Raw genomic sequence first — 56,944 nt, forward strand, 5'->3', positions numbered from 1 at the left:
GTACGCCCACGAGCTCTACGGCAGGCCGGCGCCGCCGCCCGGCACCGTCACCCGGCGGCTGACGGCCACCGCGAACCTGCTGCGCTGCGTGCCCGACCGGCTGCGCTGGCGGCTGCCGCCGCGGCACGTCCTGCGGGCCATGGACCGGCTCGGTCCCGACACCCGGCCCATGCCGTACAGTCTGCGCAGCGCGGCCGCCATACTGGACGAGCCGGGGAGGGAGCCGCACGGCAACAGGGCAAACGGGGGCGACAGCACGCGATGGCGGACACGGACACCAGGCTGATCCAGGGCCGCTACCGGCTGCACGAGGTGATCGGCCGCGGCGGCATGGGCGAGGTCTGGCGGGCCACCGACGAATCCCTCGGCCGGCGCGTCGCCGTCAAGTGCCTGCGGCCGCTCGGCCAGCAGCGCGACCCCGCCAACCTCGCCGTGCTCCGCGAACGCTTCCGCCGCGAGGCCCGCGTCGCCGCCGCGCTCCAGCACCGCGGCATCACCGTCGTGCACGACTTCGGCGACTCCGACGGCGTGCTCTTCCTCGTCATGGAGCTCCTCGACGGGCGCAACCTGAGCCAGCTGCTCAACGACAACGGCAAGCGGCCGCTGCCGGTCGACGACGTCGTCGAGATCGCCGAACAGGTCGCCGACGCCCTCGCCTACACCCACCGCCAGGGCGTCATCCACCGCGACCTCAAGCCCGCCAACATCGTGCGGCTCGGCGACGGCACCGTGAAGATCTGCGACTTCGGCATCGCCCGCCTCGGCGCCGACATCGGCTTCACCTCCCGCCTCACCGGCACCGGCATCGCCATGGGCACCCCGCACTACATGTCGCCCGAGCAGATCGGCGGCGGCGACGAGGTCGACCACCGCAGCGACCTCTACTCGCTGGGCTGCGTGCTCTACGAGATGGCCACCGGCGCCCCGCCGTTCGACATGGACGACACCTGGGCCATCCTCATCGGCCACCGCGACACCGTGCCCGCGCCGCTGCGCAGCCGCCGCCCCGAACTGCCCGGCTATCTCGACCTGGCCGTGCTCGACCTGCTCGCCAAGACGCCCGACGGCCGGCCGTCCGACGCGGCGGAACTGCGCGAACGGCTCACCTCGGGCCGCCACAGCGGCTCCTGGACGCTGACGCCCCCGGCGCCGCCCGCCCTGCCCGGCTGGGCCCGGACCATGGGCAACGGCCGCACCGCCGTCACCACCCTCGCCGGCCGCGCGGCCCGCGCCCACGACCCGGCCACCGCCCTCACCGGCGCCTGGACCCGTGCCGTCGCCGAGGCCGCCGAGGCCGAACCCGCCGCCGGTCCGGCCTCCGGCGAACTCCTCGCCGTGCTCGCCGGCCGGCACCGGGCCGGCCTCGGCCTCGGCCGGCTCGGCCGCTGGGCGGAGGCCGCCGACCTGCTCGGCACCGTCGTCCGGGACCGCACGCACGTCCTCGGCGCCGACCACCCCGAGACCCTCGCCAGCGGCTACGAACTCGGCTTCGCCCTCGCCCGGCTCGGCCGGCCCGCCGACGCCCTCGGCCGCTTCGCCGCGGTCGCCGAGGGCCGCGCCCGCACCCTGGGCACCGACCACCCCGACACGCTCGCGGCCCGTCAGGAGACCGCGTACGTGCTCGGCGGCCTCGGCCGGCACGCCGAGGCGCACTCGGTGTACGAGGCGGTGCTCGACGCACGCGAACGCACCATGGGCGCCGAGCACCCCGACACCCTGCGCTGCCGCCACAACCTGGCCTTCACGCTCGGCCGGATCGGCCGGGTCACCGAGGCATACGCCACCGCCCGCGAGGTGGCCGACGCCCGCACCCGGCTGCTCGGCGCCAACCACCCGGACACCCTCGCCACCCGCCACGAGATCGGCCACGCCCTCGGCCGGCTCGGCCGCTGGTCCGACGCGCTCGCCCAGTACCGCGAGGTCGCCGAGGCCCGGCGCACCGTCCTCGGCCCCGACCACCCCGACACCCTCGCCGCCCGCTACGAGACCGGCATCTGCCTCGGCCGCCTCGGCCGCGCCGAGGAGGCCGCCGCGCTCTACCGCGACCTCGCCGCCGCCCGCACCCGCGCCGACGGCGCCGACCACCCCGAGACCCTGCGCGCCCGCCACGGCCTGGGCGTGAACCTGGGCCGCCTCGGCGAGTGGGACGCGTCCCTGACCGAGTCGCGCGCCGTGCTCGACGCCCGCGCCCGCGTCCTGGGCGCCGACCACCCGGACACCCTCGCCAGCCGCCGTGAGACCGCCATCGCCCTGGGCTGGCTGGGCCGTTGGCCCGAGGCCCTGGAGCAGTACCGCCGGGTGACGGAGACCCGCACGCGCGTCCTCGGCCCGGACCATCCGGACACGCGCGCGGCGCGCGCGGACGAGGGCTACTGCCGGGAACGGGCGGCGGGCACGGGGGCGTAGCGAGGTCCCGCCGGCCAAGGCCCGCCTGACCCCGGCCCGGCCCCGATCCCGGCCCCGATCCGGATCCGCCGGACGGGTCCGGGCCCGGGCGTACCGTCAGAGCTTTCCGCCCATCCGTATCAGCCGCCCCCCGCCGAGCACCTTCCCGAACTCCGCCACGAACTCCGGCGCGAGGTCCGGCCAGTCCCAGAACGCGAAGCCCAGGTGCGCGAGCACCAGGTCGTCGTCCGACCAGCGCCAGGCCGCCACGTCGCCCGTCCGGCCGCAGGCGCCGCAGGGGACCATGGCCGCGCCGGTCTTCTCCCAGACCTCGAAGGCCGGGCCGAACAGGTCCCACACCTCCTTGACCGGCGTGCCGTCGTCGGTGGCGGAGCGGGTGGGCGCCGCGCAGTGCGGGCAGATCACGTACCGGCTCTCCACCGGTATCGCGTGGGACACCCATGGCCCGGCATGCACCGCGACCCCGCCGAGCGGCTCGATCCGCGGGTCCGTGACCGCGGGTGCCCAGTGCGGCCCCGGCAGATGCCCGGCGGGCGCGCCGAAGACGCAGCCGGCGACGGCCTCCCGGTGCACGATCCCCTCCGCGACGAGCCAGTCGAGGCCGTGCGCGGCGAGCCGCGGCGCCTCCTCGGCGGAGGCGTCCGGCACGACGACGTTCTCGAAGTAGTTCCCCATGTCACTCACGGTAGTGGCCGCCACTGACAACAACTCCCTCGCGCACGCCACCTGGTGGGATCCCGCCGGCAGGTGCTAGCAAGGGGCATGACCGCACCGCAGAGCTCCTACGACGCCGTCATCGTCGGCGGCGGACACAACGGCCTCGTCGCCGCCGCCTACCTCGCCCGCGCCGGGCGCCGGGTCCTCGTCCTGGAACGGCTCGGCTCCACGGGTGGGGCCGCCGTCTCCACCCGGCCGTTCCCCGGGGTGGACGTCCGGCTGTCGCGCTACTCGTACCTCGTGTCGCTGCTGCCCGACAAGATCGTCCGGGACCTCGGGCTGAGCTTCGCGGTGCGGAAACGTTCCGTCGCCTCGTACACCCCGTACGGCGACTCCGGTCTGCTCGTCGGCAGCGACGACGCCCGCACCCGCGCCTCCTTCGCGGCCCGCACCGGCTCGGACCGCGAGTACGAGGCGTGGCAGGGCTTCTACGGCCGCACGGCGCGCGCCGCGCGCCGGATCTTCCCCACGCTCACCGAGCCGCTGCCGACCCGCGACGCGCTGCGCGCCCGCGTCGACGACGACGAGACCTGGGAGATGCTCTTCGAGCAGCCCATCGGGGCCGCGATCGAGCGGCACTTCGCGGACGACCTGGTGCGCGGCGTCGTCCTGACGGACGCCCTGATCGGGACCTTCGCCGACGCCCACGACCCCTCGCTGCGGCAGAACCGCTGCTTCCTCTACCACGTCATCGGCGGCGGCACCGGCGACTGGGACGTGCCCGTGGGAGGCATGGGCGCCCTCACCGACGCCCTTGCCGACGCGGCCCGCGCCGCCGGGGCCACCCTCCTGACCGGCCACGAGGTCATCAGGATCGACACCGACGGCACCCGCGCCGAGGTCGCGTACCGCACCGCCGACGGCGAGGGCGTCGTCGGCGCCGGGCACGTCCTCGTCAACGCCTCCCCGCAGGCCCTCGCCCAGCTGCTCGGCGACCCGGCCCCGGCCCCGGCCGAGGGCGCGCAGCTCAAGGTCAACATGGTGCTGACCCGGTTGCCGAGGCTCCGCGACCGGGCCGTGGATCCGCGCGAGGCGTTCTCCGGCACCTTCCACATCGCCGAGGGGTACGGGCAGTTGGGCACCGCGTACGCCGAGGCCGCCGCCGGCGGACTGCCCGGCGCGCCGCCGGCCGAGATCTACTGCCACACCCTCACCGACCCGAGCATCCTCGGCCCCGAGGCCACCGCCCGCGGCTACCAGACCCTGACGCTCTTCGGCCTGCACGCGCCCGCCCGGCTCTTCGCCGCCGATCCCGACGGCGCGCGCGAGGCCCTCCTCAAGGCCACCCTCGACCAGCTCGACGCCGTTCTCGACGAGCCGATCGCCGACTGCCTGGCCCGCGACGCCGACGGCCGGCCCTGCATCGAGGCGAAGAGCCCCGTCGACCTGGAGCACGAGCTGCGGCTGCCCGGCGGCCACATCTTCCACCGCGACCTCTCCTTCCCCTTCGGGGAAGGCATGGAAGGCGCGGAAGGCGCGGAAGGCGCCGAGGTCACAGCGGGCACGTGGGGCGTCGAGACGGACCGCGCCAACGTCCTGCTGTGCGGCGCGGGCGCCGTCCGGGGCGGCGGCGTGAGCGGCGTTCCCGGGCACAACGCGGCCATGGCGGTAATCGGCGGCACTCGAAAGCAGTAGTGGGACCGGAGGCCGCGAGGTTGACGCCCGGGCCGCTCCCGTCAGGGGCGTGAAGCTGATCTGCGAGCGCGCTTAAGAAAACCTCGATGGACCGCAGGCCCGACGTACGGAAGATTTCATTCCAGGGATCTTGGGTGCTTCGTCGTGCCCGGACCCGGACATCACAGGACACGTACGTCGGGAGCCGTGACATTGAAGGCGCTGGTCAAGCAGAAGGCGGAGCCGGGACTCTGGCTCACGGACGTGCCCGAGCCGGAGTACGGCCCCGGTGACGTACTGATCAAGGTCAAGCGGACCGGAATCTGCGGCACCGACCTGCACATCCGCTCCTGGGACGGCTGGGCGCAGAAGACCATCGCCACGCCGCTGACCCTCGGGCACGAGTTCGTCGGCGAGGTCGTCGACACCGGCCGCGACGTCACCGACATCAAGGCCGGCGACCTGGTCAGCGGCGAGGGCCACCTGGTCTGCGGCAAGTGCCGCAACTGTCTGGCCGGCCGCCGCCACCTGTGCCGCGCCACCGTCGGCCTCGGGGTCGGCCGCGACGGCGCCTTCGCCGAGTACGTGGTGCTGCCCGCCTCCAACGTGTGGGTGCACCGCGTCGAGGTCGACCTCGACGTCGCCGCGATCTTCGACCCGTTCGGCAACGCCGTGCACACCGCGCTCTCCTTCCCGCTCGTCGGCGAGGACGTGCTGGTCACCGGCGCCGGCCCGATCGGCATCATGGCCGCGGCCGTCGCCAAGCACGCCGGCGCCCGCAACGTCGTCATCACCGACGTCAGCGAGGAGCGCCTCGCCCTGGCCCGCAAGACCGGCGTCTCCCTCGCGCTCAACGTCGCCGAGCAGACCATCGCCGACGGCCAGCGCACCCTCGGCCTCAAGGAGGGCTTCGACGTCGGCCTGGAGATGTCCGGCAACCCGCACGCGATGCGCGACATGGTCGCCAACATGACCCACGGCGGCAAGATCGCCATGCTGGGCCTGCCCGCCGAGGACTTCGCCGTCGACTGGGCCCGGATCGTCACCTCGATGATCACGATCAAGGGCATCTACGGCCGGGAGATGTTCGAGACCTGGTACGCCATGTCCGTCCTCCTGGAGGGCGGCCTCGACCTCTCCCCGGTGATCACCGGCCGCTACGACTACCGCGACTTCGACGCCGCCTTCGACGACGCCGCGTCCGGCAAGAGCGGCAAGATCATCCTCGACTGGACCGTCTGATCCCCAGGAGCGCCTCCCATGTTTGATTCCGTACGCGACGACATCCGCGTCACCCTCGACGAGATCCGCGAGGCCGGTCTGCACAAGCCCGAGCGGGTCATCGGCACCCCCCAGTCCGCGACCGTCGCGGTCACCTCCGGCGGCCGCCCCGGCGAGGTGCTGAACTTCTGCGCCAACAACTACCTCGGCCTCGCCGACCACCCGGAGGTCGTCGCCGCCGCCCACGCCGCCCTCGACCGCTGGGGCTACGGCATGGCGTCCGTCCGCTTCATCTGCGGCACCCAGGAGGTCCACAAGGAGCTGGAGGCCCGCCTCTCGGCGTTCCTGGGCCAGGAGGACACGATCCTCTACTCCTCCTGCTTCGACGCCAACGGCGGCGTCTTCGAGACCCTGCTCGGGCCTGAGGACGCGGTCATCTCCGACGCCCTCAACCATGCCTCCATCATCGACGGAATCCGCCTCTCCAAGGCCCGCCGCTTCCGCTACGCCAACCGTGACATGGCCGACCTGGAGCAGCAGCTCAAGGAGGCCACCGAGGGCGGCGCCCGGCGCAAGCTGATCGTCACCGACGGCGTGTTCTCCATGGACGGCTACGTCGCCCCGCTCGGCGAGATCTGCGACCTGGCCGAGCGCTACGACGCCATGGTCATGGTCGACGACTCGCACGCCGTCGGCTTCGTCGGCCCCGGCGGCCGCGGCACCCCCGAGCTGCACGGCGTGATGGACCGCGTCGACATCATCACCGGCACCCTCGGCAAGGCCCTCGGCGGCGCCTCCGGCGGCTACGTCGCGGCCCGTGCCGAGATCGTCGCCCTGCTGCGCCAGCGCTCGCGTCCGTACCTGTTCTCCAACACCCTCGCCCCGGTGATCGCCGCCGCCTCCCTCAAGGTCATCGACCTGCTGGAGTCGGCCGGCGACCTGCGCGAGCGGCTCAACGCCAACACGGAGCTGTTCCGCCGCCGGATGACCGAGGAGGGCTTCGACATCCTCCCCGGCGACCACGCCATCGCCCCCGTCATGATCGGCGACGCCGCCGTGGCCGGACGGATGGCCGAGCTGCTCCTGGAGCGCGGTGTGTACGTGATCGGCTTCTCGTACCCGGTCGTGCCGCAGGGCCAGGCCCGCATCCGTGTCCAGCTCTCCGCCGCGCATTCGTCGGATGATGTGAACCGGGCTGTGGACGCGTTCGTCGACGCGCGCGCCGCCCTGCGAGACTAGGGGCATGATCGAAGCGCGGCGGCTGCACATCCTCCGGGCGGTGGCCGACCACCGTACCGTCACGGCGGCTGCCGCCGCGCTCTATCTCACCCCGTCCGCCGTCTCCCAGCAGCTCGCCGCGCTGGAGCAGGAGACCGGCCACCGCCTGGTCGACCGCAATGCCCGCGGCGCCCGGCTCACCCCCGCCGGCGAGATCCTGCTGAGCCATGCCAACGCCGTCCTGGCCCAGCTGGAGCGCGCCGAGGCCGAGCTGGCGGCGTACGGCTCGGGCGAGGCCGGGACGGTCACGGTGGCGGCCTTCGCCACCGGCATCGGCCTCGTCGTCGCCCCGGCCATCGGCGCCCTCGCCCGGACCGCCCCCGGCATCCGCGTGCGGGTGCGCGACGCCGAGGGCGACGAGAGCCTGCTCATGGTCCTGGACCGGCAGGTCGACGTGGCCGTCGCCGTCGAGTACCGGGGCGCGCCCGGCGAGGACGACGCCCGGCTCACCCGCGTCCCGCTCTACGCCGAGCCGTTCGACGCGGTCCTGCCGCCGGACCACCCGCTCGCCGCCCGGGAGCGGACCGCCCTCACCGACCTCGCCAGGGACCCCTGGATCGGCCAGTCCGCGGGCAACCCGTGCCAGGACGTGACCGTCCTCGCCTGCGAGTACGCCGGCTTCGCGCCCGGCTTCGAGCACATCTCCGACGACTTCCGCGCCGTCGTCGCCCTCGCCGCCGCCGGCGCGGGCGTCGCCCTGGTGCCCCGCTCGGCCCTGCGCGGCACCGACCTCACCGATGTCCTCATCCGCCCGGTCGACGGCGTCGCCCCCACCCGCCGGGTCTTCGCGGCCGTTCGGCGCGGGGCCGAGGAGCACCCGCTGATCCGTCCGGTGCTCGACGCCCTGCGCGCGGCGGCCGGGACGGACGGCTGACGGGCCGACTGCCGGGGACGCGTCCGGTCAGTCCGCCGAGGCCGTCCATCCCCCCGCCTCGATCCGTGCCGCGTCCGCCGGCCGTGCCTCGTCGAACAGCGGCGCCCCGGCGGCGTCGAGGACCCGCAGCCCGTCCACGTACACCCCGCGCCCCACGAGGCGCCGGTCGGTGGCGTACCGCCAGCGCAGCCGTACGGGCCCCGGCGACCACGCCGTCAGGTCGGCGGCGGCGTCGTGCCAGACGCGGCCCGACCAGCCACCGACCGCGCCCGACGGATGCTCCGTGGGCTGCGGCGGGCCGGCCTCGCGGGCGGTGGTGGTGAAGGGGACGGGGGTCCAGTGGGCGCCGCCGTCGGCCGAAGCCTCCAGGACGGCGGCGTCCGCGCCGGGCCCGGTGTCCCACCACAGCGCGCAGGCGAGGCGGGCGGCGCCGGCGACGTCCGGCAGGGTGAGGGTCGCGCCGGCGCCGCCCGCCATGCCGGAGAACCACGCCTGACGGCCCCGGGCCGGGTGTACCGGCACGGCGCGGGCCAGGGCGTCGGCGGCGGCGACCCGGGGCGCGGAGCCGGAGCGCCAGGCGCGCACGGGGTGCACGGAGTTGCCGAGGACGACCAGGAACGTGTCGGTCGTCGGGTCGAGGACCAGACTGGTGCCGGTGAAACCGGTGTGGCCCGCGGTGTGCGGGGTGGCCAGCGCGCCCATGTACCAGCGCTGGTCGAGTTCGAAGCCGAGGCCGTGCGCGTGGCCGGGGAACGCGGTGTTGAAGTCGGTGAACATCAGTTCCACGGAGGCGGCGGAGAGGATCCGGGCATCGCCGTACGCGCCGCCGTTCAGCAGCGTCCGGGCGAGCACGGCCAGGTCCCAGGCGCACGAGAACACCCCGGCGTGGCCGGCGACCCCGCCCATGCCGTACGCGTTCTCGTCGTGCACCTCGCCCCACACCATCCCCCGGTCAAGACCGGACCAGGGCCTGCGGGCGTCCTCCGTCGCGGCGATGTCCGGCCGCCAGGAGAGCGGGGGATTGAAACGAGTGCGGTGCATCCCGAGCGGAGCGGTGATCTCGGTCCGGAGCAGGTCGTCCAGGGTGCGGCCGGTGATCTCCTCCAGGATCAGCTGAAGCGTGATCAGATTCAGGTCGGAGTAGAGATAGCCCGTCCCGGGCGGACTCGCGGGCACCTCCCGCCACAGCAGCCGCAGCCGGCCCTCGCGGGTCGGCTCCTCGTAGAGCGGGATCCAGGCCCGGAACCCCGAGGTGTGCGTGAGCAGCTGACGGACCGTGATCTCCTGCTTGCCGCCGCCGCCGAACTCCGGCAGGTACCCGGTGACCCGCCGCTCCAGTTCCAGGGCGCCGCGCTCGATCTGCTGCACCGCAAGGATCGAGGTGAAGAGCTTGGAGACGGACGCCAGGTCGAAGACCGTGTCCGCGCGCATCGGGATCCGCTCGCCCGCGGGCAGCTCCACGCCGGTGTCGGTCTTCTCCTCGTACGCCGAGTAGCGCACGGCCAGGCCGATCGGCCGGTGCAGCGCGACCGTCCCGCCGCGCCCCGCGAGCAGCACCGCGCCCGCGTACCAGGGGTGGGCGGGGGAGGGGCGCAGGAAGGACTCGGCGTGCGCGACGAGCCGGTCCAGATGACCGGCGAGCAGCCCCGCCCGCGCGGCCGGGCCGCGCCGCAGCACGGTCCGCCGCGCGTCCCCGAAGCCCCACGTCCCCGTCGTCCGCATCATGCCCACCCTTTCCCACGGCGGCCCCCGCCACCAAACAATCTGACACTGCATCAGAAAATCTCTTCCCTCGGCACCCGGGCTGCGGCACCATGCCGCCCATGAAGACGGAGCTGAGTCGGAAACTGGGGATCGAGCACGCCATCTTCGGCTTCACGCCCTTCCCCGCGGTGGCCGCCGCCCTCACCAGAGCCGGCGGACTCGGCGTCCTCGGCGCGGTCCGCTACACCGCCCCCGACGACCTCGCCCGCGACCTCGACTGGATGCAGGACCACACCGACGGGCTGCCCTACGGCCTCGACGTCGTCATGCCCGCGAAGAAGGTCGAGGGCGTGACCGAGGCCGACGTGGAGGCGATGATCCCGGAGGGCCACCGCGAGTTCGTCCGCGCGACCCTCGCCAAGCACGGCGTCCCCGAGCTGCCCGAGGGCGAGGCGTCCGGCTGGCGCATCACCGGCTGGATGGAACAGGTCGCCCGCAGCCAGCTCGACGTCGCCTTCGACTACCCGATCAAGCTGCTCGCCAACGCGCTCGGCTCGCCGCCCGCCGACGTCGTCGCCCGCGCCCACGACCACGGCGTCCTCGTCGCCGCCCTCGCCGGCAGCGCCCGGCACGCCCGCCACCATGCCGAGGCCGGCATCGACATCGTCGTCGCCCAGGGCTACGAGGCCGGCGGTCACACGGGCGAGATCGCCTCCATGGTGCTCACCCCCGAGGTCGTCGAGGCCGTCTCCCCGCTGCCCGTGCTCGCCGCCGGCGGCATCGGCAGCGGCGAGCAGATCGCCGCCGGACTCGCCCTAGGCGCCCAGGGCGTGTGGCTCGGCTCGATCTGGCTCACCACCACCGAGGCCGAACTCCACTCCCGCGCCCTCACCGAGAAGCTCCTCGCCGCCGGTTCCGGTGACACCGTCCGCTCCCGGGCGCTCACCGGCAAGCCCGCCCGCCAGCTCCGTACCGAGTGGACCGACGCCTGGGACGACCCGGCAGGGCCCGGCACCCTGCCCATGCCGCTGCAGGGCCTGCTCGTCGCCGAGGCCGTCTCCCGGATCCAGAAGTACGAGATCGCCCCGCTGCTCGGGACGCCCGTCGGCCAGATCGTCGGCCGGATGAACGCCGAGCGCAGCGTCCAGCAGGTCTTCGACGACCTCACGCGCGGCTTCGAGAGGGCCGTCGACCGCATCAACCGCATCGCGGGACGAGGGGACGCCCAGTGAGCAGTGAATCCGTCAACGGCTTCTGGTCCCAGGCCGCCGCCGATCCCGGCCGCGCCGTCCTCGTCGCCCCGGACGGCGAGGAGTGGACCGCCGGCCGGCTGCTCGCCGACGCCAACCGGCTCGTGCACGGCCTGCGCGCCGCCGGCCTGGAGCGCGGCGACGCCTTCGCCGTCGTCCTGCCCAACGGCACCGCCTTCCTCACGGCCTATCTCGCCGCCGCCCAGGCAGGCTTCTACCTGGTGCCCGTCAACCACCACCTGGTCGGGCCCGAGATCGCCTGGATCGTCGCCGACTCCGGCGCCAAGGTCCTGCTCGCCCACGAACGCTTCGCCGAGGCCGCCGCCGGCGCCGCCGACGAGGCCGGTCTGCCGCGGGCCGTACGGTACGCGGTCGGCGAGGTCCCCGGCTTCCGCCCGTACGCCGAACTCCTCGCCGGGCAGCCCGCGTCCGCGCCCGCGGACCGGACCCTCGGCTGGGTGATGAACTACACCTCGGGCACCACCGGCCGCCCTCGCGGCATCCGCCGCCCGCTGCCCGGCAAGCTTCCCGAGGAGACCTACCTCGGCGGCTTCCTCGGCATCTTCGGCATCAGGCCCTTCGAGGGCAACGTCCATCTGGTCTGCTCGCCGCTCTACCACACCGCCGTGCTGCAGTTCGCGGCCGCGGCCCTGCACATCGGCCACCCGCTCGTCCTCATGGACAAGTGGGCCCCCGAGGAGATGCTGCGGCTCATCGACACCCACCGCTGCACCCACACCCACATGGTGCCGACCCAGTTCCACCGGCTGCTCGCCCTGCCCGAGGAGACCCGCGGACGCTACGACGTCTCCTCCATGCGCCACGCCATCCACGGCGCCGCGCCCTGCCCCGACCACGTCAAGCGGGCGATGATCGAGTGGTGGGGGACCTGCGTCGAGGAGTACTACGCGGCGAGCGAGGGCGGCGGGGCGTTCGCGACCGCCGAGGACTGGCTGAAGAAGCCCGGCACGGTCGGCCGCGCCTGGCCGATCAGCGAACTCGAGGTCTTCGACGACGACGGCAACCGGCTGCCGCCCGGCCGGCTCGGCACCGTCTACATGAAGATGAGCACCGGCGGCTTCCGCTACCACAAGGACGAGGCCAAGACCGCGTCGAACCGCATCGGGGACTTCTTCACCGTCGGCGACCTCGGCGTCCTCGACGAGGACGGCTATCTCTTCCTGCGCGACCGCAAGATCGACATGATCATCTCCGGTGGCGTCAACATCTATCCCGCCGAGATCGAGTCCGCCCTCCTCGCCCACCCCGCCGTCGCCGACGCCGCCGCCTTCGGCATCCCGCACGCCGACTGGGGCGAGGAGGTCAAGGCGGTCGTCGAAGCGGCCCCCGGCCACGCCGCGGGCCCCGAGCTCGCCGCCGCGATCCTGGCCCACTGCGAGGCCCGGCTCGCCTCCTACAAGCGCCCCAAGTCAGTCGACTTCATCGCGCACATGCCCCGCGACCCGAACGGCAAGCTCTACAAGCGCCGGCTGCGGGAGCCGTACTGGGAGGGGCGCGAGCGTCCGATGTGACGGGCGGAGTCACGGCAGTCGGCTCATGACGCCCTCTTGCCAGGGGAGTCGGTCCTTTCGAGAATGCTCATGACAACCGGAGGATCTCCGGTTGCACATCATGCAGAGGGGAACCCCCACATGAAGAAGCCTCTCGTCGGTGCCCTGCTCGCCCTGCTCCTCACCGGAGCGGCGGCAGCCCCGGCCGTGGCGTCCGCGCCGTCGGACACGGTCGCACAGGCCCCGGCGTCCGCGCCGCGCAGCGCCCCCGTGAAGCCGGCGCTCGCCGCCGTCGACTTCGCCGGCACCGTCGCGCTCAGCAACTGCTCCGGCTCCGTCGTGCGCACGCCCAGCTCCCTGCCGAGCGACCCCGCGCTCGTCCTCTCCAACGGCCACTGCCTGGAGACCGGCTTCCCGGCGGCCGGCGAGGTCGTCCTGAACCGGCGCTCCACCCGCTCGTTCACGCTGCTCAACTCGGCCGGAACCGGAGTCGGCACCCTGCGCGCCAGCAAGATCGCGTACGGCACGATGACCGACACGGACGTGTCGATCTACCAGCTGACCAAGACGTACGCGCAGATCCAGAGCGCGTACGGCATCAGCGCCCTCACCCTCGCCGACACCCACCCGGTGGCGGGCACGCCGATCACGGTCGTCTCCGGTTACTGGAAGCGGACCTACAGCTGCAACATAGACGGGTTCGTCTACCGCCTGAAGGAGGGTGACTGGACCTGGAAGGACTCGGTCCGTTACACCTCCTCCTGCAACACCATCGGCGGCACCTCCGGCTCGCCGGTCGTCGACCAGAACACCGGCAAGGTCGTCGCCGTGAACAACACGGGCAACGAGGACGGCCAGAGCTGCACCGTGAACAACCCGTGCGAGGTGGACGCGAACGGCGCCGTGACGGTCCGCCAGGGCATCAACTACGCCCAGGAGACCTACAACATGGTCCCCTGCATCGGTCCCGGCAGCGTCATCGACCTGACCCGCGCCGGCTGCGCCCTGCCGAAGCCGTAACCCGCACCAGCCCACTCGCCCCTGCCCGCCGCGTTCGCACCGAACGCGGCGGGCAGAGGCATTTCTCCCCTTTATGGCAGGATTCAGGGCATGAGTTCGAGTACCGCAGCACTGACACGGCAGTGGACCACCTGGGGGCCGGTGGTCGCGGCCATCGGCCTCGGCCTGGGATGGGGACGCCACGATCTCCCGGGCTTCGCGGTGGTGCTGATCGTGCTCTGCCTCTTCGCCGCCGTCCTCTCCGCCGTCCACCACGCCGAGGTCATCGCCCACCGCGTCGGCGAACCCTACGGCTCCCTCGTGCTCGCGGTCGCCGTCACCGTCATCGAGGTCGGACTGATCGTCATGCTGATGATCGGCGGCGGCGACAAGGCGACCAGCTACGCCCGCGACACGGTCTTCGCCGCCGTGATGATCACCTGCAACGGCATCGTCGGCCTCTCCCTGCTCGTCGGCGCGCTGCGCAACCGGATCGCCGTCTTCAACGCCGAGGGCTCCGGCGGCGAACTCGCCATCGTCTGCACCCTCGCGACGATGACCCTGGTCCTGCCCACGTTCACCACGACCCACCCCGGCCCCGAGTTCTCCTCCGCGCAGCTGGCCTTCGCCGCCGTCTCCTCGCTCCTCCTCTACGGGGTGTTCGTCGGCGTCCAGACGGTCCGGCACCGCGACTACTTCCTGCCCGTGCCCCGGCCCGGCCAGGAGAACCGGACACAGGAGGAGGAGCACGCCGAGCCGCCGACCCCGCGCGCGACCTGGTTCAGCCTCGCCCTGCTCGTGGTCGCCCTGGTCGCCGTCGTCGGCAACGCCAAGCTCGTCTCGCCCACCATCGAGGACGCCGTCGACTCCGCCGGCCTGCCGAAGGCCGTCGTCGGCGTCGTCATCGCCCTGATGGTGCTGCTGCCCGAGACGCTCGCCGCCGTGCGGGCCGCGAGCCGTGACCGGATGCAGACCAGCATGAACCTCGCCTACGGCTCCGCCATCGCCAGCATCGGCCTGACGATCCCGGCGATCGCGCTCGCCTCGGTGTGGCTGGAGGGACCCCTGATCCTGGGTCTGGGGCCCCTCCACATGGTGCTGTTCGTGCTCACGGCGGTGGTGAGCGCCCTGACCGTGGTGCCCGGACGCGCCACCCTCCTCCAGGGCAGCGTCCATCTCTCGATCTTCGCCGCCTTCGTGTTCCTGTCGTTCAGCCCCTGACCACGACCACCTTCAGCTGGGGCGAGCGCAGGATGTCCTTCTCGCAGAACCGGGAGGTCACCCAGCGCTCGTCCGAGAACAGCCGCGTCTGGTCGCTGAAGTGCGGCGAGGCGGGGTCGGACGACTGGGAGTAGGTCAGCAGGGTGCGGGCCACCGGGCAGCGGCTGCCGTCCCAGCCGACCGCCTGTATGTGGCTGGAGCCGTGCGCGACCTCCGGGTAGCCGCCGGCCGCCGCGTCCCACCAGGCCTCCGTCTTGTTCCAGACGCCCAGCGCCTCCGTGCCACCGCTCACCGGGATCCGAGCCCCGTTCCGCACCACGAACTGGTGCTGCCCGAGCGGCGCGTCGAGCGCGATCCCGGCCGCCCGCAGCTCCGCCACCGCGTCCTTCAGCGCCTTGGCGAAGGCCGGCGAGCCGGTGTCGAGGGTGTTCGGGGTGCGCACCGGGTCGGCCGCCGAGAACGGCACCTTCCACTGCTCGGCAGGCGGCACGGAAGCGGTGAACCGCCGCCAGAAGCGGTCGAAGAGCAGCGCGCCGCGGCTGTCCGCGTTCACCGTGCGGTCCCAGGCGCCGAGCACCCGGCACGGCTCCGGGTCGTCGGGGAGCGCCGCCGCACAGGCGCGGGCGGTGTCCGCGGCGGCCAGGTCGCCGGCCGGGACCCGGTTGGCGAACTGCTGCCGCTGCAGGTCGGCGACGGTGAGCCCGCCGCGGCCGGCCATCGCGGCCACGTCCTCGATCGCGCCGCGGGTGCGCAGCGAGCGCGGGGTGCCGATGTTGCCGAAGACCCGCTCGTACCCGGCGAACGGCCGGTCGGCGTTGGCCAGCCAGGCGCTGTCGTTGGAGTTCTCCACGTACGGGGCGTCCCGGAGCGCCGGCATCCTGGACGGCCCGAAGATGCCCGGCTGCACGGCGTCGGGATCCGAGCCGGGCACGCAGTCGCCGCGCGAGCCGTCGAGCACGGCGAAGCCCGAGGACGGATACGTCGCCCGGCCGAGCGGCGTCGAACAGCGCGCCACCAGCTCGTCGGTGATCCGCGGCAGCACCTGCGCCTGCGTGAACAGCGTGTGCCCGGCCGCGTCCGCGGCGATCGTGTTCACCCACGGCAGCCCCTGGGTCCGGCCGAGCGCCTTCACCATGTCGCCGGTGGACCGGGACCGGGCGAGGCCGAGGGCGGTGTCCGTGGCGCGGAGGTTGGCGGCGTTGGGGTCGTTCATCGCGAAGGCCGTCGTCGTCGTCCACGGCAGCGGCAGCCCGGTGCCGATCCCGTTGACGACCGGCCCGTACCGGGTCCACCACTGGGTCCGGGTGACCGGGGCGCCGTCCTTGACCGCGACCGTCACCGTGCGCGGCGTCATCCTCTCCGGCCTGCCGTCCACGAGGTACGCGGTCGGGTCGGCCGGATCGAGGGTCAGCTGGTGCATGTTCAGCGCGACGCCGGTGGCGACCGTGTGGCTCCAGGCCACCTTGTCGTTGAAGCCGATGCTGACGAGCGCGCTGCCCAGCAGCGTGGCGCCGGAGACGTTCAGCTCGCCCGGGATGGTCTGCTGCGACTGCCAGAACCGCCGGCCGCCCTGCCACGGGTAGTGCGGATTGCCGAGCAGCAGGCCGCGGCCGTTGGCGGTGGTCGCGCCCTGGAAGGCGACCGCGTTGGAGCCCATGGTGGAGTTCGCGGCCGAGAAGAGCTCGCCGGCCGCCGCCGCGGTACGGGCGGGGTCGACCGGCTCCGCGGCGCGCGCGACGGTCGTGCCGGGTGCGGCGGACGCGGTGCGCCCCGCCGTCGCGGGCGCGGCCGGCGGCTGGGCGCCGGTGATGCCGTCCACGGCCCGGCCCTCGCCGCCGAGCACCGACAGCGACCAGCTGCGCCGCGCCACGTCGAGCGCGGTGACGGGACGGACCCACTCCTTGCCCGCGCAGGCCGGGTCCGTGATCCGGTTCCTGCTCAGCCAGGCGTTGTAGCCGGCCGCCCAGCCGCGCATCAGCTCCCGGGCCTGCCGGCTCGGACCGGCCGGGGTGGGCTTGGCGACCAGCGCCTCGACCGTGCCCGCGTCCTTCACCCCGCGGAAGAAGAGGTCGCTGGAGAGGTTCTTCGAGGCGGCCGACATCGAACCGTCGGGCGCGGCGTCGGGGCCGAACCAGCGGGAGCGCTCACCGTTGACGGTCACGAAGCCGTCGGCGAGCGTGCACACCTGATCGGCGGCCTGCGCCCAGCCGGTTCCGAAGCCCAGGTTCGCGTAATCCTTGGCGACGATGTGCGGGATGCCGTACTCGGTGTACCGGATGACCGCCGACAGACCGTGGTCGCGCGGCTCCGCGCCGGCGCCCGCTGCGGCGGAGGCCGAGGTGGCGGTGGCGGGCAGCGTGGCGGTGACGGTGGCGAGGGCCGCGCCGAGGAGTGCGAGGCGTTTGAGCCGGGCGGGTAAGAAGGTGCGGAAGTGCAACGTGTCTCCCAACGCACAGAAGATGACTGCGGGTTGAACCATCACACACCGCCCGGCGCACCCACTTCAACATCCCGACCGGTATCTCAGGGTCGCTTCCGGGTGCCCCCGGAGAAGCAGCTCGGGGTACCCCTGGGCGGCCCCCTCAGGGAACACGGCGGGGAGCACCTGGGTACGGGACCGGGGGAACACCGCGGGGAGCACGCGGGTACTTGACCGGTCGCCCCGGCCCGCCGAAGATCCTCAGCCATGGACCGACGACTGCTCACCCGTACCGTCGACGGCGTGCTGCGCACGAGCGCATAGCGCGTCCCCGACCGGATCGCCGTCCGCTACGGCGAGCGGACCTGGACCTACGCCCGGCTGGACGCCGCCGTCTCGGCCGCGGCCGCCCTGCTGCGCGGGGCCGGGCGGTGTACCGGCCTGGCGGAGGGCGACCGGGTCGCGACCTACGCGCACAACTCCGACGCCTATCTGATCGCGTTCCTCGCCTGCGCCCGCGCCGGCCTCGTCCACGTACCGGTCAACCACCACCTCACCGGCGACGACCTCGCGTACATCCTGCGCCAGTCCGGCAGTTCGCTGGTCCTCGCCGATCCGGCCCTCGCCGGCCGGGTGCCCGACGGCATCCCCGTACGGCCACTGCGCGACACCGAGGACTCCTTCCTCGCGGCGCTCCTCGATGCCGAGCCTGCCGCCACGGCGGACGAGGCGGACCGCGACCCCCGCGAGCTCGTGCAGCTGCTCTACACCTCCGGCACCACCGCCCTGCCCAAGGGCGCGATGATGACCCACCGGGCCCTGGTCCACGAGTACGACAGCGCGATCGAGGCGCTCGACCTGCGCGAGGACGACCGGCCGGTGCACTCGCTGCCGCTCTACCACTCCGCGCAGATGCACGTCTTCCTGCTGCCGTACCTCGCGGTCGGCGCCGAGAACACCATCGTCGACGGACCCGACCCGGCCGTCCTCTTCGACCTGGTCGAAGCGGGCCGCTGCGACAGCCTGTTCGCCCCGCCCACCGTCTGGATCGGCCTCGCCCAGCATCCCGAGTTCGCCACCCGCGACCTCTCCGCCCTGCGCAAGGCGTACTACGGCGCCTCGATCATGCCGGTCCCGGTCCTGGAGGGACTGCGCGGCCGGCTGCCCGCCCTGCGCTTCCACAACTGCTTCGGGCAGTCCGAGATCGGCCCGCTCGCCACCGTCCTCGGCCCCGACGAGCACGAGGGCCGGATGGACTCCTGTGGCCGGCCGGTGCGCCATGTCGAGGCACGCGTCGTCGACGAGCACGGCGTCGACGTCCCGGACGGCACACCCGGCGAAGTCGTCTACCGCAGCCCGCAGTTGTGCGAGGGCTACTGGGACAAGCCGGAGGAGACGAAGGAGGCCTTCCGCGACGGCTGGTTCCGCTCGGGCGACCTCGCGGTCCGCGACGCCGACGGCTATTTCACGGTCGTCGACCGGGTGAAGGACGTCATCAACTCCGGCGGCGTCCTCGTCGCCTCGCGCCAGGTCGAGGACGCCCTCTACACCCACCCCGCCGTCGCCGAGACCGCCGTCGTCGGCCTTCCCGACGCCCGCTGGATCGAGGCCGTCACCGCCTTCGTCGTACCCCGGACCGGCGCCGAGGTCACCGAGGCCGAACTCCTCGCCCACGCTCGCGAACGGCTCGCCCACTTCAAGGCCCCCAAGCGGGTGATCCTGGTCGACGCCCTGCCGCGCAACGCCAGTGGCAAGATCCTCAAGCGGGAGCTGCGTGAGCGCCACCAGGACTGACGGGAGGGGGCGGGCCGGTGGGGCCCGGCCCCGGCCCGACGCGGGCCGCGCCGGTCATGCCTGGGCGGATGCGGTCACGTACGGTCGTGCCGGCCCGACGCCGCCCGCGCACTCACACCTGGCCGGATATGGTCGCGTACGTTCATGCCGGCCCTACCCTCCCGAGCGCTCACGCCCGGCCCGTATGCCCCCGCGGGCTTCCGCCCGCCCGGCCCGAGGCCGCCCGACCCGCTACCGCCCCTCCCGCAGGTCCACGATCCGCTTGATCTTGCCCACGCTGCGCTCCAGCGTCTCCGGGTCGACCACCTCCACCGCCACCGAGACGCCGACGCCGTCCTTGACCGCCGCCGCGATCGCCCGCGCCGCCTCCGCGCGCTGCTCCGGGGTGGCCTCCGGGCGGGCCTCGGCCCGGACGGTGAGCGCGTCGAGGCGGCCCTCTCTGGTCAGCCGGAGCTGGAAGTGCGGTGCCACGGCCGGGGTGCGCAGCACGATCTCCTCGATCTGGGTGGGGAAGAGGTTCACCCCGCGCAGGATGACCATGTCGTCGCTGCGGCCGGTGACCTTCTCCATCCGGCGGAAGACGCGCGCCGTGCCGGGCAGCAGCCGGGTCAGGTCGCGGGTGCGGTAGCGGACGACCGGCATGGCCTCCTTGGTCAGGGAGGTGAAGACCAGCTCGCCCTGCTCCCCGTCCGGCAGCACCTCGCCCGTGACCGGGTCGACGATCTCCGGGTAGAAGTGGTCCTCCCAGACGTGCAGGCCGTCCTTGGTCTCCACGCACTCCTGCGCCACGCCAGGGCCCATCACCTCCGAGAGCCCGTATATGTCCACGGCGTCGATCGCGAAGCGCTCCTCGATCTCGCGACGCATCTCCTCCGTCCACGGCTCCGCGCCGAAGATGCCGACCTTCAGGGAGGTGCCGCGCGGGTCGACGCCCTGGCGCTCGAACTCGTCGAGCAGGGTGAGCATGTACGAGGGCGTCACCATGATGATCTCGGGCCGGAAGTCCTGGATGAGCTGGACCTGGCGGGCCGTCATGCCGCCGGACGCGGGGATGACCGTGCAGCCGAGCCGCTCGGCGCCGTAGTGCGCGCCGAGGCCGCCGGTGAACAGCCCGTATCCGTACGCCACATGGACCTTGTGGCCGGGCCGGCCGCCGGCCGCGCGGATCGAGCGGGCCACCACGTCGGCCCAGGTGTCGAGGTCGCGCTGGGTGTAGCCGACGACGGTGGGCCGGCCGGTGGTGCCGCTGGAGGCGTGTAGACGGCGGATCTCGGACTGGTCGACGGCGAACATCCCGAACGGGTAGTGCTCACGCAGATCGGTCTTGGCGGTGAAGGGGAAGCGGGCCAGGTCGGCGAGCGAGTGGCAGTCCTCCGGCCGTACCCCCGCCTTGTCGAAGGACTGCCGGTAGAACGCCACGTTCTCGTAGGCGTGCCGCAGGGTCGCGCGCAGCCGCTCCAGCTGGAGGGTCTCCAGCTCGTCGCGGCTCAGCCGCTCGCCCGCGTCCAGCAGGTCACTCATGCGCCACTCCCTCGCCTCACGCCTACGTCACGTGTCACCCGTGGCAAAACGGACGACCGATCATTCGGTAGATCTTGATGGGGCCAGTAAAGCCGCTCGCCCCGGGGGCTTGGCAAGAGCCGGGCCAGGAATTCTTCGCTCGCCAGTCTGCCCGAACGGCCGAGCGCGCGCGGCGCCCGAACGGCGCCCGCGCCGGCGGGTCACGAACCTGCGGGCGAAGATCACACATTCGGGTGTGATTGTCCCCGCGAACGCCCGAACGGCACTCCGCGAGGGAAAACGGAACAGAAGATGTGGCCGTCCGGCTTCCCTCCCCACCCCCGGACGAATGGATCGTCAGACCGTCATGCCTGTCCTGTGCCGTCCCTCCGTCGCCGTGCCCGAACACACGATCACCCGGCAGGAGACCCTCGACCTGGCCCGCACCCTGCACGCGGGCCACGCGTCACTGCCGCTCGTCCTCCGCCTGATCGAGAACACGGGCGTCGCGAAGCGGCATCTGGTGCAGCCCCTCGCGCGCACCCTCGCCCACCCCGGCTTCGAGGCCCGCAACGCGCTCTACGCGACCGAGGCCAAGGCCCGCGTCCCCGCCGTCGTCGACGAGGCCCTGCGCAACGCCGGCCTGACCGCCAGGGACATCGACCTCATCGTCTACGTCTCGTGCACCGGCTTCATGATGCCGTCGCTCACCGCCTGGATGATCAACAACCTGGGCTTCCGCGGCGACACCCGGCAACTGCCCATCGCCCAGCTCGGCTGCGCCGCCGGCGGCGCAGCGATCAACCGCGCCCACGACTTCTGCGCCGCCTACCCGGGCGCCAACGCGCTGATCGTCGCCTGCGAGTTCTGCTCGCTGTGCTACCAGCCCGACGACCTCTCCGTCGGCAACCTGCTGTCCAACGGCCTCTTCGGCGACGCCGTCGCCGCCGCCGTCGTCCGCGGCTCCGGCGGCACCGGCATCCGGCTCGAGGCGAACGGCTCCCACCTCGTACCGCACAGCGAGGACTGGATCGCCTACCAGGTCCGCGACACCGGCTTCCACTTCCAGCTCGACCGGCGCGTCCCCGGCACCATGGACCAGCTCGCCCCCGCCCTCGCCGGCCTCGCCGCACGGCACGGCCGCGACGCCGGCCGCCAGGACTTCTACATCGTCCACGCCGGCGGCCCCCGCATCCTCGACGACCTCGGCACCCACCTCGGCGTCGCCCCCGAGCTGTTCCGCTTCAGCCGCGCCACCCTCACCGAATACGGCAACATCGCCAGCGCCGTCGTCCTCGACGCGCTGCGCCGGCTCTTCGACGAAGGCGGCCCGCGGCCCGGCGCCACCGGCATCCTGGCCGGCTTCGGCCCCGGCATCACCGCCGAGATCTCCCTCGGCAGCTGGACCGTGACCGGGGCCCTCGCGCCCCCGCGCCACGAGACCGTCCCCCTCCCCACCTCTCCCGGCCCGCTCCCCGGCCGGGCTGCGGACCTGCTTCCCGACCTGCCCCTCGAATCCCTCGACAGCGCTCTCCCCACGACTGCGGCGGTGGCTCCATGACCACGACCACGAACCCCGACACCACCGACGAGCCCCAGGTGCACTTCTGGGCCGTCCCCGACCTCACTGGCCTCGACTTCGACCCGCTCCTCGCCAGGCTCCTCCACGAGGACCCGGTCACCCGGGTGCGCCTCCCGCACGGCGACGGCCACGCCTGGCTCGTCACCCGCTACGAGGACGTCAAGTTCGTCTCCGTCGACCCGCGGTTCAGCCGCCAGGCCGTCTACGGACGCTCCATCACCCGGCTCGCCCCCCACTTCATCCCCATGGAAGGCGCCGTCGGCTTCGCCGACCCGCCGGACCACACCCGGATGCGCCGCGTCGTCGCCCGCGCCTTCAGCGCCCGCGCGCTGCGCTCGCTCCGCGAGCACGCCCAGGACGTGATGGACCGGCTCCTGGACCGGCTCGCCCAGCAGGGCCCGCCCGCCGACCTCATGGAGCTCGTCAACCGGCCCTTCCCGCTCGCCATGGTCAGCGAACTCATGGGCGTCCCCGAGGGCGACCAGCCGCTGATGGCCCGCTGGTCCGACACCATCATCTCGGCCGGCGCCGGCCGAGAGGCCAGCGAGAAGGCCAAGGGCGAGATGGCCCGCTACTTCACCGAACTCATCGGCCGCAGCCACGGCACCGGCAGGGAGTTCCTCGCCGCCGTCCTCGCCGACGCCATCGACGACGGCACCCTCGACGAGCAGGAGGCCGTCGGCCTCGCCGTCCTCATCCAGATCGGCGGCGCCCACGCCGTCCGCAACAACAGCGCCAACATGGTCTACGCGCTGCTCACCCACCCCGAGCACCTGGCCCGGCTGCGCGCCGAACCGGCGCTCCTGCCGCAGGCCGTCGACGAACTCCTCCGCTACATCCCGCACCGCAACGCCGTCGGCCTCTCCCGGATCGCGACCGAGGACGTCGAGGTCGGCGGCGTCCGCATCCCCGAGGGCGACCCCGTCTACGTCTCGTACCTCACGGCCAACCGTGACCCATCAGTCTTCGCCGAGCCCGAGAAGCTCGACTTCGACCGCGGCTACAACCCGCACGTCGCCTTCGGCCACGGCCCGCACTACTGCCCCGGCTCCGCGCTCGCCCGCATCGAGTCCGAGATCCTCCTCGACACGCTGTGGACCCGCTTCCCGGACCTGCGCCTCGCCATCCCCGCCGAGGAGATCCGCTGGCAGCGCGGCGCGCTGATCCGCGGCCCCGAGACGCTGCCCGTCACCTGGTGAGAGGAGCCACCCGACGATGACCCTCAGCGGCCTCATCGTGCCCCCGGGCGAGGGCAGGACCCTGTCCACCCCGGCCCAGCACGTCACCTTCAAAGTCACCGGCGAACACACCACCACCGCCTCCACCTTCGAAGTCGTCGTCCCGCCGGGCTTCGACGTCGGCGCGCACACCCACGGCCGCGCCGAGGAGCTGTTCTACCTCCTCGAAGGCGAGCTCGACGTGCTCGCCTTCGAACCCGAGGTGCGCACCGCCGACAGCTGGCACGGCTGGCGCTCGGCCGACGGTCGGCGCGCGGTACGGGCCACGCCGGGCACGCTCATGCTCGTCCCGCCCGGCTGCCCGCACGCCTTCGCCAACCTCAGCGGCCGGCCCGCCCGGCTGCTCTTCCAGGTCGCGCCGCCCACCTACCACGAGACCTACTTCGAGGAGCTGATGGCCATCCTCGGCACGGGCGGCCCGGTGGACCACGAGGCCATCGCACAGCTCCGCATCCGCTACGACATCGAACAGATCACCCCGCTCCGGCACGACGCCGCCGCGCGCGAGGAAGGCGCGGACGTACGGGACGAGGCCGGCGCCCCGCGAGGAACCGGAACCACCCCGTGACCCCGCCCCCGCCCGCCTCCCCGGCCCACGGCCCCGTCGTCCACGACTGGGCCGTGGCCGCGCTGCGCGGCACCGACTTCGACCCGGTGCCGCACCGGCTCCTCCGCGAGGAACCCGTCGCCCGGATCCGGCTCCCGCACGGCGAGGGCCACGCCTGGCTCGTCACCCGCCACGAGGACGTCAGACAGGTCTGCGCCGACCCGCGGCTCAGCCGGGCGCTCACCGTCGGCCGCGCCATCACCAGCACCACCCCGCACACCCTCGCCCCGGCCGGAGGCGTCGGCCGCGCCGACCCGCCCGAGCACACCCGGCTGCGCAGGCTCATCGCCCCCACCTTCGGCCGCCGCCGCATCACCGCCCTGCGCGACCACACCACCCGCAGGGCCGAGGAACTCGCCCTGCGCACCCAGGACGCCGGCCCGCCCGCCGACCTCGCCGAGAGCTTCGTCGGCCCGCTCGCCGCGACCGTCACCGCCGAACTCCTCGGCGTCCCCGCCGCCGACCTCGACCGCGTCGAGGAGTGGCGCGCCGGGCTCCTCTCCCACGACACCACCGCCGCCGCGGGCGAGTCCGTCAAACGGGAGATCGCCGGCTACTTCGCCGACCTCGCCCGCCACCGCGCCGCGCACCCCGCCGACGACCTGATCAGCGAACTCGCCGCCGCCCGCGCCACCGGCGGCCTCAGCACCCCCGAGCTGGTCTCCATGGCCGTCATGCTCACCCTCAACGGCCTCGACGCCGTCCGCAACATCGTCTCCACCATGCTGTACGCGCTGCTCACCCACCCCGAGCAGACCGCCAAGCTGCGCGCCGACCCCGCGCTGCTGCCCCGGGCCGTCGACGAGCTCCTGCGCTACATCCCGCAGCGCAACGGCGTCGGCATGCCCCGGGTCGCCACCGAGGACCTCACCGTCGGCGGCGTCACCATCCGGGCCGGCGAGGCCGTCCACGTCTTCTACCCGGCCGCCAACCGCGACCCCGCCGTCTACACCGACCCCGACCGGCTCGACCTCACCCGCGACGAGGCCCCGCACCTCGCCTTCGGCCACGGCGCGCACTACTGCGCCGGCGCCCAGCTCGCCCGCATGGAGGCCGAGGTCATGCTCGCCACCGTGCTCGCCCGCTTCCCCGGCCTCGCTCTCGCCGTCCCGCCCGAACGGATCGCCTGGCGCACCGGCTCGGTCAACCGGGGCCCCGAGACCCTGCCCGTCACCTGGTGACCGGTCCGCCGTCCGGGCCGACTTAATCCAGTGGCACCGTGGCCCCGCCCGATGCTGGGGTGGGGCCATGGACCTCCAGCAGACCCGCACCCTCTTCGACCGGCAGCTCCGTCTCGGCGCCCGCCCCGACGGGCCCGGCGCCCGCGTCGAACGCGACGGCCCCGTCGTCCGCCAGACCGGACCCGCGCACGGCTGGAACGGCATCCTCTGGTCCGGCCTCGACGCGCACGACGCCGACGCCGCCATCGCCGCCCAGATCCGGCACTTCCGGGCCGCCGGGCGCTCCTTCGAATGGAAGCTGTACGGCCACGACGGCCCCGCCGACCTCGCGGCCCGGCTGCTCGCCGCCGGCTTCGCCGCCGAGGAGCGGGAGACCCTGATGGTCGCCGAGACCGCCGCCCTGCCCCCGCACGAGGGGCTGCCCGACGGGGTCGAGCTGCGCGCCGTCACCGACGAGGAAGGCGTACGGATGGTGGTCGAGGTCCACGAGCGGGCCTTCGGCACCGACAGCTCCGCCCTCGGCCGCCGCCTGCTCGACCAGCTCGCCGCGGCACCCGGCACCGTCGCCGCCGTCGTCGCCCTCGCCGACGGCGCACCCGTCAGCGCCGCCCGCCTGGAACTCGCCGAGGGCAGCGACTTCGCGGGCCTGTACGGCGGCGGCACCGTCGAGGGCTGGCGCGGCCGCGGCCTCTACCGCGCCCTGGTCGCCCACCGCGCCCGGATCGCCGCCGCCCGCGGCTACCGCTACCTCCAGGTCGACGCCGCCGACACCAGCCGCCCGATCCTGACGCGGCTCGGCTTTGCCGCGCTGACGACGACCACGCCCTACGTGTACGAGGTCTAGCTGGTCCAGTGCGCGGGGCGCTCCAAGCCCTCCGGCAGGCGGGTGGCCGCGTCGCCGCGGGCCGAGTTCAGCTGGGGCTGGGTGAGGAACAGCGCGCCGGTGAGGTCCGCGCCCGACAGGTCGGCGTCCCGCAGGTCGGCGCCGATCAGGTCGGCGAGCGAGAGGTCGGCGCCGGTCAGGTCAGCGGCGATCAGGAGCGCGCCGCGCAGGTCCGCGCCGCGCAGCTTCGCCCCGCGCAGCCGGGCGCCCATCAGATCGGCGCCCCGCTTGTTCTTCGGCTTGCCGCCGGCCGCCGCGCGGACCAGGGCGCTGCTCTTCAGGAGCAGCGGATTGATCTCCGCCCGCACCGGACCCACGTCCAGCTTCTCGAGCGCGGCCGCCGGGCCGTCCGTCAGCTCCGTCACCCGGGCGAGCGCCCGGTCCAGATCCCGGTGCAGCGACCGGGTCGCGGCGAGCGCCCGTGCCTCGGCCAGGTAGCGCAGCAGCTCGTGCAGCTGGCGCATCACCGGGAACACCTCGTACATCTGCCGGGCGCTGTCCGGCGCCTCCCGCCAGGAGATCCCGCCGAAGGTGACCTGCGAGACCTTCTGGCCGGCGCCGAAGCAGTCGTACACCGTGCAGCCGCGCATTCCGCTGTCCCGCAGCCGGGTGTGGATGCCGCAGCGGAAGTCGTCCTGGAGGTTGCGGCAGGGATCGCCCGGGGACTTGGTCACCGCGAAGTCGTTGGACTTGGCGAAGGGCAGGGCCACACAGCACAGGCCGAAGCAGTTCGCGCAGTCGCCGCGCAGCTCGTCGGGACGGGTCTCGGACACGGTGGAGCGGTTCCTTCGCTGGTGGGGGCGGACATCCGGGGCGGACATCCCACCGTATCGCGCTCCGGGCGAACTCCGTTGCCGCGCGCCCGCGGGACGGACATGATCGGCGGCATGCCTCAGTTCACGACGTACGACGGAACCGAACTCTCCTACCGGATACGGGGCGAGGGCGAACCCCTGGTCGTCCTGCCCGGCGGGCCCATGAGGGACGCGGCCTATCTCGGGGACCTCGGCGGACTCGACGCCCACCGCACGCTGATCGTGCTCGACCCGCGCGGCACGGGACGCAGCGCGGTCCCCGCCGACCCGGCGAGCTACCGCTGCGACCGGCAGGTCGCCGACGTCGAGGCGCTGCGCGCCCATCTCGGCCTGGAGCGGATCGACCTGCTCGGCCACTCCGCAAGCGGCAACCTCGCCACCCTCTACGCCGCCGCGCACCCCGGGCGGATCCGCTCCCTGGTCCTGGTCACCCCGGGCGGCCGGGCCGTCGGCGTCGGCGTCACCGACGAGGAGTGGGACAAGGCCGCCGAGGTCTTCGCCGGCGAGCCGTGGTACCCGCAGGCCCGCGCCGCCCTGGACGCGCTCGTCCCCGACACCCCGCCGCGGCAGGCCGTCCCGGTCGTCATGCCCTTCGCGTACGGGCGGTGGGACGAGGCCGCGCGGGCGCACGCGGCGGGAGCCGGCGAGCAGACGAACTGGGAGGCCGTCCGCGAGTTCTACGGCGACGGCGCCTTCGACCCGGAGGCGACCCGCGCCGCGCTGCGCGCCCTCGACGCGCCCGTCCTCGTCCTCGCCGGCGAGTACGACGGCGGGCCCACCCCGGCGAAGGCCGGCGAGATCGCCGCCTGCTTCCCGCACGGCGAGGTCGTGGTGCAGCCGGCCGCCGGCCACTTCCCGTGGGTGGACGACGCCGGTGACTTCGTGCGCCCGCTCGCCGCCTTCCTCGACCCCGGGGTGCGCACGGTCACCGTCGACGGCGTCCGCCTCGCGTACCGGGTGAGCGGGCCGGAGCGGCGCGGGCCGCGGAGCGCGCCGCCGGTGGTCCTGGTGCACGGGCGCGGCGAGAGCGGCGCCGACTGGGCCGGGATCGCTGCGGAGCTGGCCACCGAACGCCGGGTGTACGCCGTCGACCTGCGCGGCCACGGGCTCAGCGATCGGCCCGGGCACTACGGCTTCGGGGTGTTCCGCGACGAGCTGGCCGGCTTCCTGCGGGCCCTCGGGCTGACCGGCGTCACCGTCGTCGGGCACTCGATGGGCGCCGGCGCCGCCTGTCTGCTGGCGCAGCGGGAGCCGCGGCTGGTCGGCCGGCTCGTCCTGGAGGAGCCGCCGGCCTTCGTCCCGCTCGATCCGCCGCGCGGCCCGGCCGAACCGCCCGAGGAGCCGGTCGCCCTCGACTGGGCGGTGGTGGGCGCCACCGACGCCGAGCTGAACGACCCCGACCCGGCGTGGCGCGAGGAGCTGGGGGAGATCAGCGTGCCCACGCTGATCGTCGGGGGCGGCGGATCCAGCCATCTGCCGCAGGCCCCGCTGGCGGAGCTGGCCGAGCTGGTCCAGGACGGCATGTTCCTGACCATCAAGGGCGGCGGGCACCTGGTGCACACCAACCGGCCGGAGAAGTTCCTGGCCGCCCTGTGGAAGTTCGGCGTCTAGGAGCCCGTCCCGGAGCTGCGCCGCGGAGCTCGTCTAGGAGCTCGCGCTGTCCGCCTCCACCGCCACCGACCGGGCCCAGCGGTAGTCCGCCTTGCCGCTGGGCGAGCGCTGGATCGTGTCGGTGAGCACCAGTTGGCGCGGCACCTTGTAGCCGGCGAGCCGGGTGCGGCAGTGGGCCTGCACGGCCGCCAGGCCGAGCGGCGCGGACCCGGCGCGGAGCTGGACGACGGCGGCCACGTGGCTGCCCCACTTCGCGTCGGGCACGCCGGCGACCAGCGCGTCGTACACGTCCGGGTGGGACTTGAGCGCCTGCTCGACCTCCTCCGGATAGACCTTCTCGCCGCCGGTGTTGATGCACTGCGAGCCGCGGCCGAGAACGGTGACGACGCCGTCCTCGCCGACGGTGGCCATGTCGCCGAGCAGCACCCAGCGTTCGCCGTCCTTCTGGAAGAAGGTCTCGGCGGTCTTCGCCGCGTCGTTGTAGTAGCCGAGCGGTACGTGTCCGCGCTGGGCGAGCCGGCCGGTCTCGCCGACGGCGACGGGCTCGTGGGTGGCCGGATCGACCACCTGGGTGCGCTCGTTGACGTGCAGCCGGAAGCCCTTCGCGGGCCCGGAGTCGTCGGTGGCCCGGCCGTTGGAACCGGACTCGGACGAGCCGAAGTTGTTGAGCAGCATGACGTTCGGGGCGAGGGCCTGGAACTGGTCGCGGACGGTGTCCGACATGATCGCCCCGGACGAGGAGAGGCTGAACAGCGAGGAGAGGTCGGTGCCCCGGAGAGGTCCGTTGAGCGCGTCGACGAGGGGGCGCAGCATCGCGTCGCCGACCAGCGAGACGCTCGACACCTTCTCCTTCTCGATGGTGCGCAGCACCTCCTCGGGCACGTACTTGCGGTGGATCACCACCCGCTGTCCGTAGTTGAAGGCGATGAACGTGGTGAGCGTGGACGTGCCGTGCATCAGCGGGGGAGTGGGGAAGAAGGTGAGTCCCGCCCCGCCCGCCGCGACCCGCTCGGCCAGTTCCTCCGGGCGCTTGACGGGTTCGCCGCTCGGGTCGCCGCCGAACAGACCGGCGAAGAAGAGGTCCTCCTGGCGCCACATCACGCCCTTCGGCATGCCCGTGGTGCCGCCGGTGTAGATGACGAACAGGTCGTCGGCCGAGCGCGGCGCGAAGCCGCGCCGCGGCGAGCCGGACGCCTCCGCGTCCGCGTACTCCACGCACTCCAGCCGGGGCGCTTCCTCGGGCGGGGTCCCCACCCGCACGAGGTGCCGCAGCTTCTCCGTCTGCGGCAGCGCGGCCGCGACCCGCTCGGTGAACTCGCCGTCGAAGACGAGCGCGGCCAGATCGGCGTCCCGGTAGAGGTAGACCAACTCCTCCTCCACGTAACGGTAGTTGACGTTCACCGGTACGAGCCGGGCCTTGAGGCAGGCCAGCACGGTCTGCAGGTACTCGACCCCGTTGTAGAGGTGCAGGCCGAGGTGTTCGCCGGGCCTGAGGCCCGCGTCGATCAGGTGGTGCGCGAGCCGGTTGGCGGCGGCGTCGAGCGCGGCATAGGTCAGCCGGCGCTCGGCGCCGGTGCCGGGGTGGTCGACGTAGACCAGCGCCTCGCGGTCCGGGACCGCGTCGACGACCGATTCGAACAGGTCGGCAAGGTTGTACTCCACCGTTCCTCCTGGTCCTGGTCCGCCGGGGGTCGGTCGGTCATTAGAGCGCCGATGGGAAGAGGTGGGAAGGGCGCGCGCAGAAGAATCTGACTAGGTGTCAGAAAACTATTGAAGTGACCTCGCGACTCCTGCAACCTGTTCCAGAAATGACGACGGCGCATGACGGCGGGCGACGACGGGAGACAGACATGAGCGGCGGAACCGAACACCTCACCGTGCGGCGCGAGGGCGCCACACTCGTCCTCACCCTCAACCGGCCCGAGGCGAAGAACGCGCTCTCGCTGCCGATGCTGGTCGGCCTCCACGACGGCTGGCTCGCCGCCGACGCCGACGACACCGTCCGCTCCGTCGTCCTCACCGGCGCCGGCGGCACCTTCTGCGCCGGCATGGACCTCAAGGCCCTCGCCGGGGACGGCATGGCCGGCGACCACTACCGCGACCGCCTGAAGGCCGACCCCGACCTGCACTGGAAGGCGATGCTGCGCCACCACCGCCCGCGCAAGCCCGTCATCGCCGCCGTCGAGGGCCACTGCGTCGCCGGCGGCACCGAGATCCTCCAGGGCACCGACATCCGCGTCGCCGGCGCCTCCGCCACTTTCGGCCTCTTCGAGGTCCGCCGCGGCCTCTTCCCGATCGGCGGCTCCACCGTCCGCCTCCCGCGCCAGATCCCGCGCACCCACGCCCTCGAAATGCTCCTCACCGGCCGCCCCTACCCTGCGGAGGAAGCCGCCCGCATCGGCCTCGTCGGCCGGGTCGTCCCCGACGGCCAGGCGCTGGACACGGCCCTGGAGATCGCCGACCGGATCAACGCCTGCGGCCCGCTCGCCGTCGAGGCCGTCAAGGCGTCCGTCTACGAGACGGCCGCGATGACGGAGGAGGACGGGCTGGCGGCGGAGCTCGAACGCGGCTGGCCGGTCTTCGCGACGGCGGACGCGAAGGAAGGGGCGAAGGCGTTCGCGGAGAAGCGGACGCCGGTGTACCGACGCGCGTGACCCACCACGTCTTCCCGAACCGGGGGCTCGGCCCCCGGGCCCCCGCGCCTCACACGCCGGCGGGGCCGGATTCCGCCCCGCCTCACTCCGGAGGTCCTCATGCCCCCCGCCCCCGAAACGCTCCGCGCCCCCCTCGTCGTCGAGTTCCCCTTCACCCGCTCCCTCGGACCCGTCCAGTCCGCCTTCCTCACCGGGCTGCGCGAGCGCACCGTGCTCGGCGTCCGCACGGAGGCCGGGCGGGTGCTCGTGCCACCCGTCGAGTACGACCCCGAGACCGCCGCCGAACTGCGCGAACTCGTCGAGGTCGAGGCCACCGGGACCGTCACCACCTGGGCCTGGAACCCCGAACCGCGGCCCGGGCAGCCACTCGCGACGCCCTTCGCCTGGGTGCTGGTCCGGCTCGACGGCGCCGACACCGCGCTGCTGCACGCGCTCGACGCGCCCGGGCCCGAGGCCGTACGGACCGGCATGCGGGTGCGGGTGCGCTGGGCGGCGGAGCGGCTCGGGGCCATCACGGACATCGCGTGCTTCGAGCCGTACGACGGCGCGCCGGGCGCACCCGAACCCCGGTCGCACGACGGTGTGTTCGCCGAACCGGTGACCGGCATCCTCGCGCCCGCCCGCCTCGACTACACCTACACCCCGGGCCGCGCCCAGACCGCCTACCTCCACGCCCTCGCCGGCCGGCGCACCGTCGGCGAACGCTGCCCGTCCTGCGCCAAGGTGTACGTCCCGCCCCGCGGCGCCTGCCCCACCTGCGGCGTCGCGACCACCGACCGCGTCGAGGTCGGGCCGCGCGGGACGGTGACCACGTACTGCATCGTGAACATCAAGGCGCGCAACCTCGACATCGAGGTCCCCTACGTCTACGCCCACATCGCCCTCGACGGCGCCGGCCTCGCGCTGCACGGCCGGATCGCGGGCATCCCGTACGACCAGGTCCGGATGGGGCTGCGGGTCGAACCGGTGTGGACCGAGGGCGGCCGCTACCCGGACCACTACCGCCCCTGCGGCGAGCCGGACGCCGACTACGACACGTACAAGGAGCTGCTGTGAGCCCCGCCCGCCGCGACGTGGCGATCGTCGCCTTCGCCCAGACCGGCCACACCCGCCGCACCGACGACCTCTCCGAGGTCGAGATGCTGATGCCGGTGCTCCACGACGTGCTCCGGCAGACCGGACTGAAGACCTCCGACATCGGCTTCACCTGCTCCGGCTCCTCCGACTACCTCGCCGGACGCGCCTTCTCCTTCACCATGGCCCTCGACGGCGTCGGCGCCTGGCCGCCGATCTCCGAGTCGCACGTCGAGACGGACGGCGCCTGGGCGCTGTACGAGGCCTGGGTGAAGCTGCTCACCGGCGAGGCCGACACGGCGCTGGTGTACGCCTACGGGAAGTCCTCGCCCGGCTCCGTGCGCGACGTGCTCACCCGCCAGCTCGACCCGTACTACACGGCGCCGCTGTGGCCCGACTCCGTCGCCCTCGCCGCGCTGCAGGCCCGGGCCCTGATCGACGCCGGCGCGACCGACGAGCCCGCGCTCGCGGCGATCGCGGCCCGCAGCCGCCAGGACGCCGCCGCCAACCCGTACGCCCAGCTGCCCGGCGCCCGCCCGCAGGGCGAATACGTCGTGGCGCCGCTGCGCACCGGCGACTGCCCGCCGATCGGCGACGGCGCCGCCGCCGTGATCCTCGCGGCGGGCGACCGGGCCCGCGAGCTGTGCGCCCGGCCCGCCTGGATCACCGGCATGGACCACCGCATCGAGGCGCACGCGCTCGGCGTGCGCGACCTCACCGACTCGCCCTCCACCCGCCTCGCCGCCGAGCGCGCCGGCGCCTACGACCCGGCCGCCGGGCGGCCCGTCGACACGGCCGAACTCCACGCGCCCTTCACCTCCCAGGAGGTCGTCCTGCGCAGGGCGCTCGGCCTCGGCGACGACGTCCGCGTCAACCCGTCCGGCGGCGCGCTCGCCGCCAATCCCATGATGGCCGCCGGACTGATCCGGCTCGGCGAGGCCGCCGCCCGCATCCACCGCGGCGCCTCCGACCGGGCCCTCGCCCACGCCACCTCCGGGCCCTGCCTCCAGCAGAACCTGGTCGCCGTCCTGGAAGGGGACTCGCATGAGTAAGGAGCCGATCGCCGTCGTCGGCATCGGGCAGACCAGGCACGTCGCCGCCCGCCACGACGTCTCGATCGCCGGACTCGTCCGCGAGGCCGCCCAAAGGGCCCTCGACGACGCCGAGTTGACCTGGGCGGACATCGACGCCGTCGTCATCGGCAAGGCCCCCGACTTCTTCGAGGGCGTGATGATGCCCGAGCTCTACCTCGCCGACGCGCTCGGCGCCGTCGGCAAACCCATGCTCCGCGTCCACACCGCGGGCTCGGTCGGCGGCTCCACCGCGCTGGTCGCCGCCAACCTGGTGGCCGCCCGGGTCCACCGCACCGTCCTCACCCTCGCGTTCGAGAAGCAGTCCGAGTCCAACGCCATGTGGGGCCTGTCGCTGCCCGTCCCCTTCCAGCAGCCGCTGCTCGCCGGCGCCGGCGGCTTCTTCGCCCCGCACGTGCGCGCCTACATGCGCCGCACCGGAGCCCCCGACACGATCGGCTCCCTCGTCGCGTACAAGGACCGCCGCAACGCGCTGAAGAACCCCTACGCCCATCTCCACGAGCACGACATCACCCTGGAGAAGGTGCAGTCCGCGCCGATGCTGTGGGACCCGATCCGCTACTCGGAGACCTGCCCGTCCTCCGACGGCGCCTGCGCCATGGTCCTCACCGACCGGGCGGGTGCGGCCCGCGCGCCCCGTCCGCCGGCCTGGGTGCACGGCGGCGCGATGCGCAGCGAGCCGACCCTGTTCGCCGGCAAGGACTTCGTCTCGCCGCGGGCCGGCCGCGACTGCGCCGCCGACGTCTACCGGCAGGCCGGCATCACCGACCCGCGCCGCCAGATCGACGCCGTCGAGATGTACGTGCCGTTCTCCTGGTACGAGCCGATGTGGCTGGAGAACCTGGGCTTCGCCGCCGAGGGCGAGGGCTGGAAGCTCACCGAGGCCGGGGTGACCGAGATCGGCGGCGACCTGCCCGTCAACCCGTCCGGCGGCGTGCTGTCCACCAACCCCATCGGCGCCTCCGGCATGATCCGCTTCGCGGAGGCGGCGCTGCAGGTCCGCGGGCAGGCCGGCGAACACCAGGTCGAAGGGGCGCACACGGCGCTCGGACACGCGTACGGAGGGGGCGCGCAGTTCTTCGCGATGTGGGTCGTGGGCGACCGGCCGCCCACCGGCTGAGGGCTGTCCGCACCCCCGCCCGCTCGCTACGCTGAGGCCCACGGCGCGAGAGGAGCAGGGACGTGACGGACAGCATCAGCACCCTCCCCAGAAGGCGGGACGTGCCCGAACTCGACCTGTCGGGGGCCGACTGGCGCTCCGGCAGCCAGGGTGTCGGGGACGTGGAGATCGCGTTCGTCGAGGGCTTCATCGCGATGCGCAACGGGCGGCGGCCGGAGGTGCCGTCGCTCGTGTTCACCCCGGCCGAGTGGCGGGCGTTCGTCGTCAAGGCGCGCGACGGGGAGTTCGACCCGGCGTGAGTCCCGAGCGCGACCTGAGCCGGCTGCTCGCCGGGATGCGGCCGGAGGCCAACCCCGGCCGCTATGTCTTCACCACGCTGGAGCGCTCCGATCCCGGCTCGCTGCCCGAAGGGCTCTCGCCGGTCGTCACCGTCGCCGAGCCCGAGGGCGTGACGCTGGTCGTGCGCCAGGAGGAGGCCGACGCGGCCTGCCTGGCGTACGACTACGTGGCCGCCTGGATCACCCTGCGCGTCCACTCCGCGCTCGACGCCGTCGGCCTCACCGCGGCCGTCGCCGGAGCCCTCGCCGACGCGGGGCTGAGCTGCAACGTGGTCGCCGGGTTCCACCATGATCACCTCTTCGTCGAACACGCCCGCGCGGAGCAGGCATTGGCCGTACTCGACGCCCTTTCACAGGACCCACACAAACCTGCTCCCTGATGTGGTCTCCCGGCGTACGCTGGGCCTTTCGCGGGGCCACCGCCCCGACGCACCCCCCTGTGCGCCGGGCGTGCGCCCCCACCGTGGGGGTGGACGATGGCAGCACAGCACACCGGCGGTCCGGCCGGCCGGGGCCTGGGCCTCTTCGAGCGCGAGGCCGAACTCGCCGCCGCCGAGGAGGCGTTGGACCTGCTCGTCGGGATCGGCTCCGGAGCCCCCGGGCTCGCCGACCCGGCCCGGGGCGCCGGCCCCGGGCCCGCCGGTACGCGCCGCCCGGACGGCACCGGCCCGGCCGATCCTTCGGACGGCCACCCGTCCGGCACCACGCCGGAGCCCGGCACCGGCAACGCCGCCGCGCCCACCCGCCTGCGTCACCCCGAGCGCCCCGGCCGCGTCCCCGCGCCCCGCCAGGCACCCGCCCTGCGGCTCGTCCCCGGCTCCGGCCGCGGACCCGGCCGCCCCGGCACCACCCCGCGCCGCGGCGGCGTCCTCGCCTACGCCGCGCCCGCCGGGCTCGGCAAGACCACCCTGCTCGCCGAGATCCGCCGCCGCGCCGCCGCCAAGGGCTGCACCGTGCTCTCCGCGCGCGGCGGCGACCAGGAACAGCGCGTCGCGTTCCACGTCGCCCGGCAGCTGATCCAGCCCCAGCTCGCCGCCGCCTCCCGCACCGAACTGCGCGAACGGCTCGGCGGCTGGTACGACATCGTCGGCCCCGCGCTCGGTCTGTGCACCGCAGCCGAGGGCGCCCCGCCGGACCCGCAGGGCCTGCGCGACGGACTCGACTGGGTGCTGACCCACCTCGCAGTCCGCCGCGCCCCGCTCGTCGTCGTCCTCGACGACGCGCACTGGGCCGACCCCGAGTCCCTCGGCTGGCTCTCCGCCTTCTCGCCGCGCGCGGAAGAACTCCCCATGCTGCTCGTCGTCGCCTACCGGCCCGACGAACTGCCCGACTCCGGAGCCGAGTTCACCGGCCGCCGGTCCGGCCAGCGGCCCCTCGGCCTGGAGCCGCTCACCACCGCCGCCATCGCCAGCCTGGTCCGCGACCGCGTCGGCGCCGACGCCGACGACGCCTTCTGCCGGGAATTCTGGGAGGTCACCTCCGGCAACCCCTTCGAGGCCGTCGAACTCGCCGCCCGGATCCGCGACCGCGGCCTCGAACCCGTCGCCGACCGCGCCCCCGCCCTGCGCGACCTCGCCGCCGCCGTCAAGGGCAGCGGCCTCATCGCCCAGATCGAACGCCTCGGCACCTCCACCGTCCGGCTCGCCTGGGCCTGCGCCGTCCTCGGCACCGAGATCTCCCCGCAGCTCGCCGGCGCCGTCGCCGGACTCGGCGGCGAGGAGGTCACCCGCTGCGCCGAACTCCTGCGCCGCTCCCGGGTCCTGGCCCCCGCCCGCCCCGACACCGACCTCCACGAGGCCTCCGACACCCTCGAGTTCGTCCACCCGCTCATCGCCACCGCCGTCTACGACGCCATCCCCGCCGCCACCCGCGTCGCCCTGCACGGCCAGGCCGCCTGGTGCGTCGTCGACGCCGGACTCGGCTCCACCGCCGCCGCCCGCCACCTCGTCGAGACCCACCCCGAGGGCGACCCGTGGGTCGTGCAGCACCTGCGCGCCGCCGCCGGAGAGACCCTGCGGGCCGGCGCGCCCGACACCGCCCGCCGCTACCTCGCCCGCGCCCTGCGCGAACCCCCGGACCACGACGAGCGCGCCGCCGTCCTCTTCGAACTCGGCTGCTCCTCCCTGCTCACCGAACCCGCCACCACCGTCAACCACCTCCGCGCGGCCCTGGAGGAACCGGTCGCCGACCCGGCCCTGCGCCACGGCATCGTCTACCGGCTCTCCCAGGTCCTCGCCCACAGCGACCGCCTCGTCGAGGCGTCCGAACTGCTCGGCCGGGAGGCCCGGCTCACCACCGACGCCCGCAGCAGGCTGCGCATGCAGGCCGAGAAGTTCATGTGGGACGCCTTCCGCGCCGACGAACCCGACTCGCCCGCCCGCTCCCGCCGCCTCGCCAGGCTCGCCGACCGGCTCACCGGCCGCGACCTCACCGAGCGCTACATCATCGGCCTGCGGGCCTGGGACGCCACCGTGCGCGCCGAGCCCTCCGGCGTCGGCGTCGGCCACGCCATCCGCGCCCTCGACGGCGGCCTGAGCTGGGCCGACGAGAGCCGCGGCTTCGAGGTGCCGGTCCTGGTCGCGCTCACCTTCCTCTACGCCGACCGGCCCGGCCGCGCCGAGGAGCTGTTCGCCGCCGGCACCGCCGAGTTCGAACGCCAGGGCTGGCGCGGCGCCCACCTCTCCTTCGCGTACACCCTGCTCGGCTACATCCGCTACCGCCGCGGCCGGCTCGTCGAGGCCGAGGACTTCGTCCGCGCCGGCCTCCGGCTCGCCGAGCGCGTCGGCCCCCGCACCCCCGCCCAGTGGTACGCCACCGGCGCCATGATCGAGGTGCTGCTCGCCCGCGGCCGCACGGAGGAGGCCGAGCGCGTCGCCCGCGCCCACGACTTCGGCGAACCCTTCCCCGCCGCCGTCACCTTCCCCGACTCCCAGACCGTCCACGCCGAACTGCTCCTCGCCACCGGCCGGACCGAGGAGGCCGCCGCCGAGCTCGCCGCCGTCGGCCGCCGCCTCGACCCGCGCGGCATGCGCAACCCCGCCTGGTGCCCCTGGCAGCTGCACCTGGCCCTCGCCGAGGCCTGCGAGACCCCGGAGCGGGCCCGCGACACCGCCGTCGCGGCCGTGGAACGCGCCCGCCAGTACGGCGCGCCCTCCGCGATCGGCCAGGCGCTGCGCGTCACCGCCGAGGTCTCCGCAGAGGCCGACCGGGTGAAGCTCCTGGAGGAGTCCGTCGAGTGGCTCGACCGCTCGCCCGCCGCGTACGAGCTGGCCCGCTCCCTCGTCGCCCTCGGCGTCGCGCTGCGCCGCACCGGCCGCACCGAGGAGGCCGCCGATCACCTCTACCGGGGCCTGGAGACCGCCCAGAGCTGCGGAGCCGACGGCCTGGTCGAGGACGCCAGGGCCGAGCTCGCCGCCGCCGGACTGCGCCCCCGCACGCTGCGGACGGCCGGCACCGACACGCTCACCGCGCGTGAGCGGACCGCCGCCGAGCTGGCCGCCCGCGGCGAGGACCCGGTCGACGCGCTCGGCGTCGACCGCGCCACCGCCACCCGCCTGCTCTCCGCCGTCTACCGCAAGCTCGGCACCGACCACGCCGGCCTCGCGCAGGCGCTGGCGCCGGGCGTGTCGTGACGTCGCCCCGGCGCGCCGCACCGTGCGCCGGGACACGTACCATGGCGGTATGTCCTTCCTCCGCCGCCGCAGCGCCGCCACACCCGCGGGCCCGGACTTCGACGTCCTGGCCATGGACCCCGGGGACTGGCCCGGCAATCTCGGCGCCGGTCTCCTCCCGGCCCCCGACGGCAGCTGCCAGGGCGTGTTCCTGCGCTACGACCTGTTCGGCGGCCGCGGCCCCGCGATGATCATCGGCAACCTGCCCGAGGGCTCCCCGGCGCGCGAGCTCGGCGAGGGGCAGGTGCCCTTCGAGGTCGCCCAGATGCTCGCCGCGCTCGAGAACGACGAGCCGGTCGAGGTCGTCGACCGCGAGGACGTGCCCGTGATGCAGGGCGACAACCTGCTCATCGTGCGCCGCCTCAAGCTCTCTGAGAGCCGGATCTCCTGCGTGCAGTTCGACCGCAGCGACAACGTCCTGGTGACCATCGTCAGTTGGGACCGGCCCATCACCGACGACCTGTACGCACTGCTCAAGCCGCTGCCCGCCGAGCTGTTCCAGCAGGGCTGACAGGGAGGCGGGGGCCGATGAGCGCGCGCGTCGACAGCTGGGTCTGGGCCGTCCGGCTCACCAAGACCCGCTCCCAGGCGGCGGCGGCCTGCCGCGCCGGGCACGTCAAGGTCAACGGGGAGCGGGCCAAGCCCGCCCAGCCCGTCAAACCGGGTGACGAGGTGCGGATCTTCCACGGCGGCCGGGAGCGGATCGTCGAGGTGAAGGAGCTGCACACCAAGCGCGTCGGCCCGCCGGTCGCCGCCGAGGCGTACGTGGACAACTCCCCGCCCCCGCCGCCGCGCGAGGAGGTCGCCGTCGCCGCCGTCCGTGACCGCGGCGCCGGCCGGCCCACCAAGCGGGACCGCCGCGAACTCGACCGGCTGCGCGGCCTGCACCCGTAACACCCGGACATCGGACCGTGACGGCCCCCCCGGCATGATGCCGGGGGGCCGTCACGCTGCTTTTACGGTACGAGGGAGCCGTACATCGTCGCGAGCCGCGCCGCCTGTGTGCCCAGGCCCTGCGGGCCCCGCCGCGCCAGCGAGGTTCCGGCGCCCGCGTGGACGTGCTCGGCAGCGTAACGCCCCGTGCTCCGGTGCCAGTTGAGGAAGCCGGCGAGCCAGTCCTCGAGGCCGCGCAGATACGCGCCGAAAGCCGCCCGGCCCGCCGCGTCGAGCCCGAAGTCAGCGTGGAGCAGGGGCACTTCGCTCTTCTTCAGGTGCTCGTACTGACGCAGCCGGCCCCGCATCAGGTCGTCGGTCATCGACACCGCCGCCGGGTAGTCGCAGGCGAAGAACTTCTGCACCACGAGCAGCAGGTTGTGCAGGTCGCCCTCGACCTCGATCTCCTTCTGGTACGAGAACAGGTCGTTGACCATCGCCCCGTAGTCCATGACGGTGCCTTCCAGGGCGCGTACCGTGCCCGAGCGGAGCATCTCCGGTGGCAGTGACGTCGTGTGCCGCAGCCGGGTGAGCAGCAGCATCATCTCGGAGCCGAGGGTGCTGCGGCGCATCTCGATGTAGTCGACCGGGTCGGGCACCCGGTGCTGGGCGGTGTTGAACAGCTCCCACAGCCAGCCGTCCAGCATGTCGTCGGCGGCGCCGCGGAACCGGGCCAGGGCCGTCTCGCCCATCGCTTCCGCCGAGCGCGCCCACAGGTCGGCGAGCCCGCGCTCCAGCGGGTTCAGCGCTCCCGCCACACCCGCCGCGGCGGCGGGGCGCCCCAGCGGCATCAGGGACTTGAACCGGTCGTTCTGCCGCTTCGCGGCGGCGAGGTTGCGGGTCTTGCCGAAGACGAGCGTGTAGTAGTCGTCCGCGTAGGTGCCCCAGGTGACCCAGTCCGTGCCGAACTCGAGCTCCTCCGGGCTCGCCTCCGGGTCCATTCCCGCCGACAGGAGCGCGAAGTCGCAGCGCTCCAGCATCGGACGGTCCCAGAGGTCGTTCAGATAGCCCATGCGATCGGCCCAGTCGGCCGTGTGCCGCGCCGCCTGCGCGTAGTGCGGGTTGAGCGTCAGCGGGTACGGCAGGTCGAAGTCCGGCAGGAGCGACGGACCGACCTTCTGGTGCGGCTGGTGGGTGAGCGCGCGCACCCGGGCCTCGGCCGGGCGCCCGAAGAGGTTGCGGATGTCGAAGACGCCGGTGCCGAGCCCCCGTTCGAACGGCGAGGCGTCGCTCACCAGGCCCTCGTTCATGTAGCGGCTGGAGCGCATGTGCCACTCGTGGCCGCCGGACTGCCAGTCCTGGAGTCCCTTGGTGTACGCGGCGATCGCCGCCGCCTCCACCGGGCCGAGGCCCTGCTCGGCGCAGAGCGCGGGTACCTCGGTCAGGGCCGTGTTCTCGAACTGCTGGATCCGCGAGGTCAGCAGGTCGTTGACGGAGTCCGCCGCCTCCTGCGTCGTGCAGCCGAGGAACTTCTCCAGGACCAGCACGCCGTTGCTGTTCTCGCCCTCCTGCTCCACCTCCCGCTGGTACGAGAAGAGGTCGTTGCGCAGATGGACCGCGTCGGAGAAGGCGTCCCGCAGCACGCGCAGCGGCCGGGAGTACGCCACCCGCTCGGGCACCTCGGCGCCCGCCGCGTACTCGACGAGCCCGGCCGACCAGGGCGCGCCGCCGACCTTGCGGCGCATCTCGATGTACTCGACGGGGTTGGCGATCCGGCCCTCGTTGATGTTGTCGAGCTCCCACAGGGACTCGTAGAGCAGATGCTCGGTCGCCTCGGCGAACCGCACCCGCCACGCCTCCGACATCGCCGGCACCGTCCGCCGCCACAGGTCGGCGAGTCCGGCCTCGACCGGGTTCTCCTGCTCGGGCGTCCCGGCCGCCGGATCGGCGGGCATGAAGCGCGGCAGCCGGTCGAGATAGGCCTTGGCGCCGGCCCGGTCGCCGCTGTACTTGAAGGTCTCCAGGAAGTGGTCGTCGAAGAAGAAGACCCAGGTGTACCAGTCGGTGACCAGCGACAACACCTCGGCGTCGCAGTCGGGATGGGTGTAGGAGCACAGCAGCGCGTAGTCGTGCGCCTGGAGGTCCGTCTCCTCCCAGACCCCGGAGCCCTCCAGCATCCCCATCGCGCGCGCCCACGCGCAGGTGTGCGTCCGGGCCACCTCCACATGGGGATTGAGCCGCGCCGGATACGGAACATAGAAGTCCGGCAGAACGAAGGGCTGAGCCATGCGAGGAGGGCCTTTCGACGAGCATGCTGGCAGTTGTCCGGCCGAGCATTACCCGTCGATCACCACGCCCACGCGAACACCGGAATAGTCATACGAACGGCAGGGGGTGCCGTCCGGACCGCGTTCCCGCCACGGTCCGGCGGCACCCGCCGGAACTTGCCCGCGCCTTCGCTCAGGCGCGAGAAACCCGCACGTCAGCGGCCTTCACGAAGGCCACTCGATGGCCGAACTGGATCTCGTAGTACTCCTCCTGGCCGCGGACGACCGCGTGGCGCGAAATATCGAACGTCGGTGCGTAGAGGTACTCGCCCGGGGTGCTCCCGCCCACCACGTACCGCTGCCCGGCGAGCAGCTTGTACGGCAGCGGCGACACCGCCTGCACCGGCACCCCGGCCGGATAGGCCGCCGCCTCCGGATACGCCCGCCCGTACACCGGCACCGACGCCAGGCCCTCCTTCGGGGTGAGCACCGCGCCGCGCGCGTTCACCGCCGTCGGCTCCTCCTTCGGGTTGTGGAACCACGCCTTCTGACCGAGGTACCAGATCGCCGTCCAGTCGCCCCGCCGCTCGGCGACCGCGAAGCTCTGGCCGGTGGACGCCCGCGCGCCCGTGTCGTTCACCCCGGTCGTCGAATCCTGCCCGCCGGGCCGCAGGCCGATGTCCTTCACCAGCGGCGCGTCGGAGCTCGCGGCGGTGTACAGGCGCACGGCACCGCTCCCGTGCGGCGCGCACGCCTCCCCGGCCGTCACGCACCCCGTGTACACCGGCTGGTGCGACGCGTAGTCCGGCCGGATCGTCACCACGCCCGCGTCCGGGCCCGCGCTCGGCGTGATCGGCCGGCCGAGCAGCTGGAAGTAGTGCGCCCAGTCCCAGTACGGCCCGGGGTCCGTGTGCATGCCCTTGACGGACGACGTGGTCGGCCCGGGCACGTTGTCGTGACCCAGGATGTGCTGCCGGTCCAGCGGGATGCCGTACCGTTTCGCCAGATAGCGCACCAGGCGCGCCGACGAGCGGTACATCGCCTCCGTGTACCAGGAGTCCGGCGAGGTCAGGAAGCCCTCGTGCTCCAGGCCCACCGACTTGGCGTTCAGGAACCAGTTGCCGGCGTGCCAGCCCACGTCCTTCAGCGCCAGGTGCTGCGCGATGTGCCCGTCCGAGGAACGCAGGGTGTACTGCCAGGACACGTACGTCGGATCCTGCACCAGCTTCAGGGTGGTGGCCCAGCTGCCCTCGGTGTCGTGGATGACGATGTAGTCGACCGACTGCGAGGCCGGCCGGTCCGCCTTGTCGTGGTTGCCGTAGTCGCCGTCCCCGAACTCCTCGTACGGCGCCGGGATCCACTCGCACGCCACCGACTCCGGGCACTCCACCGGCCCCTTGGCGGGCGCCCTGAGGCCGAGGGCCGCGACCTGTCCGGTGGCCGGGGCGACGGCCGGATCGGCCTCCAGCGTCACCTGCTGGCCGCTGTCCGTGGTGCGCGACTCGCCCGTGCGGATCACGTCGAAGACGTCGTCCGCGTACGTGACCGCCGTCGCCGCGTCGTCCGCGCCCGAGTAGCGCGCCACCGCCCCGTACCAGTCGGCCGGGTCGGCGCTCGCCGGCAGCCCCGCCGCGCGCTGCGCCGCGGCCAGCAGCGCCGCACCGCCGTCGATGTTCGCCGCGGCGCTGGTGCGCAGTTCCTCGGCGGGCCGGCCGGTCAGCTCGGCGGCCCGGTCGAGGGTCCGCAACCGCGCGGGCGGCACCCCGCCCGTCATGTCCGGATCCGGCACCGGATCCGGCGCGGCCCGCGGCACCCGGGGCGCCCGCGCGTCGTCGCCGCGCGCGTCCTCCGTGCCGTCGGCGTGGCGCGGCTCCCCGGCGAGCGCCGTCACCGCGTCCGTGAGGTGCATGGGACCGTAGCCGCCGGTCACGCTCGGCGCGCCGCCGTGCGTGTCCCAGCGCGACTGCAGGTACGACACGGCGAGCAGCACGCTCTGCGGCACGCCGTGGCGCTCGGCCGCCACCGCGAACTGCCGCTGCAACGAGCCCGCCACCGGCCCCTCGGCCGAGGCGGTGGCGGTGGCCGAGGGCGCGCCGGACAACAGGGGGAGGAGCAGGACGGCGGGTGCGACACGTCTGAGGGACGTGGAACGGAGCAAGGCAGCCTCCAGGGAGCGGGGGGTGAGCGGGGGCGTGCGGGACCGAACCCGTACAGGGGTAGCGGCTCCCGGACGATCCGTCAATCACCCGCTCAGGGCGGCGATTTCCCATGTCAGAGGAGTTTCGCGGGGGCGGCGCGCCCGCCTGCGGCGCGTCAGTGGCATGGACCAATGGTCCCTGAAGGAGGCCCTGGGAAGAGCGAAGCGCCGCGCTCCCGGTGTGTCGGCACCGGGCGCGCGGCGCGCCACCCCCGTTCCCCGTCCGCCGGCCCGCTCAGCGCGTGCCGACCGCCGCGCGCACGGCCCGCCGTGCCATGGCGCAGTCGTCGTGCAGCCGCCGCAGCAGCAGCCGCTGCTCCTCGCCGGGCGAGACCCCGCCCGCGGGCACCGGGACCGATCCGGCCGGCGGCGCCTCCCGGATCGTGCGCTGCACCGCCGTCTCGTACGTACGGATCTCCCGGGTCAGCACGATCATCAGGTTCACCAGGAACGCGTCCCGCGATGCCGTGCCCGCCTGCTGCGCCAGCTGGCTGATCTGGCGCCGGGCCAGCGGCGCGTCGCCGAGCACCGCCCACAGCGTCGCCAGGTCGTAGCCCGGCAGGTACCAGCCCGCGTGCTCCCAGTCGACGAACACCGGCCCGGCCGGCGACAGCAGGATGTTGGACAGCAGGGCGTCACCGTGACAGAACTGCCCCATGCCCTGCCGGCCACCCGCCTGCGCGAGCCCGTGCAGCAGCTTCTGCAGGTCGTCCCGGTCCCGGTCGGTGAAGAGCCCCAGCTCGTGGAAACGGGCGATCCGCGCCCCGTAGTCGAGCGGCGCGTCGAACGTCCCGGCCGGCGGCCGCCAGGCGTTCAGCCGGGCCACGGCGCCGAGCGCGGCGCGGACGTCCGCCCGGGGCGGCGCCTCGACGGGGTGGCGGGTCAGCGCCGCCGCCCGCCCCGGCATCCGCTCGATGACCAGCGTGCAGTTCTCCGGGTCCGCGGCGATCAGCCGCGGCGCGCGCACCGGGGGACGGTGCCGGACGAAGGAGCGGTAGGAAGCTATTTCGTGCCTGAACCGCTCGACCCACGCGGGGGAGTGGTCCAGTAAACACTTGGCGACCGCGGTCGTCCGTCCGGTCGTGCCCACGATCAGTACGGAACGTCCCGACCGCCGCAGCACCTGCACCGCGTTGAACTCCGGGCAGATCCGGTGGACGGACGCGATGGCCATGCGCAGCTGGGCGCCCTGGGGGCCGGACAGATCGATTCTCCCGGCGGCCGGCTGGACGGTGCTGCCCGCCCAGCGCCTCGGCCGCACCGCTCCCGGCGTCGCGCCAGGGGCGAGGTACGGTCCGGAACCGGCCGGGAGGGTGGGGTGCAGGGGCCGGGGAGGGGCGGACACGGAGGACGATGCTGTGTACATGGAGGAGACAGATCCCTTCGTGCGCCGACGAGTTGCGTGCGTCGCCCCGCCCGACCGACCGAACCGCACCCTGGGGTAAATGAGGGCCGGTCGACGGGGCGGGGTGGCGCGTTCCTACCTGACACCCGCGCGTGGGTGGCGGAACATCGGGCGCACCCTGGCGAACCCTGGCGAATAGTCGCCAGCCCTATGACAGCGGGCTACTGTCAACTCAGCCGAGAACCTGGGGGCTTTGACGTGACAGGACACACCAACACCCGCCTGGCGGACCTCTTCGGCCTGGCCGGATGGTCCAAGGGCGAACTCGCGAGACTCGTGAACCGGCAGGCGGCGGCCATGGGCCATCCGCAGCTGGCGACCGACACCTCGCGGGTGCGGCGCTGGATCGACATGGGGGAGACCCCGCGCGATCCCGTGCCCCGGGTGCTGGCGGCGCTGTTCACCGAGCGACTCGGCCGTGTCGTGACCATCGAGGACCTCGGGTTCGTACGACACGGGCGCGCCGGAAAGAGGCGGGACGTCAGGAACACCGACAACCCTGACGGGCTGCCCTGGGCGCCCGAGCGTACGGCAGCGGTCCTCACCGAATTCACGGGAATGGACCTCATGCTCAACCGACGCGGCCTGGTGGGCGCCGGCGCGGCACTCGCCGCCGGCTCCGTACTCACCAACGCCATGCACGACTGGCTCCACACCGACCCCGCACGCTCCGGCGCAGCCCCCCGCGCCATGGATCCCCTCCACGCCGACCCCGCCGGGTACGACCGCTACGAGGCCGCCCCCATCGGGTCGGAGGAGATCGAGGCCCTGGAGCGCTCCGTGGAGGTGTTCCGCGCCTGGGACGCCTCCCGCGGCGGCGGCCTGCAGCGCAAGGCCGTGGTGGGCCAGCTCAACGAGGTGGGCGGCATGCTCGCCTACCACCACCCCGACCATCTGCAGCGCAGGCTGTGGGGCGTGGCGGCCAACCTGGCCGTGCTCGCCGGCTGGATGTCGCACGACGTGGGCCTCGAACCCACCGCCCAGAAGTACTTCGTCATCGCCGCGCACGCGGCCCGCGAGGGCGGCGACCGGCCGCGTGCCGGCGAGGCACTGTCCCGCGCGGCCCGGCAGATGGTTCACCTGGGCCGGCCCGACGAGGCGCTCGATCTGATGAAACTCGCCACCTCGGGCGCGGGCGAGCGGCTGCTGCCGCGCACCAAGGCCATGTTCCACACCATCGAGGCGTGGGCGCAGGCGTCCATGGGCCGCGGCCAGGCCATGCGCCGCACGCTCGGCGAGGCGGAGAACATGTTCGTCTCCGACTCGGGCGAGGAGAAGCCGAGCTGGATGCAGAACTTCGACGAGGCCGACCTGCACGGCATGCAGGCGCTCGCCTACCGCACGCTCGCGGAGCACGACCCGGCCGCCGCGGTCCCGGCCCAGCGCCACGCCAAGCTCGCGCTCGAACTGCGCAAGCACGGCCACGACCGCTCGAAGCTCTTCGACCACATCTCGCTCGCCTCGGCCTGCTTCATCGCCGACGATCCCGAGCAGGCGGACCGCTACGCGCGGCTCGCGCTGGTCTCCATGGGCGACACCTCTTCGCACCGCACCTGGGACCGGCTCCGCGAGATGTACCGGCTCACCGGCCACTACGCGGGCTACACCAGGATCGAGGACCTGCGGGAGGAGATCGAGACGGCACTCCCGAAGGCCCCGGCCAACCGGCCGCGGACCGGGGAGGCGTGAGGCGCGCGGCCGTCACGGGTCGTCGCAGGTCCACGCTGGGAAGTCACCGCAAGGGGCGGGGTCGCCGGGGTCCGGGGAAGGGGTCAGCGGCGCGCGACCGCGGGTGCGGGGCGTGCTCGTCGTACGGGTCAGGGACCGGGGAGTGCCTGGTCGAGGCCGCCGGCCGCCGGCCGTCGGGCCGCCGGCCCGGTGGTCAGTGTCCGGTCCCGACCCGTACGACCATCACACAGGCGTCGTCCTCGCGCGGACCCTCGCCGAACTCCTCCACCACCGAGCGGACGCAGTCCTGCGCGTCGCGTGCGGTGGCGAGGCGTGGGGCGAGGGCCAGCAGGCGCTGCGTACCGGTGTCGTCCAGGGCGTCGCCGGTGCGGGTCAGCCCGTCGGTGTGCAGCAGGAGCAGGTCGCCGGGGAGCAGCCGCGTCTCGGCCTCCTCGTACACCGCGCCGGCCGTCGCCCCGAGCAGCACCCCGTCCGGCCGGCCGAGGGCGCGTCCCGTCCCGTCCCGGAACAGCAGCGGGGCGGGGTGGCCGGCCTGGGACCAGGTGAGGGTCTGCGCGGCGGGGTCGTAGCGGCAGCACATCGCGCTGCCGAGGGCGGGCTGGACCGAGGTCTCCAGGAGCTGGTTGAGGTGCCCCATCAGGGCACCCGGCCGGATCCCGGCCACGGCCATGCCGCGCAGCGCGCCGAGCAGCATCGCCATCGAGGAGGTCGCGGCGACGCCGTGCCCGGTGAGGTCGCCGACCGTGAGCAGCGCATCCCCGTCCGGGAGCGCCAGCGCGTCGTACCAGTCGCCGCCGATCAGGCCGGTCGTCGCGGCCGGCAGATAGAGCCCGGCCACGTCGAGCGGGGCCGGGCCGTCGTGGGCGAAGCGGAGCGAGCCGCGCCACGGCGGCAGCACGGCTTCCTGGAGCTCGACGGCGACCCGCCGCTCGGTGTGCTCGATCTGACGGTGGCGCTGGAGGCTGTCGCGGCTCTCTCGGACCGCGCGCTCGCTGCGGCGCAGCTCACTGACGTCCCGTAAGACCGCCCACATGGAGGCGGTGCAGCCGTCGGCGTCGAGGACGGGCTCGCCCGTCATGTGCACCGTGCGGACCCGGCCGTCGGTGCGGACGATCCGGAACTCGCCGTCGATCGGCTTCCCGTCGATCAGGCAGTCCGTCACCATCGCCTGGAGCACCGGCTGGTCCTCGGCGAACACCATCGAGGGCAGCTCGTCCAGGGTCATCGGGCCGCTCTCCTCGGGCCGTCCGAAGATCTGGAACAGCTCCTCGGACCAGTGCGCGTCATCGGTGAGCAGGTCCCACTCGGCGCTGCCGACGCGGGAGAGCAGGGAGCCGGTGAGCCGCGGCTGCGGCACGGCCGGCTCGGCGTACGCGGCTGCGGCGTCGGCCGGGTCGGCGAAGCTCAGCGTCGTCTCACCGGGCAGGCCGGCCTTCAGCTGGCCCAAGTGCTCGTCGAGGTCGTCCAGTTGGTTGACGGCCAGATCGCACAGGGCGCGCTGCCAGCGGTTGTGCGGGTCGTCCTCGTTCACCACCGCGTCCCGGCGCACCGCGTCCACCCCGCCGCGCAACCGGCGCGTCTGCTTGATGAGCGCGTCCACCGCACCCGGCTCAGGCGGCTGGGCGGCACGGTCCGCGAACAGATGGGACGGCATGTCGTACTCCGATGCAGGCAGGCGACGTGGCACGGCCAGGTCTGGAAGGAAAGCCCGGGTAAGACTTTCGCACAGCCCGGGACACGCCGTAAGGGATTTGGCAACACTCGATACGGTGGTGCTTCTGGCATATGTCAAAGGCCCAGCGGCGATCCGGACACACCCCGTCCGCATTTCGGCCACGCGGCCACGCGTTACGGTGCAGGGGTGGTGAGCGACGAGGTGAACGCGGTGGGTACGGCGGTATTGCTGGCGGCGGCGCCGGCCGGACGGGGCCGGGCGATGGACGCGGCGACGGTGCTGCCCGCGCTCGCGGCGGTGCCCGCGGGGGCGCTCACCGGCACGCACACGGCGACGGTCGTCGAACTGGCGGACCCTCTCGACCCGCAGGCCGTCCTGACCCGGCTGCGCGCCGCCGCGGCCGGCCCGGGTCCGCTCACGCTCTGCCTCGCGGGCCAGCTCCAGCTCGACCGCCGCCAGCGCCTGCCGCACCTCGCGCTCGCCCGCAGCACGCCCTCGACCCTGCGCTACACCGGCCTTCCCTGGCACTGGCTCGCCACCGAACTCGCCCCGCGCCGCCCCGGCACCACCACGGTCGTCGCGGACCTCGCCGCCGACCCGGAACTGTGGGAGCGCCTCACCGGAGCCGGGCCCGGACTACTCGAACTCCCTCCGACCGTAAGCCTCTTCGCCCGGATCACCCCCTTCCCGCGACGTGGCACGCTCAACACGCCCGACTATCTCCGCCACTTCGCCGAGGTGTGGCGCTCCGGTGCGCGCCCCGCGCTCGCCACCCTGCACGAGGAGGCGGGCGTGGCGGCGAGGACGGCCGGTCAGGAGACGGCGATTCTGCTGGGCGGGGGCGGGGCCGACACGCCGATCGGTGCTCCGGCCGGCTTCGGGGCGTCGACCGGCTTCGGAGCGCCGAGGGTGCCGGGCCAGCAGACGGGCCAGCAGACGGGGCAGCAGGAGGCCGCTCGGCAGACGGGGCAGCAGCCGGGACACGCCGAGCCCGCACACGCCGAGCCCGCGCACGCCCGGGCCCAGGAGCCCGCCCCGAGCGCCTACGGCGCGTCGCGCCCCCAGGCCGACCCGCCGCCCGCACCCGTGGCCGCGTCCGTACCGACGCCCGCCCCCGCGCCCGTACCGACGTCCGCACCCGCGCCCGAGTCCGCACCCGCCGCCGTCGTGCCCGTACCGACGCCCGCCTCCGCCGCCGTACCCGCCGCCGTCGTGCCCCCGCGCCCGTCGCGGGCTCCCGAGCCCGCCGTGGGCGATGCGCCGCCGAGGCCCGGTGGTGACGTGGACCCGCATCCGGCGATCCTGGCCGCGGCGATGGCCGGGCGGCACGGTGAGGCCGCCGCCATGGCCGCCGCGTGGGAGAGCGACGCGCTCAGGCGGTACGGGCCCAGGTCGGGGGAGGCGCTGCACTGGGTGGAGGTGCGCGCGGACCTGGCGCGGCTCGCCGGGGAACCGGCCCGGAGCTGCGAGCTGTGGATCGCCGCCGCGCAGGCCCGCCTCGGGCTGCGCCAGGAGCCGCACGAGCCGGACGTCGAGGGCGCGGTGGACCGCGCGCACCACCAGTGGGAGCAGATCACGGACCCGGCCCGGGCCCGCGCCCTCGGCCCGGCGCTGGTCGAGCTGCGCCGCCGCGTTCCGGGCCGACACGCCGGCGCGCTCGCCGCGCTTCAGCGCAGGATGGGCACATGAACTCCCGTACCGAGTACGTCGATTACCGGTCCGCCGGCTCCCTTGCCACCGCCCAGCGTTCGCTCCGCGACCCGGACGTCCGTCATCCGCTGTGGCCGCCGCTGACCGCGGGCTGCCCCGTCACGTCGACCGGCACGACCGCGTACCCGCTCGACGTCGACTACGACTACGACCGCGTTCCCGCCGACCTCTTCACCCGTCCGGCCGCCCACGGCCTGGAACGCTGGGCGCCGCTCCTGCCGCCGCTCGTCGCGCCCGGCCTCGGCGAGGGCGACACGCCGCTCGTGCCGCTCTCCGACGGCGTCTGGATCAAGGACGAGTCCCGCAATCCCACCTGGAGCCACAAGGACCGGCTGAACCGGGTCGCCGTGTCCGCCGCCGTCGCGTCCGGCGCGCGCGGGATCGTCGTGTCCTCGTCCGGCAACCACGGCGCCTCGGCCGCCGCGTATGCGGCCCGCGCCGGCCTGCCCTGTGTGCTGTTCACCTCGCCCACCGCCCCGCCGGCCGTCGCCTCGCATGTGCGCGCCTACGGCGCGACCGTACTGACCGTGCCGCCGGCGAACGTCCGCCCCTTCATGCGCCGGATCGTCGACGAACTCGGCTACCAGTCGGTCAGCAGCGTCACCGACACCGCGCACACCGGCCACCCCTTCGGACCCGAGGGCTACAAGACCCTCGCGTACGAGATCGCCCTCAGCCTCGGCCGCGCCCCGGCCGCCGTCCATCTCCCCACCGGATACGGCGAGTTGCTCTACGGTGTGGCCAAGGGATTCCAGGAGCTGGCCCGGCTCGGCGTCACCGGCTCCGTGCCGCGCGTGTACGCCGCCGAACCGTCCGCCGCGGGCGCGCTCACCACGGCCATGCGCACCGGCGCCGACACCGCCCGCGTCCCGGCCGGGCCGACCGCCGCGTACGCCATCGACTGCGAGATCGGCGGCTACCGCGGCGTCGTCGCGCTGCGCGCCACCGGCGGCGAGGCCCGTACCGTGACCGATCCTCAGATGATTGCCGCCCAGGCCGAGTTGGCCGCCCAGGGCCTGTGGTGCGAGGCCTCCGCGGCGGCCGGCCTGGCGAGCCTGCGCAGCCACGGCCCCAAGCCGGCCGACGAGGACGGCCCCGTCGTCTGCGTCGCCACCTCCAGCGGCTACAAGGACACCGCCACGGCCCGGGACGCCCACGCGCCGATGGATCTGGCGTGGGAGGACGTGAAGGCGCTGGTCACGGGGGCGTGAGCGCCGCCTCGCGCCGTCGCCGGGAGGCCCGGGCGCCTGGCATCATCGAGGTATGCCCTCCGCCGCCGACCTCACGCTGATCACCGACCGGCTCGTGCTCCGCCCCGTGCGGGCCCGGGACCTGCCGGTGATGACGCGGCTGTGGACCGATCCGGAGGTGCGGCGGCACCTCGGCGGCCCCGTGACCGAGGCCGTCGTGCGGATCCGGCAGCGGCGGATCGTCGGCGCGCCGCACTGCCGCGCCGTCGAGCGGGCCGCCGACGGCGCGGTGCTCGGCCTGGTCACGGTGGAGCGGGCGGGGCGGGGCGGCGAGACGGAGGTGTCGTACCAGTTCCTGCCCGAGCACTGGGGGCAGGGGTACGCGCGCGAGGCCGTCGCCGCGGCCGTGGCGCGGGCCCTGGAGGACACGCCGAGTGTCGTCGCCGTCACCCAGGAGGCCAACACGCCGTCGCGCCGGCTCCTGGAGGCGGTGGGCATGACCCACGCCGAGTCGTTCACGGAATGGGACGCCCACCAGGTGCTCTACCGGCGGACCGCCCGACGTCCGGCGTGACGGCCGCCGCCGGAGCCGCGCGCGCTCAGAAGCGGGCGTGCGCCGTGATGTCCGACGCGAACTGCTCGATCATCTCGGCCGTCACCGTCGGCCGGCACTGCGCGATCGCCTCGAGATAGTCGGCCGTGCTCGCGCCGGGCGCCGTCGCCGCCGCCGTCGCCAGGTCCCGCTCGAAGGAGTTCTGCGCGGCGATCCGCGCCGCGTGCTCGATGTCCGCCGGGGTGAACAGATCGCTGGCGGCGACCAGCGCGTCCACGTCGACGTCCGGCCGGGCGTCCGTGTAGCGGGACCAGATCGCGGCGCGGGCCGCCTTGTCCGGCGTACCGATCGGGATCAGGTAGTCGAAGCGGCCGGGGCGCAGAAACGCCGGGTCGATCGAACGGATCGAGTTGGTCGCGCACACCAGCAGCCGCTCGTCGCGCTCCCGGAACCCCGGTATCAGCTTGAGGAGTTCGTTGGTGACGCCGTGCATGCCGCCCGGCTGCACCGGCTCGGCGCGCACCGGCGCGATCTCCTCCACCTCGTCGATGAAGACCAGCACCCGGTCGAGCTCGGCGATCCGGGCGAAGGCGGCGCGCAGCGCCGCCGCCAGGTTGCCCTCGTCGGCGAGCCGGGACGGCAGGATCTCCACGAAGGGCCAGCCGAGCCGGGAGGCGATGGCCCGGGCGAAGGTCGTCTTGCCGGTGCCGGGCGGCCCGAAGAGACCGATCGCGCGCGGCGGCCGCACCCCGTGCCGGGCGGCCCGCTCGGGCTCGGCGAGCGGCAGCACGACACGCCGCTCGATCAGATCCTTCTCCCGCTCCATTCCGGCGACCTTGCCCCACAGGTCGGCCGGCAGGAGCCGGCCGCCGAGGTCGTCGAGGAGACCGGCGGCCGGGCCGTGCAGCGGCTCGACCTTCTCGAAGTAGGCGACGGCCGGCTGCCGGGTGTAGCCGGCGTTCAGCAGCCCCTCGCCGAGCAGCTCCTCCTCCGGGAGCACGTAAGCGATCCGGGCCACCCGGGCCGCGACGAGCCGCCGCTCCAGCTCCATGAGCAGCGCGCTGGCCAGGCCCCGGCCGCGCCAGGCCGACGAGATCGCCACCCGCATCACCCACGCCCGCTCCCCGGCGACGCAGGCGAGCGCCGCGCCGATGGGCACGCCCTGGTGTACGGCGACGACGGCCGGCTGGCGGGAGGTCAGGGCGCCGATGCACTCGGCGACCGAGAAGACCGACTCCTGGCCGAGCTCGGCCGTGGTGTCGATGAGATGGACGACGGCGGCGAGATCGCTCTCGCGGTAGTCGTGAATGAGCCAGTTCACCGGTGGTACCGCCCCTCGTTGCTGTGCCTGGCGGCGAGGCTAGGCGGGGCGGGCCGGGCGGGTCCTGTGCCGCCGTGCACAAGGCGCGGCGGTCAAACGCTCCGTACCGGCTCTATGCGGGCCCGGAGCCCGGAGCCCGGAGCCGGGGTCGCGCGGCCCGGGCCGGAGCCACCGATCCTGCCCCCGGAACGGGGAAACCCCCGGAAGCGGTGCTTCCGGGGGTTGTGCGTCTGGACGGCCGCCGCGGTCAGTACGCCGGTGCCGCCTTCGGGTTCGGGCCGTACTCGTTGTCCTGGGCGGCACCCTCGGTGGCGAGGAAGACGATCAGGATGATGGCGCCGACGAACGGGATCAGGTCGATCAGGATCCACCAGCCGGAGCGGCCGGTGTCGTGCAGCCGGCGGACGGTCACGCCGAGGCTGGGCAGGAGAACGCCCAGCGCGTAGACCGTGTACAGCAGCGGGTAGGAGCCGATCGCCATGTCGATGACCATGACGATGATCGCCGCGATGAGGTTGAACAGCGCGAACATCCAGAATTCCTGACGGCGCGCCCGGCCGGTGAATACCGCGTACTTCTTCAGAACATCGACGTACCAGTTCACTTCGTCCCCCCAAGGACTGGTGGTGTGAGTGGTGCCTGTTCGTGTGCAGGAAGCTTTACGCAGAACTTATGTGGCTCAAACCAGGCGGGTCAATGAGTTACCGAACAGTGGCCATTCACAGACACGGGCGCGACGAAAGTGAACGGCGTCGACTCCTCGTGCCGAGGAGCCGACGCCGTTCGCGGGAGACGATCAGACCGCTACGTCCTTCTCTTGCTCATGAGCAGTCCGCCTGCCACGAGGGCGAACAGGCAGACGCAGGCGCCCGTGACGACGTTGCTGACGATCGCTCCGGTACTGGGGAACCGGGCGACCACCCACGGGGAGACGATCAGCCATGCGCCGAGCAGCAGCAGGACGAAGTTGAGGTCCTGGGACCGCTCCGGGGCCATCGACATGGCGAGGCCGAGGCCCGCCACGGCGATGCCGACGATCAGGTTGCTGATCGCGAGCGTGGGCAGGGCGGCGGCGAAGTGGACCGTGTACGCCGAGATCGCGGCGTAGATCCCGGCCAGGATCACCAGCTCCTCGACGGCCGCCACACCCCGGGTCTGGAGGACACGGGCATAACGTTCCCGCATTTCTCCGGCGTCCGGGTGTCCTCTGATGTCACCTGGACGGTGAGAGACGTCGGCCATGTGACTCGCCTCCTTCTGGCGTCTTGCACATCCGACCGCGTTTTGCGGCAACGCGCCGCGGTTTCATTGTGCGCTTATCTGGGCTTTATGTGTAGATGTGCCCGATAAGGGAACCGCACAGAAAACCGCCACCGGATATGCCCGGTTCCGCCAAAGGGTGCTCTGCGTTCAACAAAATTTCAGGAAATCAGCGGCTGTACGGCACGGTCATGATCTCCATGTTGTGCTCGGAAGGATCGAGGAAATACGCGCCGCGGCCGCCGAACAGGTTGTTGATCTCGCCGGGCCGGCCGTGGTGCGGGTCCGCGTAATACGTGACGCCCATGCGCTCCAGGCGGGCGATCATCGTGTCGAACTCCTCGTCGGGGACGAGGAAGGCGTAGTGCTGGGAGGTGAAGTCGGCGTCCGACTCGTAGTAGTCGAGGGTCACGCCGTTGCCGACCTCGATCGGCAGGAAGGGGCCGAACGGGGCGCCGACCTCCAGGCCGAGCACCTCGGCCAGGAACTCGGCGGAGACCCGGCGGTCACGGGCGTGGACGACGGTGTGGTTGAGCTCGACAGCCATGGGGAGTCCTTTCGCAGGGTGAAGCACTGGTCACGTCCTCGCTCCCGCACGCGCGCTGTGCGCGCCGTACGGGACGAAGGCCGCGGCGGACCCCGCGCCCGCCCGCCGGCGGCGCTCACACCACGGCCGGGCGCCTTACTCGATCACGGCCCATGGCCGACCCGGCAGTCATACCGTCACGCTAACCCCGGGCGATCTTCCCCGGCAACGACCTTTCCCGGCGACGACCGTTGCCGGCCACACAGCCCGGCCACACAGCCCGGCCACACGGCCGGCTCCGGCTCCGGCCCCGGCGTGCGGCCACGGCATGCGGGGACGGCCCCGCGGCGTAGCCTTGAAGTGGACTCGGGGTCGCACGTTCCACCGCCGGGAGGCGGACGACGATGGCTGGAATCGTTACCAGGAGCTTCGACTCCGCGGACGAGGTCCGCCCCTTCGAGGGCGGCAAGGGCCGACTGGACCTGCTCACCACCGACAGCGGTGCCGTCGGCCGGGCCGTGTTCGAGCCGGGCTGGAAGTGGTCCGAGCACGTGAAGCCGATCGCCGGCACCGACAGTTGCCAGGCCCACCACGTCGGATACGTGGTCAGCGGCCGCATGACCGTGGTCATGAACGACGGCCAGTCCGCCGACCTGGTGCCCGGCCAGTTCTACGAGATCCAGCCGGGCCATGACGCCTGGGTGGTCGGAGACGAGCGCTGCGTGGCCCTGGACTGGGTCGGCTTCGTCGACTACGCGAAGCAGTCCGGCTCCTGACGCAACCGGCCCCTGGCGTGTCCGGCTCCTGACGCTTGCGCTCCTGCCGCTGCCGCGGTGCTGCCGCTCACGATGCGTCCGCCTACGCGCCTAAGCTGCTTCCGCTCCTGGCGCGTCCACACGTGACCGGCATGTGAAATCCCCTGGCCGTGGCCCCCGTCGGCTGCCACGATCCCGCCATGAGCGAAGATCACCGCACCCCGCCGCCGTACACCGCCGACGAACGCACCACGCTCACCGCGATGTTGGACTTCCAGCGCGACACCCTCGCCCTGAAGTGCGCCGGCCTCACGGACGAGCAGCTGCGCGAGCGGGCGGTCGGCCCCTCCGGGCTCTCGCTCCTCGGTCTCGTCCGGCACGCGGCGGAGGTCGAGCGCGGCTGGTTCCGCAACGTGATCAACGGTGAGCGCAGCCGCAGCCCGTGGACCCCGCCGGGTTCGACCGACTGGGCCGAATTCGACGTGGACGACGCCGACGTCGCCGAGGGGTTCGCGTACTGGCGCGACGAGATGGCCCGTGCCCGCGCGATCGTCGCCGCCGCCCCCTCCCTCGACGTCACGGGCAGCCTCGGTGGGGAGGTCTACTCGCTGAGGTACGTCCTCGCCCACATGATCGAGGAGTACGCGCGCCACAACGGCCACGCCGATCTGCTCCGCGAACGCATCGACGGCACCACCGGCGAATGACAGGCGGATGAGCGGGGTGATGAGCGGGCGGGCCGGACAGGGCCGTCGGGGCATCGGGACGGCGTTGTTATCGTCGCCGGCATGCCTGAACTGATCGCCCCCACCGCCCGACTGCACGCCTCCTGGCTGGAGTCCCATGCCGAGTGGGGCCCCGGCGGGCACCAGGACGGCGCCGGTCTGTGGCTCGCCGCGGACGCCGACCTCGCCGACCCCGGGGCCTTCGCCGACTGGGTCGCCCAGCTCCGCGCCCAGTCCGACCGGAGCCTGCCGGTGCCCGCCGGCCGGGTCCACGCCACCCACTGGTGGATCGTCGAGGGCGACACGTACCTGGGCGCCATCGACCTGCGCCACGAGCTCAACGACTTCCTGCTGCGGGCCGGCGGCCACATCGGCTACAGCGTCCGCCCCTCCGCCCGCCGCCGCGGCCTCGCCACCCGGGCCCT

Annotated in this window: 46 protein-coding genes and 1 pseudogene (2 of these 47 running past the window's edge); 33 read left to right on the plus strand and 14 right to left on the minus strand. The window is 73.6% G+C overall.

From position 1 onward, the window contains the following. Positions 1–286, plus strand: partial view of an oxygenase MpaB family protein gene (locus tag ACFYU9_RS17320; RefSeq protein WP_389213752.1) — the 3' end only. It extends 644 nt beyond the left edge of the window; 286 of the gene's 930 nt are visible here — the last part of the coding sequence; the start codon falls outside the window, past its left edge; it ends in the stop codon at positions 284–286. Next, complete coding sequence (locus ACFYU9_RS17325; RefSeq protein ID WP_389345261.1) at positions 262–2,406, plus strand: tetratricopeptide repeat protein; 2,145 nt, start codon at positions 262–264, stop codon at positions 2,404–2,406. Before ACFYU9_RS17320 ends, ACFYU9_RS17325 begins: the two co-directional genes overlap by 25 nt. Before the next feature lie 96 nt (positions 2,407–2,502). On the opposite strand, the gene ACFYU9_RS17330 is transcribed toward ACFYU9_RS17325, so the two are convergent. After that, positions 2,503–3,081: a hypothetical protein gene (locus ACFYU9_RS17330; RefSeq protein WP_389345262.1), complete on the minus strand. Its 579-nt coding sequence runs from the start codon at positions 3,079–3,081 to the stop codon at positions 2,503–2,505. Positions 3,082–3,168: 87 nt separating this feature from the next. Between ACFYU9_RS17330 and ACFYU9_RS17335 the strand changes: the two genes are divergently transcribed. The 4 genes from ACFYU9_RS17335 to ACFYU9_RS17350 all read left to right on the plus strand — a co-directional run bounded on the left by ACFYU9_RS17335 (position 3,169) and on the right by ACFYU9_RS17350 (position 8,110). Then, entirely contained in the window at positions 3,169–4,758 is a 1,590-nt protein-coding gene (locus ACFYU9_RS17335; RefSeq protein ID WP_389345263.1) for a phytoene desaturase family protein, read from the plus strand. 192 nt (positions 4,759–4,950) lie between these two features. After that, positions 4,951–5,979, plus strand: coding sequence for an L-threonine 3-dehydrogenase (gene tdh / locus ACFYU9_RS17340; RefSeq protein ID WP_389214004.1), 1,029 nt, complete (start codon positions 4,951–4,953; stop codon positions 5,977–5,979). A gap of 18 nt (positions 5,980–5,997) precedes the next feature. Next, complete coding sequence (locus ACFYU9_RS17345) at positions 5,998–7,197, plus strand: glycine C-acetyltransferase (RefSeq protein ID WP_389213763.1); 1,200 nt, start codon at positions 5,998–6,000, stop codon at positions 7,195–7,197. A 4-nt stretch (positions 7,198–7,201) separates the two neighbouring features. Further along, the gene (locus tag ACFYU9_RS17350; RefSeq protein ID WP_389345264.1) at positions 7,202–8,110 is read left to right on the plus strand and encodes a LysR family transcriptional regulator; all 909 of its coding nucleotides are present in this window, start codon (positions 7,202–7,204) and stop codon (positions 8,108–8,110) included. Between the two features lie 27 nt (positions 8,111–8,137). Here ACFYU9_RS17350 and ACFYU9_RS17355 read toward each other — a convergent pair whose 3' ends face one another. After that, positions 8,138–9,835 carry a serine hydrolase gene (locus ACFYU9_RS17355; protein WP_389345265.1) on the minus strand — a complete coding sequence of 566 codons (1,698 nt, stop codon included), beginning with the start codon at positions 9,833–9,835 and terminating at the stop codon, positions 8,138–8,140. A 98-nt stretch (positions 9,836–9,933) separates the two neighbouring features. Between ACFYU9_RS17355 and ACFYU9_RS17360 the strand changes: the two genes are divergently transcribed. The 4 genes from ACFYU9_RS17360 (at position 9,934) to ACFYU9_RS17375 (ending at position 14,795) form a co-directional block, all read left to right on the plus strand. Beyond that, positions 9,934–11,046: an NAD(P)H-dependent flavin oxidoreductase gene (locus tag ACFYU9_RS17360; RefSeq protein WP_389345266.1), complete on the plus strand. Its 1,113-nt coding sequence runs from the start codon at positions 9,934–9,936 to the stop codon at positions 11,044–11,046. Continuing rightward, entirely contained in the window at positions 11,043–12,596 is a 1,554-nt protein-coding gene (locus ACFYU9_RS17365; protein ID WP_389345267.1) for an acyl-CoA synthetase, read from the plus strand. Before ACFYU9_RS17360 ends, ACFYU9_RS17365 begins: the two co-directional genes overlap by 4 nt. A 120-nt stretch (positions 12,597–12,716) precedes the next feature. Then, on the plus strand, positions 12,717–13,595 hold the full coding sequence (locus ACFYU9_RS17370; protein WP_389345268.1) for a serine protease: 879 nt from the start codon (positions 12,717–12,719) through the stop codon (positions 13,593–13,595). Positions 13,596–13,685: 90 nt separating this feature from the next. After that, entirely contained in the window at positions 13,686–14,795 is a 1,110-nt protein-coding gene (locus ACFYU9_RS17375) for a calcium:proton antiporter (RefSeq protein ID WP_389213779.1), read from the plus strand. Here the strand turns inward: ACFYU9_RS17375 and ACFYU9_RS17380 are convergent. Continuing rightward, complete coding sequence (locus tag ACFYU9_RS17380) at positions 14,785–17,232, minus strand: penicillin acylase family protein (protein WP_389345318.1); 2,448 nt, start codon at positions 17,230–17,232, stop codon at positions 14,785–14,787. The genes ACFYU9_RS17375 and ACFYU9_RS17380 overlap by 11 nt on opposite strands. Before the next feature lie 249 nt (positions 17,233–17,481). On the opposite strand from ACFYU9_RS17380, the pseudogene ACFYU9_RS17385 reads away from it, so the two are divergent. Next, positions 17,482–18,996 (plus strand): annotated as a pseudogene (locus tag ACFYU9_RS17385) (fatty acyl-CoA synthetase); the annotation flags it as partial. Positions 18,997–19,239: 243 nt separating this feature from the next. On the opposite strand, the gene paaK reads toward ACFYU9_RS17385, so the two are convergent. After that, a complete protein-coding gene (gene paaK, locus ACFYU9_RS17390) occupies positions 19,240–20,529 on the minus strand; it encodes a phenylacetate--CoA ligase PaaK (protein WP_389213785.1) in 1,290 nt (429 codons plus the stop codon). Positions 20,530–20,875: 346 nt separating this feature from the next. Between paaK and ACFYU9_RS17395 the strand changes: the two genes are divergently transcribed. The 5 genes from ACFYU9_RS17395 (at position 20,876) to ACFYU9_RS17415 (ending at position 25,960) form a co-directional block, all read left to right on the plus strand. Beyond that, on the plus strand, positions 20,876–22,069 hold the full coding sequence (locus ACFYU9_RS17395) for a type III polyketide synthase (protein ID WP_389345319.1): 1,194 nt from the start codon (positions 20,876–20,878) through the stop codon (positions 22,067–22,069). Then, entirely contained in the window at positions 22,066–23,289 is a 1,224-nt protein-coding gene (locus ACFYU9_RS17400) for a cytochrome P450 (RefSeq protein WP_389345269.1), read from the plus strand. The genes ACFYU9_RS17395 and ACFYU9_RS17400 overlap by 4 nt, the downstream gene beginning before the upstream one ends. A 16-nt stretch (positions 23,290–23,305) precedes the next feature. Beyond that, a complete protein-coding gene (locus tag ACFYU9_RS17405) occupies positions 23,306–23,896 on the plus strand; it encodes a cupin domain-containing protein (RefSeq protein WP_389345270.1) in 591 nt (196 codons plus the stop codon). Continuing rightward, positions 23,893–25,116 (plus strand): cytochrome P450, encoded by a 1,224-nt coding sequence (locus ACFYU9_RS17410; RefSeq protein WP_389345271.1) that lies wholly within the window; start codon positions 23,893–23,895, stop codon positions 25,114–25,116. Before ACFYU9_RS17405 ends, ACFYU9_RS17410 begins: the two co-directional genes overlap by 4 nt. A 67-nt stretch (positions 25,117–25,183) precedes the next feature. Continuing rightward, the gene (locus ACFYU9_RS17415; protein WP_389345272.1) at positions 25,184–25,960 is read left to right on the plus strand and encodes a GNAT family N-acetyltransferase; all 777 of its coding nucleotides are present in this window, start codon (positions 25,184–25,186) and stop codon (positions 25,958–25,960) included. Here ACFYU9_RS17415 and ACFYU9_RS17420 read toward each other — a convergent pair. Beyond that, on the minus strand, positions 25,957–26,820 hold the full coding sequence (locus ACFYU9_RS17420) for a pentapeptide repeat-containing protein (RefSeq protein WP_389345273.1): 864 nt from the start codon (positions 26,818–26,820) through the stop codon (positions 25,957–25,959). The two genes, ACFYU9_RS17415 and ACFYU9_RS17420, sit on opposite strands and share 4 nt — an antisense overlap. 66 nt (positions 26,821–26,886) lie before the next feature. On the opposite strand from ACFYU9_RS17420, the gene ACFYU9_RS17425 reads away from it, so the two are divergent. Next, a complete protein-coding gene (locus ACFYU9_RS17425) occupies positions 26,887–28,425 on the plus strand; it encodes an alpha/beta fold hydrolase (protein ID WP_389345274.1) in 1,539 nt (512 codons plus the stop codon). A 33-nt stretch (positions 28,426–28,458) separates the two neighbouring features. On the opposite strand, the gene ACFYU9_RS17430 is transcribed toward ACFYU9_RS17425, so the two are convergent. Next, positions 28,459–30,087 (minus strand): acyl-CoA synthetase, encoded by a 1,629-nt coding sequence (locus tag ACFYU9_RS17430; RefSeq protein ID WP_389213806.1) that lies wholly within the window; start codon positions 30,085–30,087, stop codon positions 28,459–28,461. A gap of 188 nt (positions 30,088–30,275) precedes the next feature. Here ACFYU9_RS17430 and ACFYU9_RS17435 point away from each other — a divergent pair, with 188 nt between their 5' ends. From ACFYU9_RS17435 to ACFYU9_RS17475, 9 genes are all read left to right on the plus strand, one after another. After that, entirely contained in the window at positions 30,276–31,079 is an 804-nt protein-coding gene (locus tag ACFYU9_RS17435; RefSeq protein ID WP_389213808.1) for a crotonase/enoyl-CoA hydratase family protein, read from the plus strand. A 99-nt stretch (positions 31,080–31,178) separates the two neighbouring features. Beyond that, entirely contained in the window at positions 31,179–32,135 is a 957-nt protein-coding gene (locus tag ACFYU9_RS17440) for a Zn-ribbon domain-containing OB-fold protein (RefSeq protein ID WP_389213811.1), read from the plus strand. Further along, complete coding sequence (locus ACFYU9_RS17445; RefSeq protein ID WP_389345275.1) at positions 32,132–33,205, plus strand: thiolase domain-containing protein; 1,074 nt, start codon at positions 32,132–32,134, stop codon at positions 33,203–33,205. Before ACFYU9_RS17440 ends, ACFYU9_RS17445 begins: the two co-directional genes overlap by 4 nt. Then, entirely contained in the window at positions 33,198–34,364 is a 1,167-nt protein-coding gene (locus tag ACFYU9_RS17450; RefSeq protein ID WP_389213817.1) for a thiolase domain-containing protein, read from the plus strand. Before ACFYU9_RS17445 ends, ACFYU9_RS17450 begins: the two co-directional genes overlap by 8 nt. A 62-nt stretch (positions 34,365–34,426) precedes the next feature. Further along, entirely contained in the window at positions 34,427–34,663 is a 237-nt protein-coding gene (locus tag ACFYU9_RS17455; protein WP_389213820.1) for a DUF397 domain-containing protein, read from the plus strand. Beyond that, a complete protein-coding gene (locus ACFYU9_RS17460) occupies positions 34,660–35,082 on the plus strand; it encodes an ACT domain-containing protein (RefSeq protein ID WP_389345276.1) in 423 nt (140 codons plus the stop codon). Before ACFYU9_RS17455 ends, ACFYU9_RS17460 begins: the two co-directional genes overlap by 4 nt. A gap of 96 nt (positions 35,083–35,178) precedes the next feature. Next, entirely contained in the window at positions 35,179–38,334 is a 3,156-nt protein-coding gene (locus tag ACFYU9_RS17465) for an ATP-binding protein (protein ID WP_389345277.1), read from the plus strand. Positions 38,335–38,383: 49 nt separating this feature from the next. After that, entirely contained in the window at positions 38,384–38,884 is a 501-nt protein-coding gene (locus ACFYU9_RS17470; protein WP_389213830.1) for a hypothetical protein, read from the plus strand. Between the two features lie 17 nt (positions 38,885–38,901). Beyond that, positions 38,902–39,267, plus strand: coding sequence for an RNA-binding S4 domain-containing protein (locus ACFYU9_RS17475; RefSeq protein WP_389213833.1), 366 nt, complete (start codon positions 38,902–38,904; stop codon positions 39,265–39,267). A gap of 62 nt (positions 39,268–39,329) precedes the next feature. Here the strand turns inward: ACFYU9_RS17475 and ACFYU9_RS17480 are convergent, their stop codons facing one another. The 3 genes from ACFYU9_RS17480 to ACFYU9_RS17490 all read right to left on the minus strand — a co-directional run bounded on the left by ACFYU9_RS17480 (position 39,330) and on the right by ACFYU9_RS17490 (position 45,076). Continuing rightward, the gene (locus ACFYU9_RS17480; RefSeq protein WP_389345278.1) at positions 39,330–41,534 is read right to left on the minus strand and encodes a germacradienol/geosmin synthase; all 2,205 of its coding nucleotides are present in this window, start codon (positions 41,532–41,534) and stop codon (positions 39,330–39,332) included. 172 nt (positions 41,535–41,706) lie between these two features. After that, positions 41,707–43,671, minus strand: coding sequence for an N-acetylmuramoyl-L-alanine amidase (locus ACFYU9_RS17485; RefSeq protein WP_389345279.1), 1,965 nt, complete (start codon positions 43,669–43,671; stop codon positions 41,707–41,709). Positions 43,672–43,945: 274 nt separating this feature from the next. Then, positions 43,946–45,076 (minus strand): aminoglycoside phosphotransferase family protein, encoded by a 1,131-nt coding sequence (locus tag ACFYU9_RS17490; protein ID WP_389345280.1) that lies wholly within the window; start codon positions 45,074–45,076, stop codon positions 43,946–43,948. A 237-nt stretch (positions 45,077–45,313) separates the two neighbouring features. Here ACFYU9_RS17490 and ACFYU9_RS17495 point away from each other — a divergent pair, with 237 nt between their 5' ends. Further along, complete coding sequence (locus ACFYU9_RS17495) at positions 45,314–46,804, plus strand: hypothetical protein (protein ID WP_389213844.1); 1,491 nt, start codon at positions 45,314–45,316, stop codon at positions 46,802–46,804. Between the two features lie 193 nt (positions 46,805–46,997). Here the strand turns inward: ACFYU9_RS17495 and ACFYU9_RS17500 are convergent, their stop codons facing one another. Continuing rightward, entirely contained in the window at positions 46,998–48,458 is a 1,461-nt protein-coding gene (locus tag ACFYU9_RS17500; RefSeq protein ID WP_389213847.1) for a PP2C family protein-serine/threonine phosphatase, read from the minus strand. Between the two features lie 210 nt (positions 48,459–48,668). Here ACFYU9_RS17500 and ACFYU9_RS17505 point away from each other — a divergent pair, with 210 nt between their 5' ends. The 3 genes from ACFYU9_RS17505 to ACFYU9_RS17515 are packed head-to-tail and all read left to right on the plus strand — an operon-like array spanning position 48,669 to position 51,953. Continuing rightward, positions 48,669–50,168, plus strand: coding sequence for a hypothetical protein (locus tag ACFYU9_RS17505; protein WP_389345281.1), 1,500 nt, complete (start codon positions 48,669–48,671; stop codon positions 50,166–50,168). Continuing rightward, positions 50,165–51,400, plus strand: a complete 1,236-nt coding sequence (locus tag ACFYU9_RS17510; RefSeq protein ID WP_389345282.1) for a pyridoxal-phosphate dependent enzyme — start codon at positions 50,165–50,167, stop codon at positions 51,398–51,400. Before ACFYU9_RS17505 ends, ACFYU9_RS17510 begins: the two co-directional genes overlap by 4 nt. Before the next feature lie 52 nt (positions 51,401–51,452). Further along, positions 51,453–51,953: a GNAT family N-acetyltransferase gene (locus tag ACFYU9_RS17515; RefSeq protein ID WP_389345283.1), complete on the plus strand. Its 501-nt coding sequence runs from the start codon at positions 51,453–51,455 to the stop codon at positions 51,951–51,953. A 25-nt stretch (positions 51,954–51,978) separates the two neighbouring features. Here ACFYU9_RS17515 and ACFYU9_RS17520 read toward each other — a convergent pair whose 3' ends face one another. The 4 genes from ACFYU9_RS17520 to ACFYU9_RS17535 form a co-directional block, all read right to left on the minus strand. Further along, positions 51,979–53,253: an ATP-binding protein gene (locus tag ACFYU9_RS17520; protein ID WP_389213858.1), complete on the minus strand. Its 1,275-nt coding sequence runs from the start codon at positions 53,251–53,253 to the stop codon at positions 51,979–51,981. Positions 53,254–53,500: 247 nt separating this feature from the next. Further along, a complete protein-coding gene (locus tag ACFYU9_RS17525) occupies positions 53,501–53,857 on the minus strand; it encodes a DUF805 domain-containing protein (RefSeq protein ID WP_389213861.1) in 357 nt (118 codons plus the stop codon). Positions 53,858–54,057: 200 nt separating this feature from the next. Beyond that, complete coding sequence (locus ACFYU9_RS17530; protein WP_389213864.1) at positions 54,058–54,438, minus strand: SPW repeat protein; 381 nt, start codon at positions 54,436–54,438, stop codon at positions 54,058–54,060. 244 nt (positions 54,439–54,682) lie between these two features. Continuing rightward, positions 54,683–55,060, minus strand: a complete 378-nt coding sequence (locus ACFYU9_RS17535; protein WP_389345284.1) for a VOC family protein — start codon at positions 55,058–55,060, stop codon at positions 54,683–54,685. Between the two features lie 383 nt (positions 55,061–55,443). On the opposite strand from ACFYU9_RS17535, the gene ACFYU9_RS17540 reads away from it, so the two are divergent. From ACFYU9_RS17540 to ACFYU9_RS17550, 3 genes are all read left to right on the plus strand, one after another. Further along, positions 55,444–55,815: a cupin domain-containing protein gene (locus ACFYU9_RS17540; protein ID WP_389213869.1), complete on the plus strand. Its 372-nt coding sequence runs from the start codon at positions 55,444–55,446 to the stop codon at positions 55,813–55,815. 179 nt (positions 55,816–55,994) lie between these two features. Continuing rightward, positions 55,995–56,501, plus strand: a complete 507-nt coding sequence (locus ACFYU9_RS17545; protein WP_389213871.1) for a DinB family protein — start codon at positions 55,995–55,997, stop codon at positions 56,499–56,501. 81 nt (positions 56,502–56,582) lie between these two features. Next, a protein-coding gene (locus ACFYU9_RS17550) for a GNAT family N-acetyltransferase (RefSeq protein WP_389345285.1) crosses the window boundary here: on the plus strand, positions 56,583–56,944 show its 5' portion. 169 nt of this gene lie beyond the right edge of the window; only the first 362 of its 531 coding nucleotides appear in the window; the start codon lies at positions 56,583–56,585; the stop codon falls past the right edge of the window.

It is taken from the genome of Streptomyces sp. NPDC004327, from assembly GCF_042873935.1.
In the GTDB taxonomy this organism is placed as follows: Bacteria; Actinomycetota; Actinomycetes; order Streptomycetales; family Streptomycetaceae; genus Streptomyces.

Excerpts from the sequence above, each read along its gene's own strand:
- ACFYU9_RS17500 (WP_389213847.1), bottom strand. The coding sequence starts at position 48,458 with ATGCCGTCCCATCTGTTCGCGGACCGTGCCGCCCAGCCGCCTGAGCCG.
- ACFYU9_RS17395 (WP_389345319.1), top strand. The coding sequence starts at position 20,876 with ATGCCTGTCCTGTGCCGTCCCTCCGTCGCCGTGCCCGAACACACGATC.
- ACFYU9_RS17345 (WP_389213763.1), top strand. The coding sequence starts at position 5,998 with ATGTTTGATTCCGTACGCGACGACATCCGCGTCACCCTCGACGAGATC.
- ACFYU9_RS17540 (WP_389213869.1), top strand. The coding sequence starts at position 55,444 with ATGGCTGGAATCGTTACCAGGAGCTTCGACTCCGCGGACGAGGTCCGC.
- ACFYU9_RS17470 (WP_389213830.1), top strand. The coding sequence starts at position 38,384 with ATGTCCTTCCTCCGCCGCCGCAGCGCCGCCACACCCGCGGGCCCGGAC.
- ACFYU9_RS17330 (WP_389345262.1), bottom strand. The coding sequence starts at position 3,081 with ATGGGGAACTACTTCGAGAACGTCGTCGTGCCGGACGCCTCCGCCGAG.
- ACFYU9_RS17545 (WP_389213871.1), top strand. The coding sequence starts at position 55,995 with ATGAGCGAAGATCACCGCACCCCGCCGCCGTACACCGCCGACGAACGC.
- ACFYU9_RS17400 (WP_389345269.1), top strand. The coding sequence starts at position 22,066 with ATGACCACGACCACGAACCCCGACACCACCGACGAGCCCCAGGTGCAC.
- ACFYU9_RS17420 (WP_389345273.1), bottom strand. The coding sequence starts at position 26,820 with ATGTCCGCCCCGGATGTCCGCCCCCACCAGCGAAGGAACCGCTCCACC.
- ACFYU9_RS17425 (WP_389345274.1), top strand. The coding sequence starts at position 26,887 with ATGCCTCAGTTCACGACGTACGACGGAACCGAACTCTCCTACCGGATA.
- ACFYU9_RS17355 (WP_389345265.1), bottom strand. The coding sequence starts at position 9,835 with ATGATGCGGACGACGGGGACGTGGGGCTTCGGGGACGCGCGGCGGACC.
- ACFYU9_RS17350 (WP_389345264.1), top strand. The coding sequence starts at position 7,202 with ATGATCGAAGCGCGGCGGCTGCACATCCTCCGGGCGGTGGCCGACCAC.
- ACFYU9_RS17535 (WP_389345284.1), bottom strand. The coding sequence starts at position 55,060 with ATGGCTGTCGAGCTCAACCACACCGTCGTCCACGCCCGTGACCGCCGG.
- ACFYU9_RS17435 (WP_389213808.1), top strand. The coding sequence starts at position 30,276 with ATGAGCGGCGGAACCGAACACCTCACCGTGCGGCGCGAGGGCGCCACA.
- ACFYU9_RS17480 (WP_389345278.1), bottom strand. The coding sequence starts at position 41,534 with ATGGCTCAGCCCTTCGTTCTGCCGGACTTCTATGTTCCGTATCCGGCG.
- ACFYU9_RS17490 (WP_389345280.1), bottom strand. The coding sequence starts at position 45,076 with ATGTACACAGCATCGTCCTCCGTGTCCGCCCCTCCCCGGCCCCTGCAC.
- ACFYU9_RS17450 (WP_389213817.1), top strand. The coding sequence starts at position 33,198 with ATGAGTAAGGAGCCGATCGCCGTCGTCGGCATCGGGCAGACCAGGCAC.
- ACFYU9_RS17370 (WP_389345268.1), top strand. The coding sequence starts at position 12,717 with ATGAAGAAGCCTCTCGTCGGTGCCCTGCTCGCCCTGCTCCTCACCGGA.
- ACFYU9_RS17325 (WP_389345261.1), top strand. The coding sequence starts at position 262 with ATGGCGGACACGGACACCAGGCTGATCCAGGGCCGCTACCGGCTGCAC.
- ACFYU9_RS17465 (WP_389345277.1), top strand. The coding sequence starts at position 35,179 with ATGGCAGCACAGCACACCGGCGGTCCGGCCGGCCGGGGCCTGGGCCTC.
- ACFYU9_RS17335 (WP_389345263.1), top strand. The coding sequence starts at position 3,169 with ATGACCGCACCGCAGAGCTCCTACGACGCCGTCATCGTCGGCGGCGGA.
- ACFYU9_RS17530 (WP_389213864.1), bottom strand. The coding sequence starts at position 54,438 with ATGCGGGAACGTTATGCCCGTGTCCTCCAGACCCGGGGTGTGGCGGCC.
- ACFYU9_RS17510 (WP_389345282.1), top strand. The coding sequence starts at position 50,165 with ATGAACTCCCGTACCGAGTACGTCGATTACCGGTCCGCCGGCTCCCTT.
- ACFYU9_RS17440 (WP_389213811.1), top strand. The coding sequence starts at position 31,179 with ATGCCCCCCGCCCCCGAAACGCTCCGCGCCCCCCTCGTCGTCGAGTTC.
- ACFYU9_RS17405 (WP_389345270.1), top strand. The coding sequence starts at position 23,306 with ATGACCCTCAGCGGCCTCATCGTGCCCCCGGGCGAGGGCAGGACCCTG.
- ACFYU9_RS17515 (WP_389345283.1), top strand. The coding sequence starts at position 51,453 with ATGCCCTCCGCCGCCGACCTCACGCTGATCACCGACCGGCTCGTGCTC.
- paaK (WP_389213785.1), bottom strand. The coding sequence starts at position 20,529 with ATGAGTGACCTGCTGGACGCGGGCGAGCGGCTGAGCCGCGACGAGCTG.
- ACFYU9_RS17415 (WP_389345272.1), top strand. The coding sequence starts at position 25,184 with ATGGACCTCCAGCAGACCCGCACCCTCTTCGACCGGCAGCTCCGTCTC.
- ACFYU9_RS17375 (WP_389213779.1), top strand. The coding sequence starts at position 13,686 with ATGAGTTCGAGTACCGCAGCACTGACACGGCAGTGGACCACCTGGGGG.
- ACFYU9_RS17360 (WP_389345266.1), top strand. The coding sequence starts at position 9,934 with ATGAAGACGGAGCTGAGTCGGAAACTGGGGATCGAGCACGCCATCTTC.
- ACFYU9_RS17475 (WP_389213833.1), top strand. The coding sequence starts at position 38,902 with ATGAGCGCGCGCGTCGACAGCTGGGTCTGGGCCGTCCGGCTCACCAAG.